The following is a 52370-nucleotide window of genomic DNA, read 5'->3' as shown; positions in this document are numbered from 1 at the left end:
ACCTGGCGCGGGCCGCCGCCGCGCTCCCCGGCCGGCTGCTCGCCGACACCCTCGCCGAGATCGCCCCGCGGGCGGCCGAGCACGCGGGCACCCCGGGCTACCACCCGTACGGGCTGCCCGAGCTGCGGGCGGTCCTCGCCGACCGGTTCACGGCGCGCGGCCTCGCCACGACACCCGACCAGATCCTGGTCACCTCGGGCGCCCAGCACGCGCTCTCGCTCGTCCTGGCGCTGCTGGCCAGGACGGGCGACCGGGTCATGGTCGAGAACCCGTCCTACCCGAACGCGCTGGAGGCGCTGCGCCGGCACGGGCTGCGCACGGTGTCGGTCCCGGTGACGGACGCCCCGTCCGACGACGGCGGCGGCTGGGACGTCGAGATCGTCGAGTCGACGCTGCGCCACTCCGTGCCGCACCTCGGCTATCTGGTCCCGGACTTCCACAACCCCACGGGCCGGGTGATGCCGTCCGCCCAGCGGGCCCGGGTGCTGGCGGCGGCGCACCGCTCCGGGACCTGGCTGATCGTCGACGAGACGCTGACGGACCTGGCGCTCGACGTGCCGGCCCCGGCGCCGTTCGCGGCGCACGGCTCGGCCGAGGCGACGGGCAAGGTCGTCACGACCGGCTCCCTGAGCAAGACGCACTGGGCGGGCCTGCGCATCGGCTGGCTGCGCGCCCCGGCCCGGCTGGTGACGGAGCTGGCGGCGCAGCGGGTGGCGACCGACATGGGCGGCTCCGTCGTGGACCAGCTGCTGGCGCTCGCCCTGCTGACCCGGCCGGACGATCTGCTGGCCGGCCATCTCGACCGGCTGCGCGAGCGGCGCGCCGCCCTCGTCGCGGCGCTGCGCCGGCACACCCCGGAGTGGTCCTGGCGGACCCCGCCGGGCGGCCTGTCCCTCTGGGTGGACCTGGGCGCGCCGGTCTCCTCGGCGCTGGCCGAGCGGGCGCTGGCGCACGGGGTGCGGATCGAGGGCGGCGGCTGTTTCGGTACGGATCCGGGCCTGTTCGAGAACCGGCTGCGCATCCCGTTCACCCTGCCGCCGGACACGCTCTCCGAGGCGGTGCAGCGGCTGGCCCGCGCGCTGGCCGAGGAGCCGGGGACGGGCGGGCCGGCGCACCGGCCGCGCTGGATCGCGTAGGGCACGGGAGCCGGTGGATCCGGGCCGACCCGGATCCGGCGTCCCGTACGGGGCGGCTCAGGTGGTGGGCCACGCCTTGGCGAGGGCGGTGCGGGTGTCGGCGAGCATCTGCGGCAGCACCTTGGTGTGGCCGACGACCGGCATGAAGTTCGTGTCGCCGCCCCAGCGCGGGACGATGTGCTGGTGCAGATGGGCGGCGATGCCGGCGCCGGCGACCGCGCCCTGGTTCATGCCGATGTTGAACCCGTGGGCGCCGGACGCGGCCCGCAGCGCGCTCATCGCGTGCTTGGTGAGGACGGCCAGCTCGGCGGTCTCCGCGGCGTCGAGGTCGGTGTAGTCGGCGACGTGCCGGTAGGGCAGCACCATCATGTGGCCGCCGTTGTACGGGTACAGGTTGAGGATCGCGAAGACGTGCTCGCCGCGCGCCACGATCAGCGCGTCCTCGTCGGTCTTGCCGGGAGCGGCGCAGAAGGGACAGCCGTCGTCGGCACCGGGGCCCGTCGGTTTGCCCTCGCCCTGGATGTAGGCGATGCGGTGCGGGGTCCACAGACGCCCGAATCCGTCCGGCTCACCCACTGGACCGACCTGCTGCTCCGGCTCACTCGTCATGAAGTGCAGCATATGGCGTGACCTCGGGACAGCGTGTCGCCGGGTGGGATACGGGGCGGGTGCGCGCGATGCTGTGCGGATGACGGACAGCCCCCTCGCCCGCTGGGAGCGGTACAACGGCGGCGTGCTCGCCGCGGCCTCCCTGCTGTACCTCACGAGCTACGCGATCCTGGTCCTGGGCCACGGCCTGCCCGCGGCGGTGCGCGATCTGTGCCTGGCGGTGACCTTCGCGTCCTGGGCCGTCTTCGCCCTCGACTACGCGGTGCGCCACCGGCTCAGCGGAGAGCGCTGGCGGCGCTTCGTGCGCACGCACTGGCTGGACACGGTGGTGCTGGTGCTGCCCCTGCTGCGGCCGGTGCGGATCGTACAGGCGTACGAGAGAGTGCAGGCGCACCACGACGGGCCGCGGCTCGCACTGCACGCGCGGGTGATCACGTACGCGGGTGTCTCGGTGACCCTGCTCGGCTTCGCGGGCTCGCTCGCCCTGTACCAGCAGGAGCACGCCGCCGCGGGCGCCGACATCGTCAGCTACGGCGACGCGGTGTGGTTCACGTGCACCACGCTGTCGACCGTGGGCTACGGCGACCTGGCCCCGGTGACCGCGCTCGGCCGGCTCATCGCGGTGGGCGTGATGGCCTGCGGCCTGGCGTTGCTGGGCGCGGTCACCGGCACGTTCTCGTCGTGGCTGCTCCAGGTCTTCGCCCGGGAGGGCGAGAGGCCCCCGGGGAACTCCCCGGGGGCCTCCGGCCCCGCCGACTGAGCGTCAGACCTGCGCCCGCTCCTCGACGACCTTCACGATCTTCGCGATGGCCTCGTCGACCGGGATGCCGTTCTCCTGCGAGCCGTCGCGGTAGCGGAAGGACACCGAGCCGGCGCTCATGTCCTCGTCGCCCGCGATGACCATGAAGGGCACCTTGGCCTTCTGCTGGTTGCGGATCTTCTTCTGCATCCGGTCCGACGAGGCGTCGACCTCGACGCGCAGCCCCTGGGCACGGGCCTTCTCGGCGAACGCGTGGAGGTACTCCACGTGCCCGTCGCCGATCGGGATGCCGACGGCCTGGACCGGGGCGAGCCACGCCGGGAACGCGCCCGCGTAGTGCTCCAGGAGCACGCCGAAGAACCGCTCGATCGAACCGAACAGGGCGCGGTGCAGCATGACGGGCTGCTGGCGCGAGCCGTCCGCCGCGGTGTACTCCAGGCCGAACCGCTTGGGCTGGTTGAAGTCCACCTGGAGGGTCGACATCTGCCAGGAGCGGCCGATGGCGTCCTTGACCTGCACCGAGATCTTCGGGCCGTAGTACGCGGCGCCGCCCGGGTCGGCGACCAGCGGGAGGCCCTGCTTCTCGGCGGCCTCGCGCAGCGCCTCGGTGGCCTCCGCCCAGTCCTCGTCCGAGCCGATGAACTTGTCGGAGTCGTCGCGGGTGGACAGCTCCAGCTCGAACTCGGTCAGGCCGTAGTCGCGCAGCAGGTCCAGCACGAAGGTGAGCAGCTTGTCGAGCTCCTCGCCCATCTGCTCCTTGGTGCAGTAGATGTGCGAGTCGTCCTGGGTGAAGCCGCGCGAGCGGGTCAGGCCGTGCACGACGCCCGACTTCTCGTAGCGGTACACGGTGCCGAACTCGAAGAGCCGCAGCGGCAGTTCACGGTAGGAACGGCCCCGGGACTTGAAGATCAGGTTGTGCATCGGGCAGTTCATCGCCTTGAGGCGGTAGTTCTGCTCGTCGAACTCGATCGCCGGGAACATGCCCTCCGCGTAGTGCGGCAGGTGGCCCGAGGTGTGGAAGAGGCCTTCCTTGGAGATGTGCGGCGTGTTCACGAACTCGTAGCCGGAGACCTCGTGGCGGCGCCGCGAGTAGTCCTCCATGACCTTGCGGATCACCCCGCCCTTGGGGTGGAAGACCGCGAGACCCGGGCCCAGCTCCTCCGGGAAGGAGAACAGGTCCAGCTCGGCGCCGAGCTTGCGGTGGTCGCGCTTCTCGGCCTCGGCGAGGAAGTCGAGGTAGCCCTTCAGCTCGTCCTTGGTCGGCCAGGCGGTGCCGTAGATGCGCTGGAGCTGCGGGTTCTTCTCGCTGCCGCGCCAGTAGGCGGCGGCCGAGCGCATCAGCTTGAACGCCGGGATGGCCCGGGTCGACGGCAGGTGCGGGCCGCGGCAGAGGTCCTTCCAGCACAGCTCGCCGGTCTTGGCGTCGAGGTTGTCGTAGATGGTCAGCTCGCCGCCGCCCACCTCGGCGTCGGCGCCGTCGGCGGCCTGCGCCGCGTTGCCCTTGAGGCCGATGAGTTCCAGCTTGTAGGGCTCGTCGGCCAGCTCGACGCGCGCGTCGTCGTCGGTGGTGAGGCGCCGGGAGAACTTCTGGCCCCGCTTCTGGATCTCCTGCATCTTCTTCTCGATGCGCTTGAGGTCCTCGGGGGTGAACGGCTCCTTGACGTCGAAGTCGTAGTAGAAGCCGTCCTTGATGGGCGGGCCGATGCCCAGCTTGGCGTCCGGGAACAGCTCCTGGACGGCCTGCGCCATGACGTGCGCGGTCGAGTGGCGCAGGATGGCGAGCCCGTCCTCGGACGCGATCTCGACCGGCTCGACGGTCTCGCCGTCGGCCAGCACGTACGCGAGGTCCTTCAGCTCTCCGGCCACCCGGGCGGCGACGATCCCCCGCTCACCGGCGAAGAGCTCGGCGGCCGTCGTGCCCGTGGTCACCACGCGCTCGTCCCGCTCGGAATCGCGTTGGATGATCACACGGACTTCTGACACCGGTCTCTCCTGACTGAAAGGGAACGCCACGCCAAAACCTGTGACGCGGGCAAGGGCGATCGTACCGAGTCACCCGGACCACTCGCGAAACGGTTTGAGCGGCGGCCCCCGCGGGGCCGCCCTAGTCGTCCCCCGCGCAGGCCTCCTCGAAGAAGTCCAGATTCTCCTGGAGCGACTTCATCAGGCGGTCCCGCTCGGCCTCCTCGACCTGCACGGGGACGACGTCGCTCGCGCCGGTCAGCCGGCGGAAGCCGCCGCGGCTCTCCAGACGGCCGTGCACCCGGATCGGCAGGCCCACCAGATGGGCGTGGCCCGCTATCCGGTACGCCTCCTCGTCCAGGGTCAGCCGTACGTGCGGCACCTCGGCGCCCGCGAGGACGCGCAGCCGCACCGTGCCCTCGCCGCGCGGCCCGCGCCGGGCCAGGCGGACCACGGTGCCGGTGACGCGGACGGGGACGGAGGGCTCGGCGTGCAGGTAGCGGGCGCCCGCCGCCCGCAGCACGTCCAGGTCGCCGGGCGAGAACTCGACGGGGGCGTCGCCGTCCGTGCACTCCGCGGGCACCCCGGCGGCGGGCGCCCACGCGACGCCGATCCGGGCGCCCTGCGTGCCCCGCACCAGCGCGACCAGCGCCTCGGTCAGCTCGTGGCTCACCCCGGCCCCGACGGCGGCGTCGAAGGCGTCCATGCCGCCCGTCGCCCGGCGGTAGTCGATCGCCTCGCGGACCGCGTACAGCGCCTGGTGCAGCCGCACGGCGAGAGCGCGCCCGCCGGCCACGGGGAGGAACGCGGTGAGGCGGCGGCCGCCGGGCGCCGGCTGGACGAGCACCTGTTCCAGGGCCGCGGCGGCGGCCCCGCGGTGCCGCGCCCCGTGGTACCCGGCCCGGCCGCGCGCGGCGAGCGCCCCGGCCAGCAGCATCCGCCGGGCGGCGCAGCGCAGCTCCTCCTCGACGCCCCAGGCGGAGGCGCCCGCGGGCCCGGCGGGCGCATCGCGCCACCAGCGGATCTCGTCGCTCGGCACGGCGAGCGAGATCAGTACCTCGCGGGCGGCCGGCGTGCCGCTGCGCTCCAGGGCGACCAGCGCCTCGCCGAGCAGGTCGTCGGCGTCGGGGAAGGCGCGGCTCTCCGGCACGAGCAGACTGCTGCGCCCGCCGGGGCCGGGCAGCGTCCAGCGGGTGTAGCGCCCGGCGCCGCCGCCGCGCCGCTGCCAGCCGTGCCGGGCGAGCAGCGCGCCGAGCACGGCGGGGTCGACCCGCGCGGGCTCGGGCCCGACCGGCTCCACGGGGTGGGCGCGGGCCGCGGCGAACGGGCGTGCGGGGTCGTCGATCGGGCGGTGCTGCATCTCGAACTCCCTTCGTACCGGGCGCGGTCGCCCGGTCAGGGCCGCCCGCCCGTCCCGATCCGGGTCATGATCCCGCACAGTGCGCGGTCGTCGAAGATCCGCGCGGTCGGGATGCGGACGGTGGTCCTGCGCCTGCCGGTGACCGGATGTCCGGCGAGGTCGGTCCAGTAACAGCAGTGCCGCAGATCGAGCCGGTCGTGACCGGCGCGCAGCCAGTCGTCCCGGGAGCGCGGCACCAGCATCACGACGAGGATCTTGTGCACCGAGACCGGTGTCCGGGCGAGCTTCTCCAGATGGGGGTTGTCGAGCGTGAAGGAGAAGAACGGGCCCGGTGGGTCAGGGGCGACCTGGTACGTCGCTTTGAGCTGCACCTTGATGGTGACTTCGTCGTCGACCGTGTGCCCGGGGGCGCTGTGGCTGACGTGCCAGTCGATGCCGTTGTCGGGAAAGGGCTGCGAGAGCGAGCATCCGGCGGCCGCCGCCACGGCGTGCAGGTAGCCCACCTGGAGCGTCTCCATGCAGGCGGTGGTGGCGAGTGTGCCGCGCGACGGTGCGAACCGCTCGGGCAGCAGCCCGCCCTGTTCGGGCTGCGCGAGCGCCATGGTCCAACTGGCCTTTCGGGAGGGTGGATCCCCGCGGGAATCCGGATTCTGATCAAGCCCGGGTCAAGGGGACCCCGCTGAACTGCCATGACTCGTATCTGTGTTGTCACCGCTCGGCGTACGACGCAAACGGCCCGGGTATCACCGGATCGGGCAGGGGACCATACGTCGGCTCGACGTCATCTGCCGTGGGTGAAGAAGGAGTTGATGGCACATGACGTGCTGGTACGAAGGTCCCTTGGCGGCCTTCGACACGGAGACCACGGGTGTGGACGTGGAGAGCGACCGCATCGTGTCGGCGGCGCTCGTGGTGCAGGACGTCGCGGGTTCGCGTCCGCGGGTGTCGCGGTGGCTGGTCAATCCGGGGGTGCCGGTGCCGTCCGGCGCGACGGAGATACACGGCCTGACCGACGAGCACCTGCAACGCAACGGGCGCTGGCCGGCGCCGGTGATGGAGGAGATGGGCCGCGCCCTCGCCGAGCAGGCGGCGGCCGGACGGCCGCTCGTCGTGATGAACGCGCCGTTCGATCTGACGCTGCTGGACCGGGAGTTGAAGCGCCACCGCGCCTCGTCCCTCGCCCGGTACCTGGAGAACCGTCCGCTCTGCGTGCTCGACCCGCGGGTCCTGGACAAGCACCTGGACCGCTACCGCAAGGGCCGCCGCACGCTGACGGATCTGTGCGCGCACTACGAGATAGAGCTGGCGGAGGCGCACGACGCCGCCGCCGACGCACAGGCGGCGCTCGACGTCGTCCGCGTGCTGGGCCGCCGGTTCGCGACCCGCCTCGAACGCCTCTCGCCCGCCGAACTCCACACCCTCCAGGCGGTGTGGCACGCGGCCCAGGCCCGGGGCCTCCAGGCCTGGTTCGCCCGCTCCGGCACCCCGGAGGCGGTGGACCCCGCGTGGCCGCTGCGGCCGGAGCTGCCGGCCGCGGCCTGACCTCTCGTCCCGTTCCGCCGACCGGGTCCCTGGCACAGCCATGCCCGCGGACAGCAAAAAACCGGTCCGCCGAATCGGCGGACCGGTCATTCTCCGGGTGGGCGATACTGGGTTCGAACCAGTGACCTCTTCGGTGTGAACGAAGCGCTCTCCCACTGAGCTAATCGCCCGGGACGCGTTGAACAATACAGGTCGTGGCGCCCTGTGTTCAAACCGGTCGCAGGAGGGCGGTCAGGCCGCGCCGGCCGCCGCGCATCATCCACGCGTGGTTGGCGAGGAAGACGGGCCGCCCCGGTACGGCGAAGCGCCGCATCAGGGGCCGCCGTACCTCCACCTCCTGCTCGTAGACCGCGCGCGTACCGCCGAAGGGGCGGGCCCGCAGCGTCCACCGCGCCCACCCGTCGAGGTCTCCGCTCAGCGCGATCTCCAGGACCCCGCCGGCCGGGTCGTGGCGGCGCTCGCGGGCCACGACCGTCAGCTCGTACGGCAGGAAGGACCGGAAGACGGCGACGCCACCGGTGTCGTCGAGCGGCGTCACGGACCGCACCTGCGGCCACCACCGCGGATACTCGTCCGCCTTCTCCAGGACCGCGAACACGGCGGCGGGCGGCGCGGGCAGCAGCCACACACTGCGGAAGCGGTAACGGTTCCAGTCCATGAGGCGAGTCTGCCGGGATCGGGCCGTTCTGTCCCCGAGGAGGACGGGGTTCCTGGCGACGGCCCGGCTCGTACCCGCGCAGGACACCGCCGTAGTACCGGAAGGCCCGGGCGCGTCGTCCCGTCGGCGTACGCCCGTCCGGTCCCGGTCCCGGTCGTGACCGGACTCCTGATCCCGCGTCAGCCGGCCGTTCCGGAAGTTCTTCCCGATCAGATTCCGGTGTGCGCACGGGACTTGAGGCGGACCGGCGGGGAAGGCGGTCGAATTCCGGAATACCCGCTTCGGATCGCCACCATAGGCCCGCGCCGGAACGTTCATCCGGAAAGCCTCGTATTCGGTGAATTCGGGCTTGCTCCGGCCTTCGGGCGTAATAACGCCGAGGGCCCCGGAGACGTGATGTCTCCGGGGCCCTCGGTTCCGGGTGGGCGATACTGGGTTCGAACCAGTGACCTCTTCGGTGTGAACGAAGCGCTCTCCCACTGAGCTAATCGCCCGGGCGCAGGAAGAACATTACCCCATGTCAGGGGGGTCCGAGACCACCCCGCGGCGCCCCCCGGTCAGGGCCGGATCACTCCTTGATGTTCCACGGCATCTCCAGCCCGAACTTCCACACGTAGACCCCCACGAGCACGGCGACGATCACCAGGCCGATCGTGGTCAGGATGATGTTCCGCCGGCGCACCCGCGGATCGAGCGCCTTCTGCGTGGCCTCCGTGACCTTGCGCTTCGTCCAGCGCAGCACGAGCTGCGCCCAGACGAACTCGGTCGCCCAGATCGCCATGCCCCCGAAGATCACCAGCCAGCCGGGTCCCGGCAGCGGCAGCATGACGATGCCCGCGCCGACCACCGCGAGCCCCACCACGAAGACGCCGACCTGCCAGCTCAGATGCAGCGCCCGGCGCGCCTGGACGAACTCCGGCGCCCGCGAGCCCAGCGGCTTCTCCGCCGGCTCGGACCCGTCCCCGTCGACCGCCGCGGTCGCGCCGCCCGCCTCGTCACTCCCCGTATTCATACCGCCAAACCTACCGGATTGATTCCCGTCACCGGAATGGCCGTTCCCGGACAAGAAAGACTCCGCCGTACGAGCGACCTAAAGACGTTCAAAACCCTCAGAGGGGTTTACAACGGCACCGTAGGTGGCATGTCGATTTCGCCGACGTGCGAATCCCCGAGCGCACACTGAGCGAAAGGCCCTGGCGCTTATGAACACCACGGTCAGCTGCGAGCTGCACCTGCGCCTCGTTGTGTCGAGCGAGTCCTCACTGCCTGTACCCGCAGGACTGCGGTATGACACGGCCGATCCGTATGCCGTGCACGCCACCTTCCATACCGGAGCCGAGGAGACGGTCGAGTGGGTTTTCGCCCGCGATCTCCTCGCCGAAGGCCTTCACCGGCCGACCGGCACCGGAGACGTCCGAGTCTGGCCGTCCCGCAGCCACGGTCAGGGCGTTGTCTGCATCGCCCTGAGCTCCCCCGAGGGCGAGGCCCTGCTCGAAGCCCCCGCGCGGGCCCTCGAGTCCTTCCTGAAGCGGACGGACGCCGCCGTGCCACCCGGCACGGAGCACCGCCACTTCGATCTCGACCAGGAGCTGTCGCACATCCTCGCGGAGAGCTAGCCGCGAGGAGGCCCCCCGCGTCGGCATCCAGTCGGCGTCAGGCAGTGCGAGGGCGCCCCGTGCCGTCCACTCGGGGAGACGGCACGGGATCAAGCACAGCAGGACAGCACCACCCCGCACGACTGCACGACCGCACGACAACCGCATAGGGCAGACGGCCGTGCCGCCGGTGTGGGAGCTCCCACACCGGCGGCACAGTCGCGCTCCGGGGCCCTGGCGACAGGCTCAGGCGCTAGGCTCGGCCAGCATCGGCGGGCGCAGGCCCGACCCCCAGGCCAGGGAGCGAATCGTGCTGATCACCCACGACACCCGGTGCGCGCTCGACACCGTGGTGGGTCTGGTGAACACCGCGCCGGACGAGGCCGCCGGCACGGCCGATCTCCTCACCGATGTGCCCGACCTCGACGCCTTCGTGCGAAAGAACGAGATCAGCGACGTGGGGACGGTCGCGGAGCGTGACCTGCACGCGGTGCGCGCCGTGCGCGACCGGTTCTCCGAGGTCTTCGCCGCGCCCGACTCGCGCGCCGCGGCCGAGGTGATCAATGAACTGATCGCGGCCGCCGGCACCACGCCGCGCCTGACCGACCACGACGGCTACGACTGGCACGTGCACTACTTCGCGCCCGGTGCATCCGTCGCGGACCACCTGGCGGCCGACTGCGGTATGGCTCTGGCCTTCTTCGTGGTCGCCGGGGAACAGGAGCGGTTGCGGCGCTGTGACGCGCCGGACTGCCGGCACGCGTTCGTCGACCTCTCGCGCAACCGCTCGCGCCGCTACTGCGACAGCCGCACCTGCGGGAACCGGCTGCACGTGGCCGCGTACCGGGCGCGCCGCAAGGAGGCCGCGGGCTGAGCCCGCGCGCGGCGGCCCTCACAGCAGCAGCAGGTCGTGCAGCGCGGCGAGCAGGAGCAGGCAGCCGATCACCGAGAGGAAGATCATCAGCGGTGGCTGGGAGAGCGCGAAGAGACAGCCGCGCCGGCTGTCGGGGTTCGGGGGCACGGGGACGGGCGGCGGGGCCTGCCGGTCCTTCTCTGCGGTCAGCTGTTCGGCCAGCTGCGGTGTGTCCAGCATCTCGTCGCGATGATGACCCAGGCGCACGGCGCCCGGGGGCCAGGATGCGCGCACCCGCGGGCAGTTCGCCGGATCTTGTGACCACGCATACGATCAGCTGAACGAATCCACGGCCCTTGTCGTACGCGCGTTCACCCGGAGCGGCCGCGGCGCGGACGCCTCAGATGCCGTGCTTCTTCAGGATCGCCTCGATGTCGCTGAAGTCGTCACCCGAGCCCGAGCGCGCCTTCGGCCGGGGCTGCGCGGCGGGCGCCGGACCGGCGCCCGCGCCGAGCGAGGGGGCCGACGCCTCCGGGGCGACCGCCCGGCGCTCCGCCTTCGCCGCCGCCCTGCGCTCCTTGCGGGTGCCACCGGAGCGGCGCTCGACCGCCCGGGTCACCAGGAACAGGAGCCAGGCCGCGCCCAGGACGCCGAACCCGGCCCACGCGGTCGGGCTGAACGCGGTGTCGACCACCCACTGGACCGCGCCGGTCATCACCAGGCCCAGCGGCACCAGGGAGTAGGCGGCGAGCCGGGCGGCGGAGAGGAAGCGCTTGCGGTACGCGGTGACCGCGGCGATGCCCAGGCCCGCCACGGCCACGGCGGAGCAGACGGTCTCGGCAATCATCCGGTCCTCCTGGGCTCGAACGTTCGGTCGACGCGGGGGCGGTTCGCCCCTTCCATCCTGCACCGACCCGGGCGTCCGGGGCCACGGCCCGGACGGACCTCAGGGAGATCTCCGGGTCCCTTCTCCTCCCCAGGTCCAGGTTGGGCCCCGCCGGCCGGGCCTGGGAGACTGGTGCCATGAACGCCCCGAACCCGGCCCCCGTCCTCGACGTGTGGTGCGAGCTCCAGTGCCCGGACTGCCGCACGGCCCTGGACGACGTCCGCGCCCTGCGGGAGCGCTACGGCGACCGCCTCGAGATCCGCCTGCGGCACTTCCCGCTCGACAAGCACCCGCACTCCTTCGCCGGGGCGCAGGCCGCCGAGGAGGCGTTCGCGCAGGGCGCGGGGTGGCCCTACGTGGAGGCGGTGCTCGGCCGGGTCGAGGAGTTCGCCCGGCGCGGAGAGCCGTTCCTCGTCGAGGTCGCCGGTGAACTCGGCCTGGACGCCGAGGAGTTCGACACCGCGCTGATCGACGGCCGGCACATCCTGATCGTCGACGCCGACCAGGCCGAGGGCAAGGTCATCGGGGTGAAGGGCACGCCGACGTACGAGATCGGGGGCGAGCTGCTGGACGGCAGCAAGGACCAGGCGGGGCTGCGGGCCCGGATCGCGGAGATCGCGGACCGGCTGCTCTGACGGGCGGCGGGGCCGAGGCGCTCAGAGCAGCTGCTTGTACAGGTGGTACCGCGTCGGCTCGTAGCCGAGCGACGCGTAGAGCCGCAGGGCCGCGGTGTTGTCCGCGAAGACGTTCAGGCCGATCCGGGCGGCGCCCGCGGCGATCGCGTCGGCCTCGGCCCACAGCATTAGGGAGCGGCCGTGGCCGCGGCCGCGGTGCTCGGCGGCCACCTCGACGTCGTAGACGAACGCGCCGTCCGCGCGCTGGGCCACCCAGAGCGTGCCGACCGGCTGTCCCTCGTGCTCCAGCACACCGAGCAGGACGTCCGGCGTGCCGGTGCCGTCGGGGAGCAGCGCGGCGTGGTCGCGCTCGGAGCGTGCGCGGGCGTCCTGCGCCGTGGCGCCGCGTGCGGCGATGCCCCGTTCGTAGCGGGTCTTCTCCTTGGCCAGCCAGGGCCCGTACTCGGCCTCCGTCATCCCGCGTCCCGCGCTGCCCGCGGGGAGGGCCGGGGGCCGGTCCGGCAGGGGCTTCGCCAGGTTCCGGTTGCGCTCCGCGTAGCCGAGCGCGCCGGCCAGCCGCAGCAGGGCCGTCTCCCCGGCCGGGACGGCCAGCTCCAGGCGGCGGCAGTTCCAGGCGCGGGCCACTTCCTCGGCCGCCAGCGCGGCGACGGTGCCGCGGCCACGGCCCCGGTCCGGTTCCTCGATACGCAGATCGAGGATCTGGGCGACGGAGGGGCCGAAGACCGGGTGCGTGGCGAGGTGGAGGGTGCCCACGGGGCGGCTGTTCACGCACACGGCGAAGCGGCGCGCGCGGTGGCCCTCGGCAGTGTGCTGAAGCGGCTCGGTCGGCCGCAGGGTCGTGGTCATCACGGGTGTTCTACCCCTGCGCGCCGACCGGGCGACAGCGGATTCACCGGACGGTCACGGATCGATGTCGTCCGCGGCCCGCTCGTCCCACACGCGCATCGCCTTCGCGGTGACCGGGCCCGGTGTGCCGGACAGCTCCCGGTCGTCGATCCGGTGCACGGCCTGGATGTCGCGCAGCGTCGAGGTCAGGAACACCTCGTCGGCCTCGGCGAGCACCGAAAGCGGCAGGTCGGTCTCCCGGGCGCCCGTCCACTCCACGGCGAGGGCGCGCGTGATGCCGGCGAGGCAGCCGGAGGCGACCGGCGGGGTGTGGATCTCGCCGTCGAGCACGACGAACACGTTGGACCCCGTGCCCTCGCACAGCCGGCCGACGGTGTTCGCGAACAGCGCCTCGGACGCGCCGAGTTCGCGGGCGCGGGCGAGTGCCACGACGTTCTCCGCGTACGAGGTGGTCTTCAGGCCCGCGAGGGCGCCCCGCTCGTTCCTGGTCCACGGGACGGTGACGACGGCGGTGCTGTCGGGGCGCCGCCGGGCCTCGCCGAGCGCCACGACGAGCGTCGTGCCCGCCTCCCCGCGGTCCGAGCCGAGCGGCGAGAAGCCGCCGGTGTAGGTGATCCGCAGCCGGCCCAGCGGCAGGGGGTTGGCCGCGAGGACCGCGTCGCAGGCGCGGCGCACCTCGTCGAGGTCCGGGTCGGGCAGGCCGAGGCCGCGCGCGGAGCGGGTGAGCCGGTCGAGGTGGCGGGTGAGCGCGAAGGGCGTGCCGTCGGCCGACTTCACCGTCTCGAAGATGCCGTCGCCCACGGTGAGCCCGTGGTCGAAGACGGAGACGCGGGCCTCCTCGGTGTCGTGCAGACGGCCGTCGAGCCAGATCTTCACAGGGTCCCGCCTCTCTTCTCGTCGTCGTGCGGAGTGGCCCCCGGGGGGTCCGTGCCCGCGCCCGGGAGCCCGGCGCCGGCGTACGTTCCCGACGCTACCGCGAGCAGGCGCGCCGCCTTCAGCTCGGTCTCCCGCCACTCCCCCTCGGGGTCGGAGCCCCAGGTGATGCCGGCGCCGGTGCCGAAGCGCAGCAGGCCGGCGGCGCGGTCGATCCAGAACGTGCGGATGCCGACGGCCAGTTCCCCGGTCCCCCGGTCCGCGTCGACCCAGCCGATGCCGCCGCAGTAGGGGCCGCGCGGGGCCGTCTCCAGCGCCTCGATGATCCGCAGGGCGCTGGACTTGGGGGCGCCGGTCACGGAGCCGGGCGGGAAGGTGCCCGCGAGCAGGTCGGGCCAGCCGGCGCCGGCGGGCAGTTCGCCGCGGACCGTGGAGACGAGGTGGACGAGGCCCGGGTGCTTCTCGACCGCGCACAGGTCGGGCACCCGGACGGAGCCCGTGGCGCAGACGATGCCCAGGTCGTTGCGGACCAGGTCCACGATCATCACGTTCTCCGCGTAGTCCTTCTCCAGGAGGTCGGCCTCGGTGCGGCCGGTGCCCTTGATGGGGCCGGACTCGACGGTCGCGCCCCGGCGGCGCAGGAACAGTTCGGGTGAGGCGGTGGCGATCTCCACCCCGTGGTCGGGGAGCCGGACCGTGCCCGCGTAGGGCGCGGGGTTCCCGCGCGCGAGGAGAGCGGTGAGGGCGTCGACGTCGGCGTCGGGGGCGACGGGCGCGGACAGCACGCGGCACAGGTTGGCCTGATAGACCTCGCCGGCCGCGATGTGGGCGCGTATGCGGCGTACGCCCTCCGTGTACGCGGCGTGACCGAGGGAGGACACCCAGTCCGTCATGGCGGGTCCGCGCCAGGCGCCGGCCCGGGGCGCGGGCACCGGCTCCTCGCGCACCCGGCCGAAGCGGGCGCAGACCAGCCGCCCCTCGAAGTCCGCGACGACCGCCCAGAACCCCGTGGAGTCCAGGGCCGCGGGATCGTCGGTGACGTCCCGGAGGTCGGTCGCGAGGAGTTCGCCGAAGCGGGCGAGGGGAGGCGGGGCGGAGGAACCGTGCACGGTTTCGAGTCTAGGGCGGGTGACCGGACGGTGACCTGGGGTGGAGGTCCCGCGGTCGGTCAGGTGGTCGTACCGGCGATCACCCCGGGGTCGCACCGCAGCACGCTGCGCAAACGCGTTTTGGACCTCCCCCGGGAATCCGCTAGAGTTCAACACGTCGCCGGGACGCGCAAGCGGACCGGAAAGACACGCGAACGTAGCTCAGTTGGTAGAGCGCAACCTTGCCAAGGTTGAGGTCGCCGGTTCGAACCCGGTCGTTCGCTCAGGATGTGGGGGATCTTCCCGAACCCCTACGCTCCTGGTGGAGTGGCCGAGAGGCGAGGCAACGGCCTGCAAAGCCGTCTACACGGGTTCAAATCCCGTCTCCACCTCCATGCGCGATTAGCTCAGCGGGAGAGCGCTTCCCTGACACGGAAGAGGTCACTGGTTCAATCCCAGTATCGCGCACTGGATCTTCGGACTCCGGTCCGTCTCCGATCCGTCCCGCGCGATTAGCTCAGCGGGAGAGCGCTTCCCTGACACGGAAGAGGTCACTGGTTCAATCCCAGTATCGCGCACGCAGCACGTCGCAGTACCCCTCACGGAGCCTGATAGAGTCTGGCCCGTCCCGCGCGATTAGCTCAGCGGGAGAGCGCTTCCCTGACACGGAAGAGGTCACTGGTTCAATCCCAGTATCGCGCACACCGACAAGAAGCCCCCGGTCCTCGTGACCGGGGGCTTCTTCGTGTGCCGTGAGCCGGGCTCAGGAGGAGAAGAGCATCCGGCCGAAGCCCCGCTGGTGGTGCCCGTGGTGTCCGTGGTGGCCGCCGTGCTGCGGGGCGCCCCAGGCCGGCGCCGGAGCCGCGGGGTACGCCTGTGGAGCGGGCGGGGCCGGCGGCATCTGCTGCTGCCACTGGGACTCCAGGCGGGTCAGCGACTCCAGCTCGCCGTAGTCCAGGAATATCCCGCGGCAACCGCTGCACTGCTCGATCTGGACGCCATTGCGGTTGTAGGTGTGCATCGGTGCGTGGCACTTGGGACACTGCATGGTCGGCTCAACTCCTCGCCGGTCGGTGCTGCTTCGCCGGAACACTTCCCCGGCTTCCGTCCCCCGCACCCTACTTGGCCTGATCGTCCCCCCACCGGGTCGGCACCGAAGCCATGCGGGCACACGCGTCGACGACCGCCTCCTCCACCTCGTCGAGCGCCCGGCCCGCGTCGGCGGCCTTCGCCACGGCGAGCGCCGCGGTCTGCGCGGTCAGGGCGCGGGCGGGTACGTCCAGGGCCGGCCAGGGGTCGGCGCGGGTCAGTTCCCGGGCGCCGCCCGCCCGTTGATAGGCGGTCAGGAAGCGCGTCCAGTCTTCGGCGGGCAGCAGGCCGCAGGCGAACCAGGCGGCCGGGCGGGCCAAGTCCCACGCGGGGTCGCCGAGTCCGAGGTCGTCGATGTCGATGAGGAGCCAGGCCGCCGGGTCGTCCGGGCGGCGGACCAGCTGGCCCAGGTGCAGGTCGCCGTGGCAGAGCGCGCGGGCGTGGGCGTACGGGGCCTCGGCGCGGGCCCAGGGCGGCAGGGTGCGCCAGGCGGCCAGGATCGGCGGCACGGCCGGGTGGCCGGGATCGGACGCGCGCATCCGGGCCAGCGCGGCGGCGGCCTTGAGGGGGCCGCGCATCGCGGGCAGGCCGGGCGGCAGCCGGTGGGCGGGGACGCTGTGGAGGCGGGCCAGCAGGCTGCCCGCGGCCTCCCACGGCGCCCGCTCGGGACGGTCGGGGTCGACCGGGGTGCCGTACGGCCAGAACGTCACCAGGCGACCGTCCAGGGGCTCGGCGGTGGGGCGCAGCGGCGGCAGCAGGACGCCGGTCAGGGCGGGGTGCGCGGCCACGGCGAGGCGGCGGTCGAGGGCGGCGGGGTCGGTGCCGGGGCCGTGCGCCTTCGCGACGGTGGCGCCGTGCCGGACGACGACGCCGTCGGGGCGGTCCGCGAGGGTGGCCGCGCCGCAGCCGCACGGGGTCGCGGCGGGGTGGGCGGCGGCCTCGGCCCGCCCGCGCAGCGCGGACAGGACGGACGTGGAGGTGGTCACGGGGCCCCCGGATGTGGTGCGTGGTCGCGCCGAGCCTACGCGCCCCCGCACAGCAATACTGCGCGCAGCTCCCCAGCTGCGCGCAGTATCTGTGCCGTCCGCCGCACCCCCGTCCCCACGGGGTTTCATGGCCGGATGTCCCCGCCCGGACCGCTCTTCCGGGTCTGGGGGCGCCGCTCAGCGCCCCAGCATCACGCCCACGGACGACGCCTGTGTGACCATCGCGTCCCAGCCGCCGAAGACGACGACGAGCAGGGCCGCGAGAGGAAGGACCATGGCCGTGGCCACCAGGGGGTGGCGCCGGCCGGTGGCGGGGCCGCCGAACAGGCCGGCCCGGCCGATCCGCGTACGGAACGCGGTCGTCCGCGGTGCCGTGTGCGCCATGGTCCCTCCCGGTCGAAATCTGTGGATCACTTCATGGATCGGGTGCCGCGCTCGTGCGTCGCACCGGTCTTCGGTTCTGGCAGCGGCGGGCACCTGACCTCGGGGGACGAGTGCTGCACCCGCCGCTTGACACAAATCTAGGGCCGCCGGGGATCCCGGTCGTCATGCCCTCGTACCGATTGCCGGGCCTCCCGGAGGATGAGCGCTCCCACCCCGTGTACTCCCCTGGGTGGAGACGGGGGGCCCGGGAAGCTACGCGGTCTCGGGGTCTTCCCCCAGGGAACGCCTCGTCCGTGCCTCCCGCTCGGCCGCCTCCTCGCGCGGCACCGGCTGCTCGACCAGGGCCAGGACCCGGGTCGCCATGAAGCGCGCGGTGCGCACCACGGAGCCGGACCGGGTGACTTCGCTCACTTCCACGACTCCTCTGCGCACCGCGGTCTCCACCCTTCGACCGGCTCGGCTCGCCACCACCTCGTACATGCGCGTCGTGTCCCCGGCGTCCACGACTATCTCGACGCGATCACCCTTCATGGGCCCAATCCCCCTTCTGTGACGGGTCGTTGGGGTTTCGGGCAGTATGGATCCGCCCTGCTCCCACGCTCCCTGACCACTTTTCAATTCTCCCACCCGGCACTGACAATCGAATGTGCCGTGAGGGCGCGGCCTCTGCGCGCAGCCGGGCGCGGAAACGTAAGCTGTGGCTCGTCAGACGGACCGGGCAGCAGCGGGGATGAACATGGCGATGATGCGCCTGAGGCGCGAGGACCCGCGCGTCGTCGGCTCGTTCAGGCTTCACAGACGGCTCGGCGCCGGCGGGATGGGTGTGGTCTATCTCGGGTCCGACCGCCGGGGGCAGCGGGTCGCGCTCAAGGTGATCCGGCCCGACCTGGCGGAGGATCAGGAGTTCCGGTCGCGGTTCGCGCGCGAGGTGTCCGCCGCACGGCGGATCCGCGGCGGGTGCACGGCGCGCCTGGTGGCCGCGGACCTGGAGGCCGAGCGCCCGTGGTTCGCCACCCAGTACGTGCCCGGCCCCTCGCTGCACGACAAGGTGGCGGAGGAGGGCCCGCTGGCCGCGGCCGACGTCGCCGCCGTGGGCGCGGCGCTGTCCGAGGGGCTCGTCGCCGTGCACGAGGCGGGCGTCGTCCACCGGGACCTCAAGCCGTCCAACATCCTGCTGTCCCCGAAGGGGCCGCGGATCATCGACTTCGGCATCGCGTGGGCGACCGGGGCCTCGACGCTCACGCACGTCGGGACCGCCGTGGGTTCGCCGGGTTTCCTGGCGCCCGAACAGGTGCGCGGGGCCGCCGTCACTCCGGCCACCGACGTGTTCGCCCTCGGGGCCACGCTCGCGTACTCCGCGATGGGCGACTCGCCCTTCGGGCACGGCAGTTCCGAGGTCATGCTCTACCGGGTGGTGCACGAGGAGGCGCAGCTGCACGGGGTGCCGGACGCGCTGGCGCCGCTGCTGCGCGCGTGCCTGGCCAAGGACCCCGAGGAGCGGCCCAGCACGCTGCAACTGTCGCTGCGGCTCAAGGAGATCGCGGCCCGTGAGGCCCAGGGTCTCGGTGAGGCGCGGCCGCCGGCCCAGCGGATCGCCGAGCAGGACCGGCCGACGGGGCGGATGGCGAACCCGTACGACCCGCAGGAGCAGCACGAGCAGCAGCGCACCCAGCGGCGCACCCAGCCGGGCGCGTCGGCCTCCCGGCCCAGCAACGGCCGGACCACCGGGTCCCGCGGCAGCGCGTCCCGGCCGGGCGGCAGGCCCGCGCCGCGCAGTGGCGCGGGGCGCCCGGCGCCGCGGACGAACGGCACGGGGGCGGGCAAGCGGCTGCGGCCCGCGAATCCGCGGCTGCTGGGCCAGCGGCTCTTCGTGTTCGTGGTCGTGACGCTGCTGGTGGCGCTGGCCATCGCGGCCATGCAGGGCTGCCAGGGGCCGTCGCGCGGGCTCGGCGACCTCGGCGTGCCGCACACGGGTGCGACGCGGGCGGAGCAGGGGACGCCGGCCGCGGACGGCCGGGAGGGCTGAGCGCCCGGCTCAGCGGGTCACAGGTCGGGGCGGCCGGTCGCCACCGCGTAGAAGGCGACCGCGGCCGCCGCGCCGACGTTCAGCGAGTCCACGCCGTGGGCCATCGGGATGCGGACCCATTCGTCGGCGGCCATGAGCGCCTTGGTGGTCAGGCCGTCGCCCTCGGCGCCGAGCATCAGGGCCACCCGGTCCATGCGGTGCGGGGCCACCTCGTCCAGGGACTTCGCCCGCTCGGCCGGGGTGAGCGCCAGCAGGCTGAAGCCCGCCTCGCGGACCGACATCAGCGACTTCGGCCAGGTCTCCAGGCGTGCGTACGGCACCGAGAAGACGGCGCCCATGGAGACCTTCACCGAGCGGCGGTAGAGCGGGTCCGCGCAGTCCGGGGAGAGCAGGACCGCGTCCATGCCGAGCGCCGCCGCCGAGCGGAAGATGGCGCCGATGTTGGTGTGGTCGTTCACCGATTCCATGATCACGACGCGGCGCGCCGTGGTGAGCAGGTCGTCGGCCGTCGGCAGCGGTTTGCGCTGCATGGAGGCGAGGGCGCCGCGGTGCACGTGGTAGCCGGTGACCTGTTCGGCCAGGTCGGGCGCGACCGCGTAGACCGGGGCCGGGACCTCGTCGATGACGTCGCGCATGACGTCGACCCACTTGGCGGAGAGCAGCATGGAGCGCATCTCGTAGCCGGCGAGCTTGGCTCTGCGGATGACCTTCTCGCCCTCGGCGATGAACAGGCCCTCGGCGGGCTCGCGCTTGCGGCGCAGTTCCACGTCGGTCAGGCCCGTGTAGTCGCGCAGGCGCGGGTCGTCGGGGTCCTCGATGGTGATGAGACCTTTGGGTTCAGCCACGGATCGATACTGCCTTGTTCTGGAGGTGGTGCCAACGGTTGAGTGCTGCTCTTGTCACCGTTGGTCACGGGTGGGGTTCTCGTGGACGACCGCGCCGACGACGATGACCGCCGGGGGCTTCACGCCCTGGGCGATCACCTGGTCGCCGACCGTGGCGAGGGTGGCGTCGACGCGGCGCTGGGCGGCGGTCGTGCCCTCCTGGACGAGGGCGACGGGGGTGTCGGCGGGCTTGCCGTGCGCGATCAGGGCCGCGGCGATCTTCCCTATCTTGTCGACGCCCATGAGGATCACGAGGGTGCCGGTCAGCCGGGCCATCGCCGACCAGTCGACCAGGGACCGTTCGTCGTCGGGCGCCACGTGCCCGCTGACCACGGTGAACTCGTGGGCGACACCGCGGTGGGTGACCGGGATGCCGGCCGCGCCGGGCACCGAGATCGAGCTGGAGATGCCGGGGACGACCGTGACCGGGATGCCCTCGGCGGCGAGCGCCTGGGCCTCCTCCATGCCGCGCCCGAAGACGTAGGGGTCGCCGCCCTTGAGGCGGACGACGGCCCTGCCCTGCCTGGCGTGGTCGATCAGGGCCTGGTTGATGGCCTCCTGGACCATCTGCCGGCCGTACGGGATCTTCGCCGCGTCGATCACCTCGACGTGCGGCGGGAGTTCGTCGAGCAGGTCGCGCGGGCCGAGCCGGTCGGCGATGACGACGTCGGCCTCGGCGAGCAGGCGGCGGCCGCGCACGGTGATCAGATCGGGGTCGCCGGGGCCGCCGCCGACGAGCGCGACGCCGGGGGTGCGCTCCCGCCGGGCGGTGACGGTGCCGTCGCGCAGGGCCTCGACCAGCGCGTCGCGTATCGCCGCGGTGCGGCGCGGGTCGCGGTCGGCGGCCTCGGCGGACAGCACGGCGACGGTCACGCCCTCGGTGCGGCCGGTGGCCGGGGTCCAGGCGGTCGCCGCCTCCGCGTCGTCGGAGCGGACGCACCAGACGCGGTGGCGCTCGGCCTCGGCGGACGCCCGTTCGTTCGCGGCGCGGTCGGCCGTGGCGACGAGGACGTACCAGGCGCCCGCCAGGTCGCCCTCCTCGTAGCGGCGCCGGGTCCAGGCGATCTCGCCCGCGTCCGCCATGGCCTCCACGGAGGGGGTGGCCGACGGGGAGATGAGGGTGATGTCCGCGCCCGCCGCTATCAGCGCGGGCAGCCTGCGCTGGGCCACCTGGCCGCCGCCGATGACGATCGTCCTGCGGTCGGTCAGGCGGAGGCCGACGGGGTAGGCGGGGTGCTGGGGGGACGGCATGGCGTACGGCTCCTGGTCGGCGGCTCGGTGGGCTGCGACGTTGGAGCCCTCTGACGTGCGGGTTCTGCTGGGGCCAGCTTATGTCGCGGCCCGCGTGGCAGGGAGCCCCGGCACCGGGGGCCGTGCGGAGCGCCTGCCCGCGGCCCCCGAGGGGGTGGGCAGGCGCTCCGGTGGCGCCGGGTTACTTCTCGGTGACGCCCGCCGAGTCGAAGGTCGCCACCTCGTGCATCGCGCGGGCCGCGCTCTGCACGATCGGCAGCGCGAGGAGGGCGCCGGTGCCCTCGCCGAGGCGGAGGTCCAGGTCGACCAGGGGGCGCAGGCCCAGCTTGTTCAGGGCCGCGACGTGGCCGGGCTCGGCGCTGCGGTGGCCCGCGATGCAGGCGGCCAGCACCTCGGGGGCGATGGCGCGGGCGACCAGGGCGGCCGCCCCGGCGCTGACGCCGTCCAGGACGACCGGCGTGCGCAGCGACGCGCCGCCCAGGAGCAGGCCGACCAGGGCCGCGTGCTCCAGGCCGCCGACCGCCGCGAGGACGCCGATCGGGTCCGCCGGGTCGGGCCGGTGGACGTCGAGCGCCCGGCGCACGACCTCGACCTTGCGCGCGTGGGTCTCGTCGTTGATGCCGGTGCCGCGGCCGGTGACCTCGGACGGGTCGACCTCGGTGTAGACCGAGATCAGCGCGGCCGACGCCGTGGTGTTGGCGATGCCCATCTCACCGGTGAGCAGTGCCTTGTTGCCGGCCGCGACCAGGTCGCGGGCCGTCTCGATGCCGACCTCGATGGCGGCCTTGACCTCGTCGCGGGTCAGCGCGGGGCCGGTCGTCATGTCGGCGGTGCCGGCCCGCACCTTGCGGGGCAACAGGCCGGGCGTGGCGGGGAGTTCGGAGGCGACGCCGACGTCGATGACGCAGACCTCGGCGCCGACCTGGTTCGCGAACGCGTTGCAGACCGCGCCGCCGCCCAGGAAGTTCGCGACCATCTGGCCGGTCACCTCCTGGGGCCAGGGGGTGACGCCCTGGGCGTGCACGCCGTGGTCGCCGGCGAAGATCGCGACGGCCGCGGGCTCCGGGATCGGCGGCGGGCACATCCGGGACAGGCCGGACAGCTGCGCGGAGATGATCTCCAGCATGCCGAGCGCCCCGGCGGGCTTCGTCATGCGCTTCTGCCGCTCCCAGGCCTCGCCGAGCGCCTTGGCGTCCAACGGGCGGATGTTCGAGATCGTCTCGGCGAGCAGGTCGTGCGGGTCCTCGCCGGGCAGGGCGCGACGCCCGTACGTCTCCTCGTGGACGACCCAGGACAGCGGGCGGCGCTTGGACCAGCCCGCCTGCATCAGCTCGGGCTCCTCCGGGAACTCGTCGACGTAGCCGACGCAGAGGTAGGCGACGACCTCCAGGTGGTCGGGCAGGCCGAGCGTGCGGACCATCTCGCGCTCGTCGAAGAACGAGACCCAGCCGACGCCCAGGCCCTCGGCGCGGGCGGCGAGCCACAGGTTCTCGACCGCGAGGGCGGAGGAGTAGGGGGCCATCTGCGGCTGGGTGTGCCGGCCGAGGGTGTGCCGACCGCCGCGGGTCGGGTCGGCGGTGACCACGATGTTCACCGGGGTGTCGAGGATGGCCTCGATCTTCAGTTCCTTGAACTGCTTCGCGCGGCCCTTGGGCAGGGACTTGGCGTACGCGTCCTTCTGCCGCATGGCCAGCTCGTGCATCGTGCGCCGGGTCTCGGCGGAGCGGATGACGACGAAGTCCCAGGGCTGGGAGTGGCCGACGGAGGGCGCCGTGTGGGCCGCCTCCAGGACGCGGAGCAGCACCTCGTGCGGGATGGGGTCGCCGCGGAAGCCGTTGCGGATGTCGCGGCGCTCGCGCATCACGCGCAGGACGGCCTCGCGTTCGGCGTCGTCGTAGCCGGGGGCCGCGGCGCCGGCCTGCTCCGGCTCCACCGCCTCCTGGACGGGCGGCGCCTCGGCGACGGGCTCGGCGGGCGGCGCCTCGGGGAGCGGCTCGGGGGCGACCTCGATCAGCTCCGGCTCCTCGTCGGCGACGGGCTCCCGGGCGGGCACGGGGGCCGGGACCGGCTCGGGCGCCAGGACCGGCTCGGGCGTCGCGACCGGCTCGGGCGCCACCGGCTGCTCGGGGGCGGGGATCTGCTCGGGGAGCTGCTCCGGGACCTGCTCGGCCGCGGGGGCCGACGCGGGGCCGCCGTCGCGCGGGGCGGGCACCGCGGCCGCGACCTCGATCAGCTCCTGCTCGGGCTCCTCGGCGAACTCGGCCGGTGCGGGCGGCTCCTCGGCGAGCGGCGGGGCGGCGGGGGCCTCGGCGACGGGCGCGGGCTCCTGCGCCACGGGCTGCTGGACCGGCTGCGGCTGCTCGTGGAACGCCTCGGCCGGTACGGGGCCCGGCGCGAGCGGCGCCTCGGGCTCCGGCAGCGGCTCGGCCTCCGCGACGGCCACGGGCTCGGGCTGTCCGGCGACGGGCTCCACCGGCTCGGCGGGCTGCGCCACCGGCTCGGCCTCGACGGCCGGTTCGGGCGGCGCGACCGGCTCGGGCCCGGCGGCGGCCGGCTCCGGGGCGGGCTCGGCGACGGGCTCCGGCATCGGCGGGACCGTCATGGCGTGCGGCGGCGTCGGGGCCAGGTGCGGCGTCGTGGGCACGGAGCCCTCGACGGGGACGAACTGGCCGAGCGGCTGTCCGCTCTCCTGCGGCATGCCGTACGGGTCGGGACGGCCGGCGTGGGCACCGACCGCGGCGGGCTCGGCGACCGGCGCGGACTGGGCCGCGGCGACCGGCTCCCGCGGGAGCGCGTACGGGTCCGGAACGACCGTTTCTGCGGGGATCCGCGGCAGATCGAACCCGGGCTGCGACGGCGGCTGCGCGGGCTCCCACGGCGCGGCGCCCTGCGGCGGGATGTCGAGGTATTCGGGGCCCGTGGTGGGCGGGCCCGCCTGGCGCGCGGGCACCGGGTTCGCCGGGGCCTGCGCGGGGCCGCGGTCGGCGAGCGAGCGCACGGCGGCGCCGGCCTCGGGCATGGGCGGGCCCATGTGCAGCGGGCGGCGGGCGGGGCCCTGGTTCACGGCGGGGTTCACGGCGGCGGCCTGCTGGTTCTGCTGGTGCATGGCGCCCATGTCGTGGTGGCCGCTGTCGCGGCCCGCCATCTCGTGCGGCCCCGGCTCGTGGGCCGGGGGGGCGGCGGGCGGCGGCGCGTACTGCTGCTGCGGCGCGGGCGCGGGGGCCTGGGCGCCGTGCGGCTGGCCCCAGGCGCCCTGGGAACCCGGCATGAGGAGGAGCTCGTCGTCCTCGGCGGTGGGGTCGGCGGGATCGAGGTAGGTGTATGCACCCGGGGCGGGAACGCCCGGCTGCTCCACCGCACCTGCGTTCTCCGGCAGCCCCTCGCCCGGAACCTGACCGGTGTCGGTCATGCCTACCCCTCGCCCATCGATGAGAACTTGCCGGCCGCCCCGGGCCTCGTGACCCGGTGAGCAACCCCCTTGACCGGAGCGGCGCGTCAACCGCCCGTCATGGTGAACGAGCGTGCGCGCCGCGCGGCACGAACCGCCCCGGACAACAGGCATTGTCCCGGTCGGGCCGCGGCCACGGTACGTAGATCACCCATGGCCTTCTGTGGACTGCGCCACGTTGCGCGTCCTCCGGTCGGTGCCGTACCACAGCACGCCTCAAAGCTGGCGCGTTTTCCGGACATTGACCGACGAAATGTCGGGTGCTCCGGTGCGGTACAACGATCGGCCAGCCTACCGCGCGCCCTGGGCCATCAGGGTCACGGGTGGCGGTCGGGAAGGCGTCCGGACAGGAGGAATCCCACAGTCCGCTCCTTCTCCGTCCAGGCCCGGGTGTCCAGTTCGACGGATTGGAGCAGGGCGCACTCGACGTCGTATCCGTGCTCCGTCAGGTCCCTGCCGATGAGTTCGGCCGCGTCGCGGGTCGCGGCGTGGGCGACGATCCGGGCGGGGCGGCGGTCGGCGACCGCGGCGACGACCTCGGCTCCCCCGCCGCCGACCCGCACGACGTCGGGCTCGGGCAGGTCCTCCAGGACGTGCGGGGCGGTGCCGTGCACGATCTGCGCCTGGACGCCGAACCGGCGGGCGACCGCGAGGGTGCGGGCGCAGGCGTCCGCGTCGCGGTCCACGGCGATGACGGCGGCGCCGAACCGGGCGGCCTCGGCGGTGAACGCGCCGCTGCCGCAGCCGATGTCCCAGACCAGGTCGCCGGGGCGCGGCCCCAGCCGGGCGAGCTGGGCCGCGCGCAGCGGCTCGGTCTCCCCCTCGCCGAGCGGGCCGGCGTACTCGGCGGCGGGCAGCGCCCAGCCGCGCGGGGCGGCGGCCGCGTCCCGGGACTCGGCGCCGGCGAGCCAGCCGCCGTTCTCGGGGGCGGCGCCGGTGACCGTTCCGCCGACGACGATGACGACGTTGGGGTCGCGCCAGGTGTGGTCGGCGGCCTTGTCGGAGGTGACGACGGTGACCTGTTCGCGGTCGGTGCCCAGTTCCTCGCAGATGACGAAGGTGCGGTGGACGCCTTCGAGGAGGAGGCCGAGTTCGGCGGGTCCGGCGCCGGGCGAGGTGAGCACCGCGACCTTGGTGTGGGCCCGGCACACGTTCACGGCGCGGCGCAGGGTGCGGCGGTGGGCGACGACCACCTGGGCGTCGTCCCAGGGCATGCCGGCCCGGGCGAAGGCCTGGGCGACGGAGGAGACGGCGGGGACGACCTCGACCTCCAGGCCGTACTCGGGGGCGCGCAGGGTGCGCACGACGCCGAAGAAGCCGGGGTCGCCGTCGGCGATGACGACGGCGGTGCCGCGGTGCCCGGTGATCCGGCGGGCGGCGAGGGAGACGCTGCCGAGGCGGATGCGCTCGGCGCGCCCGGGCACTTCGGGCAGCGCCAGGTGGTGCGCGGCGCCGGCCACGAGGGTGGCCGCGTCGAGTGCGGAACGGGCTGCCGCGGTCAGGGGCGAGCCGTCCCAGCCGATCACCGTGACCCGGTCGGCCATCGTTGTCAGTCTCCAGGGAAGGGTGCGGATGCGTGCGCGAGTGGGAGCCCCCGAAAGGCTGGGCCGGGCGGGGCACCGTGAGCGTACCCGCTGGACGGGACCGCTGCCCGGGGGCGGTTCCGGTCCGGGCCGCTCCCCCGGGGCCGGCTCCCCGCGGGACCGCTTCCCCGCGGGGTCAGTTCCAGTCGGAGAACGCGGTGAAGCCGCCGGCCTCGGCGAGCTGCTCGGTGACGCCCTCGATGTCCTCGGGGAGCAGGCTCCACACGATGAAGTCGGTACGGATGTCGGCCCAGCTGCCGTCCTCGGTGCGGGTACGCGCTATGCAGGCGCCCCGCAGCACGCCCTCGCTGATGCAGCCGATCTTCTGGGCGACCTGCTGGGAGGCGGTGTTGTCGGCGGCGGTGCGCAGTTCGATGCGCTCCAGGCCCTGGTCGCGGAAGAGCCACTGGGCGGTGGCGAGCGAGGCCTCGGAGGCATAGCCCTCGCCGCGGGCCCAGGGGGCGACGATGTACGACAGTTCGGTGGAGCGGACGTGCCAGTTGGCCTTGGTCAGCTGGATGACGCCGACGAGGCGCTGGGTGAGGAACTCGGTGACGGCGAGGTCGAGTCCGGTGCCGGCCGCGCGCTCGCGCGGCGCGTGTTCCCCGATCCAGCGGCGCGCGCCGTCCTCGGTGAACGGCTGCGGCACCGACGTCCAGGCGGCGACCAGTTCGTCGTTCATCATCTCGGCCAGGGCGGGGACGTCGTCCTCGTCGAGGGGGCGCAGCACCAAGCGCTCCGTGCTGATGGAGATCTCGGGGAAGGTGTTCGTCATGCGCCGCTCCGTAACCTTCGTGGCCGCCTGTCGTCCCTCGTGTCGGCCGGGTGAAGTGCCCAGCATGCAGCATGCAGGCACGTAACTGCACATGGGGGCCGCCCCCGTTGCCGGGTGCGGCCCCCGTCTCCCGGAGACCTCGGAGGGGCCAGAAGGACCAGAAGGACCAGAAGGATCAGAGGGATCAGAAGGAGGGGAGGACGGAGCCCTTGTACTTGTCCTCGATGAACTTCTTGACCTCGGGCGAGGTGAGGAGCTTGGCGAGCTTCTTCACGCGGGGGTCGTTCTCGTTGCCCTCCTTGACCGCGAGGACGTTGTTGTACTTGTTGTTCTTCGCCGACTCCAGGACGAGGGCGTCCTTGGCCGGGCTGAGGTCGGCGCCGATGGCGTAGTTGCCGTTGATCACCGCGGCGTCGACGTCCTGGAGGGAGCGCGGGGTCTGGGCCGCCTCGACCTCCTTGAACGTCAGGTCCTTGGGGTTCTTCGCGATGTCCTGGGGGGTCGCGGTGGCCTCGGAGCCGCTCTTGAGGGTGATGACGCCGTTGGCAGCGAGGAAGCGCAGGGCGCGGCTCTCGTTGTCGGCGTCGTTCGGGACGGCGATGGTGCCGCCCTTCTTGATGTCGGCGACCTTGTCGGCCTTCTTCGAGTAGAGGCCGAGCGGTTCCAGGTGGACGGTGGCGACCGCCTTGAGGTGCGTGCCGTTCTTCTTGTTGAAGTCCTCGAGGTAGGGCACGGTCTGGAAGTAGTTGGCGTCGACCGAGCCGTCCTCGGTCGCGTTGTTCGGCTGGACGTAGTCCGTGAACTCCTTGACCTCCAGGTTGAGGCCCTCCTTCTTCGCCAGGTTCTTCTTGATGTAGTCGAGAACCTCGGCGTGCGGGACGGGAGTCGCGGCGACGACCAGCGGGTCGGACGCCTTCGCCTTCGTGCCGGATCCCTCGGAGTCGTCGGAGCCGCAGGCGGTCAGGCCCAGGGTGAGGGCTCCGGTGACGAGGACGGCGGCGGTGATCTTGGTGGTGTTACGCACGAAAAGTGCCTTTCTCCATGGTGGTGCAACCCGCCGGGTGAGGCGGGGAGTCAGAGGGGGTGCGGGGCGCGCCGGTCAGGCGCTGGTGGTCGGCGCGCCGAAGAAGCCGCGGAAGCGGAGCGGTTCGCCGCCCTTGCCCGCACGCCGGTGCAGGACCCGGGCGCCGCTGTCGCCGGCGAACTGGACGACGGCGATGGCGACGGCGAGGACGGCGACGATGATCCACATCATGGACGTCTCGAAGCGCTGGTAGCCGTAGCGGATGGCGAGGTCGCCGAGGCCGCCCGCGCCGACCGTGCCGGCCATCGCGGAGTAGCCGATGATCGCGATGATCGTCGTGGTGGTCGCGGAGATCAGCGACGGCAGCGACTCGGGGACGAGGACCTTGCGGACGACGGTCCAGGTGTTGCCGCCCATCGACTGCACGGCCTCGACGAGCCCGCCGTCGACCTCGCGCACGGACGTCTCGACGAGCCGCGCGAAGAACGGGATGGCGCCGATGGCGAGCGGCACGATGGCGGCCTCGCGGCCGATGGTGGTGCCGACGATCCAGCGGGTGAAGCTCATCAGGGCGACCATCAGGATCAGGAAGGGCATCGAGCGGACGATGTTCACGATCTGCCCGATGACCTTGTTGGCGAGGGTGTTCTGGATCATCCCGCCCCGGTCGGTGAGGACGAGCAGGACGCCCAGCGGCAGCCCGGCGACGACGGCGATCAGCGTGGACCAGCCGACCATGTAGAGGGTGTCCCAACAGGCCTGGGACAGCAGCGGCTGCATCTCCGACCAGGTCACTTCGACGCACCTTCCTTCTGCGGGGCGGACGCGGCGGCGTCGTGGGCGGGGTCGTCGACGACGTCGACCTGGAGGCCCTGCTCGCGCAGGAAGCCGATGGGGACGACGTTGTCCTCGTAGCGGCCGGGCAGTTCGATGCGCATGCGGCCGACCTGCCTGCCCGCGACGGTGTCCATCGCGGCGCCCAGGATCGAGATGTCGATGTTGTACGTGCGGGCGAGCTGCGAGACGACCGGCTGGGTCGTCGACTCCCCGTGGAAGGTGACGTCGATGACGGTGCGGTCGGCGCCGGAGGCCTCGCCGCCGACGGGGAAGAGCGCGGCGGCGAGTTCGGAGCCCGGGGTGGCGAGGAGTTCGCCGACGGTGCCGGACTCGACGATCCGCCCGCCGCGCATGAGGGCGGCGGAGTCGCAGACGGTCTTGACGACGTCCATCTCGTGCGTGATGAGCAGGACGGTCAGGCCGAGCTGCCGGTTCAGGTCGCGCAGGAGCTGGAGGATCGAGCGGGTGGTCTCGGGGTCGAGGGCGCTGGTGGCCTCGTCGGAGAGGAGCACCTTCGGGTCGCCGGCCAGGGCGCGGGCGATGCCGACGCGCTGCTTCTGGCCGCCGGAGAGCTGGGCGGGGTAGGACTTCGCCTTGTCGGCCAGGCCGACCAGGTCGAGCAGCTCCAGCGCCTTGGCGGAACGTTCCTTCCCGGACCTGCCGAGGATTTCGAGCGGCAGCTCGATGTTGTCCTGGACGGTGCGCGAGGACAGCAGGTTGAAGTGCTGGAAGACCATGCCGATGCGGCTGCGCGCCTGGCGCAGCTCCCGGCCGGCGCGCGGTCCGCGGCCGGCGAGGGCGGTGAGGTCCTGGCCGGCCACCGACACGGTGCCGGACGTGGGGCGCTCCAGCAGGTTCACGCAGCGGATCAGCGAGGACTTGCCGGCGCCGGACTGGCCGATGACGCCGAACACCTCGCCTTCGCGCACGTGCAGGTCGACGCCGTCGAGGGCGGTGACCTCTCGGCCGCGCGAGCGGTAGACCTTGGTGAGGCCCTGGGTGGTGATCACGTGGATGTCCGTCACTGTCGAGTGCGCGGCGCGGGTGGCGCCGGGCACGGGCATTCATTCGGAACCGGGGAGTTTCCGGGCGCGCGACAGGTTCTCGCGCCGACGGCGGGGCCGGCGCTGGGGTCCGTACGGAGAAGCTGTGCGCGGGGCAGACCCGGTCACGTAGGCGAACTGTTTCTCCCTGCGGAGTCACTCCCTACGGAACAGGGCGCGCGGGTCTCGCTTCGGGGCGCGAGAACAGGCGTGGTGCGGGGGCCCTCAGAAGGCGCACATTCGACACAGACAACGAGCACCGGGCGTCGTGGTCGCCTCGGTCGCAAGGATGCGGCTGCTCGTCGTGGTCATGCGGCAAGTAAAGCAGACGTGAGGGCGCATCCCGAGCCCGCTGTCCGCATAGCGGACAGGCGTGGATGGTGTCGCGGGGCCGGTCAGGGCCCGACGGTGAGCTCCACACCCGCCCCGGTGACCAGTGCTGACACGGCCGACAGGTCCGTGACCACGACATCGGCGGAGAGGTCGGCCGCCGGGTGCGTTGTGGCCAAGGCCACGGTCCTCATGCCGGCGGCGCGGCCCGCGGCCAGCCCGGCCGGGGCGTCCTCGACGACGACGCAGCGCGCCGGGTCCGCGCCCAGCCGCGCGGCGGCCAGCAGGAACGGCTGCGGGTCGGGCTTGCCGCGCGTGATGTCGTCGGCGGCGACGAGCAGCGGCGGGGTGATGCCGACGGCGGCGAGCCGGGCCGTGGCGAGCCTTCGGGAGGCGGAGGTGACGACGGCCCAGCGGTCCGCGGGGAGCACGGCGAGGAGTGCGGCGACGCCGGGCAGCAGCCGGGTGCCGCCCTGCGCCACGTCCTCGACCTCCAGCTCCTCGACGCGGGCCACGGCCTCGGCGACCCGGCCGGCGGGCACCAGGTCCGCGACGATCTCGGCGGTGGGCCGGCCGTGCAGCGCGATGGCCGCGAACTGCTCGGCGGTGACCCCGTACTCCCGCGCCCACCGGGTCCAGCAGCGGTGGGCGGACTCCTGGGAGGAGACGAGGGTTCCGTCGTTGTCGAAGAGGAGGGCGTCCGCGGCGAGCTTCATGGGCCGAGCCTAGGACGGTGGGGCGGGGGCGCGGGAGGCGGGGCGATTCGGCCGTAATAGGCTCTCCGCCATGCTTGATGTCCTGACCCTGGTGACGGGTCTCGCCGCGCTCGCGCTCGCGGCCTGGTGCGGCTTCGCCGCCTCGCGGGACCAGCCGACGAAGGACTGGCACTTCATCGGCATGGCCGTGGTGTCGGTGCTGGCGCTGGTGCAGCTGGTGGTCGGGATCGTGCAGCTGGCACGCGGCGAGAAGCCGGAGCAGGGCACGACCATCTTCGTCGCCTATCTGATCGGGGCGTTCGCGTGCGTCCCGGCCGTGGGGTTCATGTCGCTGGCGGAGCGGACCCGGTGGGGTTCGGCGACCGTCGCGGCGGGCGGTGTGGTGCTGGCCGTTCTCGAAGTGCGTCTCTACGACATCTGGGGAGGGTGAGGCAGCGGTGACCGCATCGGAGGAGGCGCCCGCGAAGCAGCCGCGGCGGCGGTTGATCAGCGGGCCCGGCATGCTGCTCGTGTGGCTCTACGGCGTCATGGTCGTCGGGGCCGTGTCCCGCTCGGCGGTGCAGATCTCCACCGACTTCGGCAGGGCGCCCCTCGCGTACACGCTGTCGGCGGTGGCGGGGGTCGTCTACGGGTTCATCACGTACACGCTGGTGCGCGGCGGCGACCGGGCCCGGCGGGCCGCGTTCGCCTGTTGCGCGCTGGAGCTGGCGGGCGTGCTGATCGTCGGCGTGTGGACGCTGGTGGAGCCGTCGGCGTTCCCCGACGCGACCGTGTGGTCGGACTTCGGGATGGGCTACCTGTTCATCCCGGTGATCCTGCCGGTGACCGCGATGTACTGGCTGCGCAAGGGCGTGCTGCGGCACGGGTCCGGGGCCGCGGCCGCCTGACGCCCACCGGGTGCGGCCGGGGCGGTGCCCCGGCCGTCCGGCCGTGCGCGGTTCAGACGGCGGTGAGGCTCGGTGCGCCGGTGTCCTTCGCCAGCGTCACCAGCGTCAGGCGCTCGTCGACCTTGCGCGTGGTGACCGGGGCGTAGCCGTGCCTGCGGTACAGGCGCAGGTTGTGGTCGCTGCGGTGCCCGGTGAAGAGCTCGAAGCGCCGGGCCGCGCCCTCCCCGGCCAGCCGGGACTCGATGGCGGCCAGGAGCCGGCCGCCCAGGCCGTGGCGCCGCAGGCGCGGGTGGACGATCAGCTTGCCGATGTGCGCCGTGCCGTCCGGGTCGGTCGTGCCGCGCACGGAGGCGACGACCTCGTCGCCGAGGCGGGCCACCAGGACGGTGCCGCCCGACAGTTCGGCCCGGAGGGACTCCAGGGACTGTGTGAGCGGCTCGATCGAGTAGTCCCCGTAGAGCTGTGCCTCGCTCTGGTAGCAGAGGTACTGGAGTTTGAGGATCTGTTCGGCATCCGCTTCGGTCGCCGCAGAGATGGTCACGCTCATGCCCATGTGTGCATGCCTCCCGCTCACCTGTACGCCGTGTGTCCCTCACCCTTTTCCCCTGTGGGCCCTCGGCGCAACCTCGGCGGCCATGATTCTGCGCAGGCAACCCAGACATCTGGAACGTTCCGGCCCAAGGCTGCCCTGTGACATACCCAACTCGCCCGCGATCTCCCGGTAGGTGGGGTCGTGCGGGGACAGCAGGGCGGCGACCAGGCGGGGGCAGCGTCCGGGCAGGCGGCGCACGGCCGCGCGCAGGGTCCGCGCCCGCTCCCGGTCGAGCGTGTGCCGCTCGGGGTCGGAGGTGTGCGGGGCGGCGGCGGGCTCGGCGGCGCTGGGCCGTTCGCGCAGACCGGCGCGGCGCAGACGGCGGGCCTCGGCGTGGACCGTCCGGGTGAGCCAGGCGGCCGGGTCGGGCGGCGGGTCCTGCGCGGCGAGCCGTTCGAGCAGGCGCAGCCAGACGTCCTGCTCCAGGTCGGCCAGGTCGTCGGGGCCGGCCGCGGCGGGGAGTTCGGCCCGCGCCTCGGCGGTGAGCAGCGGTCGCAGGGCGTCGAGCGCCCGCATGTCGTACGTCATGTACGACGGGACGGGGCGGACCCGGCGGCCGGTTGCCGGGCCCGCCCCGTCTCACTCCAACCGGCACCCGCCGGTCAGCCGTTGACGAAGTCCTCGCGGGCGAGGAGCGCGGTGTCGCAGTTGTCGGAGAAGATCCCGTCGATCCCGGTGGCGTAGTACGCCTTGAAGGCGCCGAAGGCGTCGCCGTACGCGTTCGGGTCCGTGCCCCTCTTGAAGTCGGCCGGGAGGAAGGTGTTCTCGTTGCGCATCGTGTAGGGGTGCAGGACGAGGCCGGCCGCGTGGGCGTCCCGCACCAGGGTGGTCGGCTCCAGGAGCTTGCCGGCGGCGTCCTTCGGGATGATCAGGTCGAGGGTGGGGCCGATGCCGTCGGCGTACCGGGCGATCTCGGCGAGGCCCTTGGGCGTGATGAGGTCGGCGACCGTGCGCGGGTCGCCGGTGTCGACGAAGTCGGCGGGGCGGGAGTTCGCGGTGGAGAGCAGGACGGCCAGCGGGTTGTCGACGAGCCTGTGCAGCCGCTGGATGCTGGTGGGCTCGAAGGACTGGAGGATGACCGGCGCGTCGCGCCGGTGCAGCCCGTGGGCGCGCAGGATCCTGGCGAGCCGCTCCTCCAGGCCGAGGCCGAGCTTGCGGAAGTAGGTGGGGTGCTTGGTCTCGGGGTAGATCCACACCTCGCGGCCGCGCCGGCGGCTCTGCTCGGCGCGCCAGGTGAGCACCTCCTCGAAGGTGGGGATCTCCCAGCGGCCGTCGTAGAGGGTGTTGTGCTGGCGGGTGCCGGGGATGCGCTCCTTGGCGCGCAGCGTCTTCAGCTCGGCGAGCGTGAAGTCCTCGGTGAACCAGCCGGTGGTGGAGACCCCGTCGATGACCTTGGTGGTCCTGCGGGAGGCGAACTCGGGGTGCGCCGAGACGTCCGTGGTCCCGCCGATCTCCGGCTCGTGACGGCATACGAGGTGGCCGTCCCTGGTCGGGACGAGGTCGCCGGCCTCGATGACGTGGGCGCCCAGGTCGAGCGCCAGCTGGTACGAGCCCAGGGTGTGCTCGGGGCGGTAGCCGCTGGCTCCGCGGTGGCCGATGACGGTCGGCACGGGCAGGCCCCTGAGGCCCCGGCCGGAGTGATTCCCGCCACTCGTGCGCTCGGCCGCGGCCGCCGCGGCGGGCGTCGCGAGGGCGGCGGCGCCGGCGCCGAGCACCGCCGCGCCGAGGAGCGAGCGGCGGCCCACCCCCGTGGTGTCCCGGGTCTCCCGCGCCGCCTGTGACTTCTCGTTCCCCATGAAGCACTCCTCCCGACCAGTCATGCCTTGCACCTGTCAAAGCGGTCCCGATCGTAGGTGGGCGGGAGTGACGAACGGGAGACCCCGGGCGGAACGGCAGGGTGGGGTGAGGTGACCGCTGGGGGGCATGGGGGCATGGGGGCCGCATGTGGATACGAGGGGTGCGCGCGGCAGGTCAACTCTGCGTATCCAGTGCGTGAACCCGATGTGCGGCCGGACGGCAACCGCGAGTATCGTCCTCACCTGCACAGACCCGCACGGCCGGATCCCCGGGCCGTGCCCGCACCGAAAACTCGACACTCTCGACAATGGAGGGCCCGTTGTCCCGCTTCGCGCTCATCAAGGCAGTGCTCGGACCGATCATGCGCCTGATGTTCCGCACCCGTGTGGAAGGCGCCGAGAACATTCCGGGCACCGGACCCGTCATTCTGGCGGGCAACCACCTGACGTTCATCGACTCGATGATCCTGCCGGTCGTCTGCGACCGGCAGGTGTGCTTCATCGGCAAGGACGAGTACGTCACCGGGAAGTCGCTCAAGGGCCGTCTCATGGCCTGGTTCTTCACCGGCGTGGGCATGATCCCGGTCGACCGGGACGGTGCCAACGGCGGGGTGGCCGCGCTGATGACCGGCCGCCGCATCCTCGAAGAGGGCCGGATGTTCGGCATCTACCCGGAGGGCACCCGCTCCCCCGACGGGCGGCTGTACCGCGGCCGCACCGGTATCGCGCGGCTGACCCTGATGACCGGGGCCCCGGTGGTGCCGTTCGCGATGATCGGCACGGACAAGCTCCAGCCGGGCGGGGCCGGGATGCCGCGTCCGGGGCGGGTGACCGTGCGCTTCGGTGAGCCGATGGAGTTCTCCCGGTACGACGGCATGGGCCGCGACCGGTACGTGCTGCGGGCCGTGACCGACTCGGTGATGGCCGAGGTCATGCGGCTGTCGGGGCAGGAGTACGTGGACATGTACGCCACGAAGGCGAAGGCCGCGTAGGCGTGGCGGAACACGGCCGTGGGCCCGTCGGAGATCTCTCCGGCGGGCCCACGGCCGTTCTCGCGGGTCAGTTCTCCAGGCGCTGGCCGCGGAGCATGAACCAGGCCGCCACCGAGGTGGCCAGCAGGACCGCCGCGCCGACCCCGGCCGCCACCTGGAGGCCGTCCACGAACGCGGTCTGCGCCGAGGACAGCAGTGTGTGGGCCTGCGCCGGCGGCAGCGCCGATGACGACTCGAACGCGCCGCCCAGCGATTCGTGGGCGGCGGACGCCACGTCGGCCGGGGTGCCCGCGGGGGCCGTGAAGCCCGCGTAGACGCCGGTGACGATCGAGCCGAGCAGGGCGATGCCGAGGGCCGCGCCGAGTTCGTACGCCGTCTCGGAGACCGCGGACGCGGCGCCCGCCTGCTCCTTGGGGACGCTGGAGAGGATCACGTCGGCGGTCACCGTGAAGGAGAAGCCGGCGCCGACGCCGACGACCAGCAGGACGGTGCCGAGCAGCGGGTAGCCCGTGGACTGGCTCAGGGTGGTGAGCGCGGCGAGCGCCAGGCCCACCGCCGCCAGTCCGCCCGCCACCACGGCCCGGACCGAGAAGCGGCGCGCCACGAATCCGGCGACGAGTCCGGCGCCCACCGCGCCCACCGCGGCCGGGAGCTCGGCCAGCCCCGCCTCGAACGGCTCGCGGCCCTGCACCAGTTGCAGGAACTGGGACAGGAAGAAGATCAGGCCCGCGAGGCCCAGGATGGTGAGCAGGTCGGCGAGGACGGCGCCGGAGAAGCCGCGGTTGCGGAACAGGCGCATGTCGAGCAGCGGCGAGGCGAGGGTGAGCTGGCGGCGGACGAAGGAGACGAGGGCCGCCACGCCGATGACCGCCGCGCCCACGACCTCCCAGCCGACGCCGTGCGCCGCCGCTTCCTTGACCGCGTAGACCACCCCGATCATGCCGATCAGGGAGAGGCCGACGCTGGGCAGGTCCCAGGGGCCCGGGACCGGGTTCTTCGACTCGGGGATGAGCTTCACGCCGACGACGACGAGGACGGCCATCACCGGGAGGTTGATCAGGAAGACCGAGCCCCACCAGAAGTGCTCCAGCAGGAAGCCGCCGACGACCGGGCCGACCGCCGCGCCCGCCGAGGCCATGGCGCCCCAGATGCCGACGGCCAGCGAGCGCTCGCGCGGGTCGTGGAAGATGTTGCGGATCAGGGCGAGGGTGGACGGCATCAGGGTCGCGCCCGCGACGCCGAGCAGGGCCCGCGCCAGGATCATCAGTTCCGGCGTGGTGGCGTACGCGTTGAGCACCGACACCGCGCCGAAGGCGACGGCGCCGGTCAGCAGCAGCTTCTTGCGGCCGATGCGGTCGCCGAGGCTGCCCATGGAGACCAGGAGTCCGGCGATGACGAACGAGTAGACGTCGCCGATCCACAGCAGCTGGGTGCCGGACGGCTTGAGGTCCTCGCTGATGTACGGGGTCGCGAGGCCGAGGACCGTCGCGTCCACGGCGACGAGCAGCACGGCGAGCACGAGGACGCACAGGGCGAGCCACCGGCCGGGGCGCGACACCACCTCCGCCGCGGGGGTGCGCTGGTGGGTGCTGGTCATGGTTCCACGCTCCGTCGTGCGCCGCCGAGCAGCAGCTCGGTGATCATGTATGAGAAGTCGTTGGCCGCGACGCGGCCGTCCTGCACGGCCCAGGCGGCGCTGCCGATGAGGCCGTAGAGCGCCTCGCAGAGCCAGGCCGGGGTCAGGTCGATGCGGAACTCGCCGGTCTCCTGGCCGCGCCGGAACAGCGCCACCATGCGGCCGTCGAGCCGCTCCCAGCCCGCGTTCTGCTCCTCGCCCTCGAAGAGCTGGTTCTCCGTGGTGAGGAAGGCGAGCAGCGGGGCCGCCGGCTCCATCTCGCGGACCAGGCGGCGCAGGGCGTCCGCGGCCGGGCCCGCGTCGAGCCGGGCCGCGTCGAGCGCCGCCTCGCACTCCTGGATGCAGAGGATCTCCAGGGCGCGGACGAGGGCGTCGCGGCCCGCCACGTGGCGGTGCAGGGTCGCGCGGCTGATGCCGGCGGCCCGGGCGACCTCGTCCATCGTGGCGGTGGATCTACGGGTGAGCAGGGCGGCGGCACTGCGCAGCACCTGTTCGCGATCGACGGACATGAGACAAGGGTAAGCCATGTGAGACATTCATGTCTCATCGTGGGGGCGCGGCAGTCCGGGGAGTCACTCCGGTGGCTCGCCCGCACACCCGGTGTTACCACTGGTGGGACGCCGCGGACAGGCTCTCGGCGGGACTCCCGGGAGGTACGCGCATGGGGTGCTGCATCTTCGTGGCGATGGCGGCGATCGGGCCGCGGGTCGCCCTGGTGATCACGTGGCTCTTCACCCCCCTCGTGGACCGGGCGTTCACCGGCGTGCTGATGCCGCTGCTCGGCCTCGTCCTGCTGCCCTGGACGACGCTCGGCTACGTGTTCGCGTACGCGCCCGTGGCCGGGGTGCGCGGCATCGGCTGGCTCGTCGTGCTCATCGGACTGCTGATGGACCTGTCGAGCTACGGCGGCGGGGCGCGGGCCCGTCACTGATCCCCGGGCACCACGACGACAAGGGCCCGGTTCGTCCTCGTACGGACGAACCGGGCCCTCGCCCGTGGGGACGGGTCCGCGGGCCGCCTCGCGGCGGGCCACTTCCGGGCGGGCTACTTCTTGGCGTCGGCCCAGGCGCGCTGGACGCCGAGGTCCTGCCTGAGTTCGGCGAGCTGGACGGCGACGGCGCTGGGGGCGGTGCCGCCGCGGCCGTCGCGGGAGGCGAGGGCGCCCGGCACGTTCAGGACCGTGCGGACCTCCGGCGTGAGGTGCTCGGAGATCTTCGCGAACTGCTCGTCGGTGAGCCCGTCGAGCTCCTTGCCCTCCGACTCGGCGACCTTGACGCACTCGCCCGCGACCTCGTGCGCGACGCGGAACGGCACGCCCTGCTTGACCAGCCACTCCGCGATGTCGGTGGCGAGCGAGAAGCCGGCCGGGGCCAGCTCCTCCAGGCGCTCGCGGTGGACCGTGAGGGTGGCCATCATGCCGGTGAAGGCGGGCAGCAGCAGCCGGAGCTGGTCGCAGGAGTCGAAGACCGGCTCCTTGTCCTCCTGGAGGTCGCGGTTGTAGGCGAGGGGCAGCGCCTTGAGCGTGGCCATCAGGCCGGTCAGGTTGCCGATGAGGCGGCCGGACTTGCCGCGCGCCAGCTCGGCGATGTCCGGGTTCTTCTTCTGCGGCATGATCGACGAGCCGGTGGAGAAGGCGTCGTGGAGGGTGACGAAGGAGAACTCCTTCGTGTTCCACAGGATGACCTCCTCGGCGATCCGGGAGATGTTCACGCCGATCATCGCGGTGATGAAGGAGAACTCCGCGACGAAGTCGCGCGAGGCCGTGCCGTCGATGGAGTTCCCGGCCGAGCCGTGCTCGAAGCCGAGGTCGCGGGCGACCGCCTCCGGGTCGAGGCCGAGCGAGGAGCCGGCGAGAGCGCCCGAGCCGTACGGCGACACCGCCGTGCGGGTGTCCCACTGCCGCAGCCGCTCGGCGTCCCGGGACAGCGCCTGGACGTGCGCGAGGACGTGGTGGGCGAAGAGCACCGGCTGGGCGTGCTGGAGGTGGGTGCGGCCGGGCATCGCGGTGTCCGGGTGCGCCTCGGCGAGGCCGACGAGGGCCTCCTGGAGGTCGGCGATCAGGCCGCCGAGGACCCGGGCCTCGTCGCGCAGGTACATCCGGAAGAGGGTCGCCACCTGGTCGTTGCGGGAGCGGCCGGCGCGCAGCTTGCCGCCGAGGTCCGCGCCGAGGCGCTCCAGGAGGCCGCGCTCCAGGGCCGTGTGCACGTCCTCGTCGGCGATGGTGCCGACGAAGGAGCCGTCCGCGACGTCGCCCTCGAGCCGGTCGAGACCGGCGATCATGCGGGTCAGCTCGTCGTCGGTGAGCAGGCCCGCCCTGTTGAGCACGCGCGCGTGGGCGCGGGAGCCCGCGATGTCGTACGGCGCCAGGCGCCAGTCGAAGTGGACGGAGGCGGAGAGTTTCGCCAGGGCCTCGGCGGGGCCGTCGGCGAACCGGCCGCCCCAGAGGCGGACATCGCCGGTGTTGCTGCTCACGTGCGCTGCTCCTCAAACCAGGGGGTGTCCTGCATGATTATGCAAGACTCTGCATGAATCGTCAATCGCGGCCGTCGGGGCCACCGATTCCATCATGCGAGACGGATCTGTCCAGCATGTGATCAACTTCGCCATACTGGCCGCATGGGAAAAAGCTACGAGAGCATCGACGGCCGGCTGCGCGCCTTCATCGAGTCCCAGCCGCTCTTCTTCACCGCCACGGCCCCTCTGGCCGGCGACGGCACGGTGAACCTCTCCCCCAAGGGCCTCAAGGGCTCGTTCGCCGTGCTCGACGCCCACACCGTGGCCTACCTCGACTTCGCGGGCTCCAACGCCGAGACCATCGCGCACCTGCGCGAGAACGGCCGGATCACCCTCATGTGGTGCGCCTTCCAGGGCCCGCCGACCATCGTGCGGGTGCACGGCCGCGGCGAGCCCGTCTTCCGTGACGACCCGCGCTTCGACGACCTCCTCGGGCACTTCGACGCCATCGACCCGACGCGCAACGGCCTGCGCGCCATCATCCTCGTGACTGCCGAACTCGTCCGGGACACCTGTGGTTACGCCGTCCCCTTCATGTCGTACGACGAGGAGCGCACCCTGCACGGCGACTTCTTCGCGCGCAAGGACGACGCCGGGCTCGACGCGTACTTCCGGAAGAAGGAGTACATCGGCAGTAGCCTGGACGGCCTTCCGGGGCTGCCGTTGCCGCTGCCGCCCGCTACTTTCTGAGCCATGCGCCCCTTGCGAGCAGGTGTCACCGCGACCGTCGCCCTCTGCGCCGCCCTCGGCGGCACGCCGGCCGTGGGCGCCGAGGCGCCGCTGCCCGCCCGGATGGCGGACACGGGCGGCGGCGGCCAGCTGATCACCGCGGAGGCGCCCCGCGCGTCCGCGACGTCCGGCACCGTCACCTGGTGGGACCGGCGCGCCGACGGCCGCTGGACGAAGGCCGGTTCGGCGCCCGCGCGGTTCGGGGCGAGGGGCCTCGTGGACGGGGAGCGGCGCGAGCAGGGGACGAACACGACCCCGGCCGGGCTCTACGCCCTCCCCTTCGCCTTCGGCACCAGGGCCGCGCCGGGCGGCACCTCGGTCGCCTACCGGCGGGTGCGCGACACCTCCTGGTGGTGCCAGGACAACCGGTCGCGCTCCTACAACCGCTGGACCCAGCCGCGCCCGGCGGACTGCCGCGCGGCGGAGTCCGAGCACCTCGCCGACTACGCCACGCAGTACGCGCACGCCCTGGTGATCGCCTTCAACTACGACCGGCCGGTGCGCGGGCGCGGCGCGGGGATCTTCCTGCACGTCAACGGGCGGGCGGCGACCGCCGGTTGCGTCTCCGTGCCGAAGGACGCCATGCGGCGGATCGTGGCGTGGGCGCGGCCCGGACGGTCCCCGCACATCGCGATCGGCACGACGGGCGGGGCCACCGCGCTCACGAAGTACTGACCGGCCGGGGCTGCCCGCAGGCGCCCCGCGACCGGCCCGACAATAAGATGTAGTGACCATATATCGAGACGCGGTTGCACGGCCCGCCGGTCGCGGCGTTGCATCGCCCGGTGCGAAGCGAAACCGAACCCCGGACCGACCAGCCCCGCCGTACCCCGGCCGACCGCGCCGCCCGCCTCGCGGTGACCGTCTTCCCCGTACTCGTCCTCGTCGCGGGCGCGCTGGGCCTGCTGCTGCCGGACGCCTTCGCGCACTACACGGCCGATGTGCCGTACCTGCTGGGCGTGGTCATGTTCTGCATGGGGCTGACGATGAGCCTCGGGGACTTCAAGGGGGTCGCCCAGCGGCCCTGGGCCGTCGGGATCGGGCTCGTCGCGCACTACGTGATCATGCCGGGCCTCGGCTGGCTGATCGCGCACGCGCTGGACCTGTCGCCCCAGTTGGCGGCCGGTGTGATCCTGGTGGGCTGCGCGCCCAGCGGTACCGCGTCGAACGTCGTGACGTACCTCGCGCGCGGCGACGTCGCCCTGTCCGTGTCCGTCGCGACCGTCTCCACCGTGCTGGCGCCGCTCGTCACCCCGCCGCTGACGCTGCTGCTCGCCGGGGAGTACCTGCCGGTCGACGCGGGCTCGATGGTGACGGACATCCTCAAGACCGTGCTGCTGCCCGTGCTCGCGGGCCTGGCCGTGCGGCTGCTGTGCGGGCGGTACGTGGACCGGGTGCTGAGCGCGCTGCCGTGGCTGTCCGCGGTGACCGTCTCCGTCATCGTCGCCGTGGTCGTCGCGGGCAGCGCCACCGCGATCAGGTCGGCGGCGGCGGTGGTGCTGCTCGCCGTGGTGCTCCACAACGGGCTCGGCCTCGCGCTCGGCTATGGCGCCGGGAAGGTGGCCCGCCTCGGCCGGCCCGCGTCCCGCGCGATGGCCTTCGAGGTCGGCATGCAGAACTCGGGGCTCGCCGCCTCCCTGGCGGGCGCCCACTTCAGCCCGCTGGCCGCGCTGCCCGCCGCCGTGTTCTCGGTCTGGCACAACGTGTCCGGCGCGCTGGTGGCCGCCTGGATGTCCCACCGCGGCGGGAGCGAGCCCACCGGCTGACGCCGGCCGGCCGCACGCCGTTCCTCGACGCGCGGGCGTGCGGCCCGCCCGGCCGTCAGTGGTCGTTCTGCGCCAGCCGCAGCAGGTGTTCGGCCAGCGCCTGGCCGCCCGCCGGGTCGCGGCTGATCAGCATGAGCGTGTCGTCGCCCGCGATCGTGCCGAGGATGACGTGCAGCTCCGCCTGGTCGATGGCCGAGGCCAGGAACTGGGCGGCGCCGGGCGGGGTGCGCAGCACCACCAGGTTCGCCGACGCCTCGGCGGAGATGAGCAGTTCGCCGGCGAGGCGGCGCATCCGCTCCTCCTTCGCCGACTCGCCCAGCGGGGCCTGCGGGGTGCGGAATCCGCCCTCGCTGGGCACGGCGTAGATCAGTTCGCCGTTGGTGTTGCGGATCTTGACCGCGCCCAGTTCGTCGAGGTCGCGCGAGAGCGTGGCCTGGGTGACGCTGAGCCCGTCGTCGGACAGCAGCTTCGCCAGCTGGCTCTGCGAGCGCACCGGCTGCCGGTTGAGGATGTCCACGATCCGCCGGTGGCGCGCGGTCCGCGTCTGCGGCACGGCGGGCCCCGGCGCGCCGTTGGCGCCGCGCTCGGTGTTCGCCGTGCTCGCCGCGTGCGCCGTGTTCGCCGCGTGCGCCGTGTTCTCGACCGGCTCCGCTTGGCTGCTCATCGTCGTCGTCCCATCCTCAGGATCGTCCTTCCCCGTCCGCCGCCGCGGCGTCCAGGACCGAGGGCAGCGCCGCGAGGAACGCGTCCGCCTCGGCGTCGGTCAGGTTCAGCGGGGGCATCAGCCGGACGACGTCGGGGGCGGGCGCGTTCACCAGGAAGCCCGCGTCCTGGGCCGCCTGCTGCACCTGGGGTGCGCGCGGCCCGGTGAGCACGATACCCAGCAGGAGGCCGGCTCCCCTGACATGACCGACCAGGGGGTGTCCCAGCGCTTCGATTCCCGCCGTCAGGCGCTCGCCGACCCGCTTGGTGTTGTCCAGCAGCCCCTCGGCGGCCAGGGTGTCGAGCACCGCGAGTCCGGCGGCGCACACCGCCGGGTTGCCGCCGAACGTCGTGCCGTGCTTGCCGGGCGTGAGCAGCTTCGCCGTCTCGCCGAACGCCACGGTCACGCCGAGCGGCAGCCCGCCGCCGATGCCCTTGGCGAGCGTGACGACGTCGGGGTCGACGCCCTCCTGCGCCTGGTACGCGAACCAGTGGCCGGTGCGGCCGATGCCGGTCTGCACCTCGTCGAGGACGAGCAGGGTGCCGGTGGCGCGGGTGATCTCGCGGGCCGCCTTCAGATAGCCGGCGGGCGGCACGACCACGCCGTTCTCGCCCTGGATGGGCTCGATGACGACGAAGGCGGTCTCCTCGGTGACGGCGGCGCGCAGCGCGTCCGCGTCCCCGTACGGGACGTGTGTGACGTCGCCCGGCAGCGGGGTGAAGCCGTCCTGCTTGCCGGGCTGGCCGGTCAGCGCGAGGGCGCCCATCGTGCGGCCGTGGAAGCCGCCCTCGGTGGCGACCATGTGGGTGCGCCCGGTGAGCCGGCCGATCTTGAAGGCCGCCTCGTTGGCCTCGGCGCCCGAGTTGCAGAAGTAGACGGCGCCGGAGCGGCCGAACAGCTGGAGCAGCCGCTCGGCGAGGGCGACGGGCGGCTCGGCGATGAACAGGTTCGAGACGTGGCCGAGGGAGCCGAGCTGCCGGGTGACGGCCTCGACGACCGCGGGGTGGGCGTGGCCGAGGGCGTTGACCGCGATGCCGCCGACGAAGTCGGTGTACTCCTTGCCGTCGGCGTCCCACAGCGTGGCGCCGCTGCCCTTGACCAGGGGCAGGCGCGGGGTGCCGTAGTTGTCCATGAGCGCGCCCCGCCAGCGGGAGGTCAGCTCTTCGTTCGTCGCGTGGTCGTTCATGCGGTCCTCTCCCCCTCCGCATCGGGCACGACCATCGTGCCGATGCCTTCGTCCGTGAAGATCTCCAGCAGGATCGAGTGCTGGACGCGGCCGTCGATGACGCGGGCGGTGTGCACGCCGTTGCGCACGGCGTGCAGGCAGCCCTCCATCTTCGGGACCATGCCGCTCGCCAGGTCGGGGAGCAGCTTCTCGAGTTCGGCGGCGGTGAGCCGGCTGATGACCTCGTCGGAGTGCGGCCAGTCCTCGTAGAGGCCCTCGACGTCGGTCAGCACCATCAGCGTCTCGGCGTCCAGCGCAGCAGCGAGTGCCGCAGCCGCCGTATCAGCATTGACGTTGTAGACATGGTGGTCGTCCTGGGAACGGGCGATCGAGGAGACGACCGGGATCCGGCCGTCGGCGAGCAGGGCGGTGATGGCGCCGGTGTCGATCTCGGTGATCTCGCCGACCCGGCCGATGTCGACCAGTTCGCCCTCGATGCGGGGCTGGTGCTTGGTGGCGGTGATGGTGTGGGCGTCCTCGCCGGTGATGCCGACGGCGAGCGGGCCGTGCTGGTTGAGCAGCCCGACGAGTTCGCGCTGGACCTGTCCGGCGAGCACCATCCGTACGACGTCCATGGCGTCCTCGGTGGTGACGCGCAGGCCCGCCTTGAACTCGCTGACGATGCCGTGCCGGTCGAGCGCCCTGCTGATCTGCGGGCCGCCGCCGTGCACGACGACGGGCTTGAGGCCCGCGTGGTGCAGGAAGACGACGTCCTGGGCGAAGGCGGCCTTCAGCTCCTCGTCGACCATGGCGTTGCCGCCGAACTTGATGACGACGGTCTTGCCGTGGTGGCGGGTCAGCCAGGGCAGCGCCTCGATGAGGGTCTGCGCCTTGGGGAGCGCGGTGTGCCTGCGCGCGGTGGGCTGGGTGTCCTTGGTCTCGCTCATGAGGAGTACGCGCTGTTCTCGTGGACGTAGTCGGCGGTGAGGTCGTTGGTCCAGATGGTGGCCGTCTCGGTGCCCGCGGCGAGGTCGGCGGTGACGACGACCTCCCGGTAGCGCATGTCGACCTTGTCGCGGTCGTCGCCGACGCCGCCGTCCCGGCAGACCCAGACGCCGTTGATGGCGACGTTCAGCCGGTCGGGCTCGAAGGCGGCCGCGGTGGTGCCGATGGCGGACAGGACGCGGCCCCAGTTGGGGTCCTCGCCGTGGAGGGCGCACTTGAGGAGGTTGTTGCGGGCGATGGAGCGGCCCACCTCGACGGCGTCGTCCTCGGTCGCGGCGTTGATCACCTCGACCTTGATGTCCTTGCTGGCGCCCTCGGCGTCGCCGATGAGCTGGCGGCCGAGGTCGTCGCAGACGGTGCGGACCGCGTGGGCGAACCCGGCCTGCTCCGGGGTGGCTCCGGAGGCGCCGGAGGCGAGCAGCAGCACGGTGTCGTTGGTCGACATGCAGCCGTCGGAGTCGACCCGGTCGAAGGTGACGCGGGTGGCGTCGCGCAGGGCCGCGTCGAGGGCGTCGCTGTCGAGGTCGGCGTCGGTGGTGAGGACGACGAGCATGGTGGCGAGGCCGGGGGCGAGCATGCCCGCGCCCTTGGCCATGCCGCCGACGGTCCAGCCGTCGCCCTCGTACACCGCGGTCTTGTGCACGGTGTCGGTGGTCTTGATGGCGATGGCGGCCTTCTCGCCGCCGTGCTCGGAGAGCTGTTCCGCGGCGCTCTCCACGCCGGGCAGCAGCTTGTCCATCGGCAGCAGGACGCCGATGAGGCCGGTGGAGGCCACGGCGACCTCGCCCGCGTTCAGCCCGAGGACCTCGGCGGCCTTCTCGGCGGTGGCGTGGGTGTCCTGGAAGCCCTTGGGTCCCGTACAGGCGTTGGCGCCGCCGGAGTTGAGGACGACGGCGGAGACGGTGCCGCCCTTGACGACCTGCTCGGACCACAGGACCGGGGCGGCCTTGACGCGGTTGGAGGTGAACACGCCCGCGGCCGCCAGGCGGGGGCCGCGGTTGACCACGAGGGCCAGGTCCGGGGTCCCGCTCTGCTTGATTCCGGCGGTGATGCCCGCGGCCTGGAATCCCTTGGCTGCCGTCACGCTCACGGTGTCGTCTCCTTGGTCGCTCCGCTGCGGGAGCCTGGGGTGTCGCTGTCGCTGTCGCCCGTGCCGCACGGCGGTGCGGGCGTGGTGGTGGCCGGCCGCGGCGGGGCGGCCGCGGTGGCGTCGCTCACGGGGCGACGCCGATCGCCGGGAGCCCGGTCGTCTCGTCGAGACCGAGCGCGAGGTTCATGGACTGGACGGCGCCGCCCGCGGTGCCCTTGGTCAGGTTGTCGATCGCGCCGATGACGAGGACGCGGCCGGCGGCGGGGTCGTGGGCCACCTGGATCTGCGCGGCGTTCGACCCGTACACGGCGGCCGTCTGCGGCCACCGGCCCTCGGGCAGCAGGTGCACGAACGGTTCGTCGGCGTACGCCTTCTCGTAGGCGGCGCGGACGGTCTCGGCGGTCACGCCCGGGACGGCCTTGGCGCTACAGGTGGCGAGGATGCCGCGGGGCATGGGCGCGAGGGTCGGGGTGAACGACACGGAGACCCGGGCGCCGGCGGCGGCGCTGAGGTTCTGGATCATCTCGGGGGTGTGCCGGTGGCCGCCGCCGACGCCGTACGGCGACATGCTCCCCATGACCTCGCTGCCGAGGAGGTGGGGCTTGGCGGCCTTGCCCGCGCCGGAGGTGCCGGACGCGGCGACGATCACGGCCTCGTGCTCGACGAGCCCCGCCGCGTACGCGGGGACGAGTGCGAGGGAGACGGCCGTCGGGTAGCAACCGGGCACCGCGATGCGCCTGGTCCCCTCCAGCGCGGCGCGGCCACCCGGCAGTTCGGGGAGGCCGTAGGGCCAGGTGCCCGCGTGCGGGCTGCCGTAGAACGCCTCCCAGTCGGCGGCGTCCCGGAGCCGGAAGTCGGCGCCCATGTCGACCACGAGCACGTCCGGGCCGAGCTGCTCGGCGACGGCGGCGGACTGGCCGTGCGGCAGCGCCAGGAAGACGACGTCGTGCCCGGAGAGCGCCTCGGCGGTGGTCTCCTCGAGTACGCGGTCGGCGAGCGGGAAGAGGTGCGGCTGGAGGGCGCCGAGGCGCTGTCCCGCGTTCGAGTTGCCCGTCAGGGCGCCGATCTCGACCTCGGGGTGGGCGAGGAGCAGGCGCAGCACTTCGCCGCCCGCGTATCCGCTCGCCCCTGCCACTGCTGCGCGTACCGCCATGGAACCCTCCTCCTAGATGGCATGACTATACGTCGCGATGCACGTTTATGCAATCGACCTTCGGAGGGGCCGGGAGCGTCTTGGGCGGCCCGTAATGAGAGCGGGAACCGGTGCGACCGGCGCCGACTAGGCTCGCCTCCATGTCCGAGCCGGCCCGTGACCCTCGTATGCAGTTCTTGATCGACCAGCTCCTGCCGGGGGCTGTCAGAAGGGTGAAGGTCACCGGGTTCGACGGAGCGGACGTCCTGGTGCGGCTTCTCGATGCCGAGGGCAGGGCGATCGAGGAGATCGGTCGGATTCCTCGACAGGAAGCGTCGACGCGTCGGATCGGGCATCCGTCCGAATTGTTCGAGGTCGGCCAGGAGCTCGCTGCCGAAGAGATCGGGCGCTGGCGCGAGGGGCAGCTTCACCTCTCGGCCAGGGCGTGCGAGATTCCGGCCCTGCGGTCCTTCCTCCTCGCGCTCGAACGCGGGCAGGTCGTCACCGGGACGGTCTCCGGGGTTCACCACTTCGGGGTCTTCGTCCACGTCGATGGCGAACCCGAGGGGCTGTGCACCGGTTTCGTCCGGGTGCCGGACCTGACGTGGAACTGGCTCGACCACCCCTCCGAGGTGGTCGAAGCCGGCCAGCGGATCACCGCCGAGGTGATCATCGCCGAGACGCGCTCCGGTCAGGTCATGCTCTCCTTGAAGGCCCTGGAGGAAGATCCACTCATTCGGTTCGCGGAGCAGACCGAATCCTCACCGGGCCGACCATCAAGATCATTCCCTTTGGCGTGTTCGTGCGGCTCGCTCCCGGCGTGGTGGGGTTCCTCCCTCTCTCCGAGCTGACGGACGACCCGGCCAAGACTCCGGATCAGCTGGTCGATGAGGGCCGGCTGGTCTCGGTGAAGGTCGCCGAGGTCGACCTCCGGCGTCACCGGGTGCGGCTGGGCGCCGCCGGCGGAGCGGACAGAACCTAGCGAAGGGACGTGCTGCCGCTGCGGCCGGGGCCGGGCGAGTCCGGGCCCGCGTACGCCCCGGGGGCCGACCTGGACTTCTGCGCGCGGTCCGTACGCGGCCCCACGGCGTCCTCCACCGCGCCACCCGCAACCCGTCCGCGCGTTTCCGGCGGGCATCGACGAGGCCTGGACCCGTCCCGGCCGGCCGCTGTGGAAGGGTGCATCCGACACGAGCGGTGGCCGTGTCCGTACGCGTGGGCCGGGCGTGGGTGCAGCGGGAGACGCCAGCGTCGGCGCGGCTACCAGCTCGCGCGACGGCGCCGCCCCGGCCTCCTACGACGGGCAGCTGTACGCGGTCCACCCGTCCGCCGAGACCGACGAGCCGCGGTGCACCCGGCGCCTCGGCACGGAGTGGGCCGACGCGGAACCGGCCGTCCGGCAGGGCACCGCCACCCCGGCGCTGCTCGTGCTGCGCACGGCCCCGGACCGGCCCGAGGAGGGCATCCTCATGGTCCACTCCGGTACCGGGTCCTGAGCACGCGCCCTCACCCGGTCACGGGCCCGGCGCCGGGGTGGCGGTCGCCGCGCCGGGCAGCGGTGAAGCGGGCCTTCTTCTGGCGGTTGCCGCAGGTGTTCATGTCGCACCACCTGCGGGTGCGGCTCCGGCTGGTGTCGAAGAAGGCGGCCCGGCAGGTCGGCGCGGCGCACAGGGCCAGGCGCCCGTCCCGCTCGCCCGCGAGGACGCCGATCGCGTCCTCGGCGATCACTCCGAGCGCGTCCTCCACCGGCGACGTCGCGCCGAGCCGCCAGCGGCGCCCGCCGCCGGGCGTCAGGACCGCCACCGCCCCGCCCCGCGCGCTGCGGTCGTTGATGGCCCGGACGGCCGGGGCGGGCAGCGGGTCGCCGAGCGCGGCGGCCGTCGCCGCGTCGTGGATCGCCTCCCGCAGCGCGCGGGCGAGGTCGAGCTGGGCCGGGGTGCAGGAGTCGACGGCGAGGCCGCTCACCGTCAGCCAGTCGGCGAGTCGGTGCGGCACCGGGATGCGCTCCACGGGATCGCCGAAGCGCTCCGAGAGGGTCCCCGTGAAGCTCGTCGCGAGCACGGTGCCGAGGCGGAAGTCGGGAAAGCCGGAGCGCATGGAACCAGCTTAGCCGGTTGCCCTGTGGCGCGGACTGCTGCTAGAACCGGCTATGACGGTTCCACGTCCCGGAGCCGGTTCCCGACGGCCAGGAGGTCCCATGTCCCGCCCCGACGGCGCCACCCGCCCGGAGGTCCACCCGTTCACGGCCCGCGCGAGCGACGCCGACCTCGACGACCTGCGCGCACGGCTGGCCGCGGCCCGGCTGCCGGAGGCCGAGACGGTCCGGGGCGCCGCGCCGGGACCGCGCCGCTGGGACCAGGGCGTGCCGCTCGCCGACCTCGTCGAGCTCGTGGAGTACTGGCGCACCGGGTACGACTGGCGGGCGTTCGAGGCCCGGCTCGACCGGATCGGCCAGTTCCGTACGGTCGTCGACGGTCTCGGGATCCACTTCCTGCACCGCCGGTCCGCCCGCGCGGACGCCGTGCCGCTGCTGCTCACGCACGGCTGGCCGGGCAGCGTCGCCGAGTTCGTCGACGTGGTGGAGGAGCTGGCCGACCCGCGCGACGCGGACGCGCCGGCCTTCCACGTCGTGGTCCCGTCGCTGCCGGGCTTCGGCCACAGCGACAAGCCGGCCGGCACCGGCTGGGGCACCGAGCGGATCGCCGCCGCCTGGGTGGAGCTGATGGACCGCCTCGGCCACCGCAGGTTCCTGGCCCACGGCGGCGACTGGGGCGGCAACGTCACGACCGTGCTCGGCGGCCGGTTCCCCGACCGCCTCCTCGGCATCCACACCCTGTTCGCGCAGGCGCCGCCCGGGCTGTCGACGGACGGGCTGACCGCGCAGGAGCGCCGGTGGACCGAGGAGACCCATGACTTCTGGACGCGTCGGGCCGCGTACGCGAAGCAGCAGGCGACCCGGCCGCAGACCATCGGGTACGCGCTCGTGGACTCGCCGGTCGGGCTGCTCGCCTGGCTCCTGGACAAGTTCGCCGAGTGGTCCGACACCGAGGACAGCCCCTTCGAGACGATCTCCCGGGACCGCGTCCTCGACGACGTCACCCTGTACTGGCTGACGCGGAGCGGCGCCTCGGCGGCCCGCATCTACTACGAGAGCCACGCCTCGCTCGACCCCGCCCTGCGCGTCGACGTGCCGTCGGCGGTCACCATGTATCCCCGCGACATCGAGAAGTGCCCGCGCCCGTGGGCCGAGCAGCGCTACCGGAACATCGTGCGGTGGCGGGCGCCCGCGTCGGGGGGCCACTTCCCGTCGCTGGAGATGCCCGGGTTCTTCGTCGCGGATCTGCGCGAGGGCCTGGCGGCGGTGCTGGCGGCCGGCCGGTGAACACGGCCGCCCGTGCCTAGGGTGGGATCCCGCCGCCGGTGACGGCCGGGCCGCACGCACCCGGCACCACCCGGCAGCACCCGCCACCACCCGCCCGAGCCCGAGGAGGGGCCCCATGAAGATCCACCTGACCAGCGTCTTCGTCGACGACCAGGCCAAGGCCGAGCACTTCTACACGCAGATCCTCGGCTTCCGGACGAAGCACGACGTCCCGCTGGGCGAGGAAACCCGCTGGCTGACCGTCGTCTCCGCCGAGGAGCCCGACGGCACCGAACTCCTCCTGGAACCCGCCGGGCACCCGGCCGTCGAGCCGTACCGCGACGCCCTCGTCCGCGACGGCATCCCACTGGCCCAGTTCGCCGTCGACGACGTGCGGGCGGAGTACGAGCGGCTGACGGCCCTCGGCGTCCGCTTCACCCAGGAGCCCGTCCGGATGGGCCCGGTGACGACCGCCGTCCTCGACGACACCTGCGGGAACCTGATCCAGCTCGCCTCGGGGCCGAAGGACGCCGACGCGCGGTAGGCGGCCCGGCCGGCGCGGGGCGGCGCGGGTCGCCCTGGAGCGCACTCCACGGCCTACGGTCGGAGCCGAGACCGCATCCGTCCCCGCACCCCGGAGGCAGCACGTGACCGACCTTCCCGCACGACGCCTCGGCAGCCTCACCGTCTCCGCGCAGGGCCTGGGCTGCATGGGCATGAGCCACGCCTACGGCGCGTCGGACGACGGGCAGTCCGTCGAGACGATCCACCGTGCCCTCGATCTCGGCGTCACCCTGCTCGACACCTCCGACTTCTACGGCGAGGGCCACAACGAGCAGCTCATCGGCCGCGCCCTCGCCGCGCCCGGCCGCCGCGAACAGGCCGTGCTGGCCACGAAGTTCGGGTTCGTGAACCGGCTCGGCGAGCCCGTCCGGCTGCGCGGCGACGCCGCCTACGTGCGCACGGCCTGCGAGGCGTCGCTGCGGCGCCTCGGGGTCGACCACATCGACCTGTACTACCTGCACCGCGTCGACCGCGACGTCCCGATCGAGGAGACCGTGGGCGCGATGGCCGAGCTGGTGGCCGAGGGCAAGGTCCGGCACCTGGGCCTGTCCGAGGCGGGCCCCGACACCCTGCGCCGGGCCCACGCCACCCACCCGATCGCCGCGCTCCAGAGCGAGTACTCGCTGTGGACGCGGGACCTGGAGGCCGAGATCCTGCCGCTGTGCCGGGAGCTGGGCATCGGCCTCGTGCCGTTCTCGCCGCTCGGCCGGGGCTTCCTCACCGGCCGGTACACGTCCGTGGCGGACCTCGACGCCACCGACATGCGCCGCGGGCAGCCCCGGTTCGCCGACGGCAACCTGGAGCGCAACCTGGCGATCGTGTCCCGGCTGGAGGAGCTGGCGGCCCGCAAGGGCGTCACCGCCGGCCAGTTGGCACTGGCCTGGGTGCAGCACCAGGGCGACGACGTGGTGCCGATCCCCGGCACCCGCCGCCGGAAGTACCTGGAGGAGAACACGGCGGCGGCCGTGCTCGCCCTGTCCGCCGACGACCTCGCGGAGATCGGGGCGGCGGCCCCGGCGGGCCGGGTCGCGGGCGCGCGGTACGACGACGGCAGCGCCGCCTTCGTGAACGGCTGACCGGATGGCGGACGTGCTGTGGCTGGGCGGGCCGCCCGGCGCCGGGAAGTCGACCGTCGCCGAGCGGCTGGCCCGCCGGTACGGGCTGCGCCGCCACCACACGGACACCCGCACCTGGGCGCACCGCGACCGGGCGCTGGCCGGGGGCGTCGCGGCCGCCGCCCGCTTCGAACGCCTCTCCCC

General features: G+C 73.2%; 58 protein-coding genes and 7 tRNA genes (2 of these 65 running past the window's edge). 26 read left to right on the top strand and 39 right to left on the bottom strand.

The window, feature by feature from the left end; genetic code table 11:
- Positions 1-1136: the 3' portion of a PLP-dependent aminotransferase family protein gene (locus ACIP5K_RS21280; protein WP_401411624.1), read on the top strand. The gene continues 373 nt to the left of window position 1, outside the view; the window shows 1136 of its 1509 coding nt (coding positions 374-1509); the start codon falls outside the window, past its left edge; the stop codon is at positions 1134-1136.
- Between the two features lie 57 nt (positions 1137-1193).
- Here ACIP5K_RS21280 and ACIP5K_RS21275 read toward each other — a convergent pair whose 3' ends face one another.
- Positions 1194-1757, bottom strand: coding sequence for an HIT family protein (locus ACIP5K_RS21275; RefSeq protein WP_401411622.1), 564 nt, complete (start codon positions 1755-1757; stop codon positions 1194-1196).
- Positions 1758-1824: 67 nt separating this feature from the next.
- Here ACIP5K_RS21275 and ACIP5K_RS21270 point away from each other — a divergent pair, with 67 nt between their 5' ends.
- Positions 1825-2505, top strand: a complete 681-nt coding sequence (locus ACIP5K_RS21270; protein WP_401411621.1) for a potassium channel family protein — start codon at positions 1825-1827, stop codon at positions 2503-2505.
- Positions 2506-2508: 3 nt separating this feature from the next.
- On the opposite strand, the gene thrS is transcribed toward ACIP5K_RS21270, so the two are convergent.
- The 3 genes from thrS to ACIP5K_RS21255 all read right to left on the bottom strand — a co-directional run bounded on the left by thrS (position 2509) and on the right by ACIP5K_RS21255 (position 6429).
- On the bottom strand, positions 2509-4488 hold the full coding sequence (gene thrS, locus ACIP5K_RS21265) for a threonine--tRNA ligase (protein WP_401411619.1): 1980 nt from the start codon (positions 4486-4488) through the stop codon (positions 2509-2511).
- 121 nt (positions 4489-4609) lie between these two features.
- Positions 4610-5827: a hypothetical protein gene (locus tag ACIP5K_RS21260; protein ID WP_401411616.1), complete on the bottom strand. Its 1218-nt coding sequence runs from the start codon at positions 5825-5827 to the stop codon at positions 4610-4612.
- Between the two features lie 35 nt (positions 5828-5862).
- Entirely contained in the window at positions 5863-6429 is a 567-nt protein-coding gene (locus tag ACIP5K_RS21255; RefSeq protein WP_401411614.1) for a DUF4365 domain-containing protein, read from the bottom strand.
- A gap of 214 nt (positions 6430-6643) precedes the next feature.
- On the opposite strand from ACIP5K_RS21255, the gene ACIP5K_RS21250 reads away from it, so the two are divergent.
- A complete protein-coding gene (locus ACIP5K_RS21250; RefSeq protein WP_401411612.1) occupies positions 6644-7369 on the top strand; it encodes a 3'-5' exonuclease in 726 nt (241 codons plus the stop codon).
- Positions 7370-7467: 98 nt separating this feature from the next.
- On the opposite strand, the gene ACIP5K_RS21245 is transcribed toward ACIP5K_RS21250, so the two are convergent.
- From ACIP5K_RS21245 to ACIP5K_RS21230, 4 genes are all read right to left on the bottom strand, one after another.
- Positions 7468-7539: transfer RNA gene (locus ACIP5K_RS21245), tRNA-Val, on the bottom strand.
- Positions 7540-7577: 38 nt separating this feature from the next.
- Positions 7578-8027, bottom strand: a complete 450-nt coding sequence (locus tag ACIP5K_RS21240) for an SRPBCC family protein (RefSeq protein ID WP_401411610.1) — start codon at positions 8025-8027, stop codon at positions 7578-7580.
- Positions 8028-8449: 422 nt separating this feature from the next.
- Positions 8450-8521: transfer RNA gene (locus ACIP5K_RS21235), tRNA-Val, on the bottom strand.
- A gap of 74 nt (positions 8522-8595) precedes the next feature.
- A complete protein-coding gene (locus ACIP5K_RS21230; protein WP_401411608.1) occupies positions 8596-9039 on the bottom strand; it encodes a TIGR02611 family protein in 444 nt (147 codons plus the stop codon).
- Positions 9040-9229: 190 nt separating this feature from the next.
- On the opposite strand from ACIP5K_RS21230, the gene ACIP5K_RS21225 reads away from it, so the two are divergent.
- Together ACIP5K_RS21225 and ACIP5K_RS21220 are read left to right on the top strand one after the other, a co-directional pair.
- Positions 9230-9643, top strand: coding sequence for an SsgA family sporulation/cell division regulator (locus ACIP5K_RS21225; protein ID WP_004002642.1), 414 nt, complete (start codon positions 9230-9232; stop codon positions 9641-9643).
- A gap of 289 nt (positions 9644-9932) precedes the next feature.
- Complete coding sequence (locus ACIP5K_RS21220) at positions 9933-10496, top strand: CGNR zinc finger domain-containing protein (RefSeq protein WP_401411607.1); 564 nt, start codon at positions 9933-9935, stop codon at positions 10494-10496.
- 18 nt (positions 10497-10514) lie between these two features.
- On the opposite strand, the gene ACIP5K_RS21215 is transcribed toward ACIP5K_RS21220, so the two are convergent.
- Both ACIP5K_RS21215 and ACIP5K_RS21210 read right to left on the bottom strand, forming a co-directional pair.
- Complete coding sequence (locus ACIP5K_RS21215; RefSeq protein WP_401411605.1) at positions 10515-10715, bottom strand: hypothetical protein; 201 nt, start codon at positions 10713-10715, stop codon at positions 10515-10517.
- Between the two features lie 160 nt (positions 10716-10875).
- Positions 10876-11322, bottom strand: a complete 447-nt coding sequence (locus ACIP5K_RS21210; protein WP_401411604.1) for a hypothetical protein — start codon at positions 11320-11322, stop codon at positions 10876-10878.
- 176 nt (positions 11323-11498) lie between these two features.
- Between ACIP5K_RS21210 and ACIP5K_RS21205 the strand changes: the two genes are divergently transcribed.
- Positions 11499-11996: a DsbA family protein gene (locus tag ACIP5K_RS21205; protein WP_401411603.1), complete on the top strand. Its 498-nt coding sequence runs from the start codon at positions 11499-11501 to the stop codon at positions 11994-11996.
- Positions 11997-12017: 21 nt separating this feature from the next.
- Here ACIP5K_RS21205 and ACIP5K_RS21200 read toward each other — a convergent pair whose 3' ends face one another.
- Genes ACIP5K_RS21200 through ACIP5K_RS21190 form a run of 3 tightly spaced genes read right to left on the bottom strand, consistent with a single transcriptional unit; the run spans position 12018 to position 14824 of the window.
- Positions 12018-12842 (bottom strand): GNAT family N-acetyltransferase, encoded by an 825-nt coding sequence (locus ACIP5K_RS21200; RefSeq protein WP_401411601.1) that lies wholly within the window; start codon positions 12840-12842, stop codon positions 12018-12020.
- Positions 12843-12896: 54 nt separating this feature from the next.
- On the bottom strand, positions 12897-13718 hold the full coding sequence (locus ACIP5K_RS21195; RefSeq protein WP_401411600.1) for an aminotransferase class IV: 822 nt from the start codon (positions 13716-13718) through the stop codon (positions 12897-12899).
- Positions 13715-14824: a chorismate-binding protein gene (locus ACIP5K_RS21190; RefSeq protein ID WP_401411599.1), complete on the bottom strand. Its 1110-nt coding sequence runs from the start codon at positions 14822-14824 to the stop codon at positions 13715-13717. The genes ACIP5K_RS21195 and ACIP5K_RS21190 overlap by 4 nt, the downstream gene beginning before the upstream one ends.
- Positions 14825-15014: 190 nt before the next feature.
- Between ACIP5K_RS21190 and ACIP5K_RS21185 the strand changes: the two genes are divergently transcribed.
- The 5 genes from ACIP5K_RS21185 to ACIP5K_RS21165 all read left to right on the top strand — a co-directional run bounded on the left by ACIP5K_RS21185 (position 15015) and on the right by ACIP5K_RS21165 (position 15505).
- A tRNA-Gly gene (locus ACIP5K_RS21185) sits at positions 15015-15087 on the top strand.
- Between the two features lie 37 nt (positions 15088-15124).
- Positions 15125-15198 (top strand) — tRNA-Cys (locus ACIP5K_RS21180).
- Between the two features lies 1 nt (position 15199).
- Positions 15200-15271 (top strand) — tRNA-Val (locus tag ACIP5K_RS21175).
- Between the two features lie 38 nt (positions 15272-15309).
- A tRNA-Val gene (locus tag ACIP5K_RS21170) sits at positions 15310-15381 on the top strand.
- A gap of 52 nt (positions 15382-15433) precedes the next feature.
- Positions 15434-15505 (top strand) — tRNA-Val (locus ACIP5K_RS21165).
- Between the two features lie 61 nt (positions 15506-15566).
- Here ACIP5K_RS21165 and ACIP5K_RS21160 read toward each other — a convergent pair.
- The 4 genes from ACIP5K_RS21160 to ACIP5K_RS21145 form a co-directional block, all read right to left on the bottom strand.
- Positions 15567-15851, bottom strand: coding sequence for a zf-TFIIB domain-containing protein (locus tag ACIP5K_RS21160; RefSeq protein WP_401411597.1), 285 nt, complete (start codon positions 15849-15851; stop codon positions 15567-15569).
- A gap of 70 nt (positions 15852-15921) precedes the next feature.
- On the bottom strand, positions 15922-16878 hold the full coding sequence (locus ACIP5K_RS21155) for a phosphotransferase family protein (protein ID WP_401411596.1): 957 nt from the start codon (positions 16876-16878) through the stop codon (positions 15922-15924).
- A gap of 177 nt (positions 16879-17055) precedes the next feature.
- Positions 17056-17262 carry a hypothetical protein gene (locus tag ACIP5K_RS21150; protein WP_401411595.1) on the bottom strand — a complete coding sequence of 69 codons (207 nt, stop codon included), beginning with the start codon at positions 17260-17262 and terminating at the stop codon, positions 17056-17058.
- A 252-nt stretch (positions 17263-17514) separates the two neighbouring features.
- Positions 17515-17793: a hypothetical protein gene (locus ACIP5K_RS21145; protein ID WP_401411594.1), complete on the bottom strand. Its 279-nt coding sequence runs from the start codon at positions 17791-17793 to the stop codon at positions 17515-17517.
- 199 nt (positions 17794-17992) lie between these two features.
- Between ACIP5K_RS21145 and ACIP5K_RS21140 the strand changes: the two genes are divergently transcribed.
- The gene (locus tag ACIP5K_RS21140) at positions 17993-19288 is read left to right on the top strand and encodes a serine/threonine-protein kinase (protein ID WP_401411859.1); all 1296 of its coding nucleotides are present in this window, start codon (positions 17993-17995) and stop codon (positions 19286-19288) included.
- Between the two features lie 17 nt (positions 19289-19305).
- Here the strand turns inward: ACIP5K_RS21140 and ACIP5K_RS21135 are convergent, their stop codons facing one another.
- The 9 genes from ACIP5K_RS21135 to ACIP5K_RS21095 form a co-directional block, all read right to left on the bottom strand.
- Positions 19306-20133: a TrmH family RNA methyltransferase gene (locus ACIP5K_RS21135; protein WP_401411593.1), complete on the bottom strand. Its 828-nt coding sequence runs from the start codon at positions 20131-20133 to the stop codon at positions 19306-19308.
- 54 nt (positions 20134-20187) lie between these two features.
- Positions 20188-21423, bottom strand: coding sequence for a uroporphyrinogen-III C-methyltransferase (cobA, locus tag ACIP5K_RS21130; RefSeq protein WP_401411592.1), 1236 nt, complete (start codon positions 21421-21423; stop codon positions 20188-20190).
- Positions 21424-21604: 181 nt separating this feature from the next.
- Positions 21605-24832 carry a nicotinate-nucleotide--dimethylbenzimidazole phosphoribosyltransferase gene (gene cobT / locus ACIP5K_RS21125; RefSeq protein ID WP_401411591.1) on the bottom strand — a complete coding sequence of 1076 codons (3228 nt, stop codon included), beginning with the start codon at positions 24830-24832 and terminating at the stop codon, positions 21605-21607.
- Between the two features lie 356 nt (positions 24833-25188).
- Positions 25189-26415: a precorrin-6y C5,15-methyltransferase (decarboxylating) subunit CbiE gene (cbiE, locus tag ACIP5K_RS21120; protein WP_401411589.1), complete on the bottom strand. Its 1227-nt coding sequence runs from the start codon at positions 26413-26415 to the stop codon at positions 25189-25191.
- A 175-nt stretch (positions 26416-26590) separates the two neighbouring features.
- Positions 26591-27229 carry a GNAT family N-acetyltransferase gene (locus tag ACIP5K_RS21115; protein ID WP_401411587.1) on the bottom strand — a complete coding sequence of 213 codons (639 nt, stop codon included), beginning with the start codon at positions 27227-27229 and terminating at the stop codon, positions 26591-26593.
- 184 nt (positions 27230-27413) lie between these two features.
- Positions 27414-28253 carry a MetQ/NlpA family ABC transporter substrate-binding protein gene (locus tag ACIP5K_RS21110; protein WP_401411586.1) on the bottom strand — a complete coding sequence of 280 codons (840 nt, stop codon included), beginning with the start codon at positions 28251-28253 and terminating at the stop codon, positions 27414-27416.
- Between the two features lie 75 nt (positions 28254-28328).
- Entirely contained in the window at positions 28329-29048 is a 720-nt protein-coding gene (locus ACIP5K_RS21105) for a methionine ABC transporter permease (protein WP_401411585.1), read from the bottom strand.
- Positions 29045-30100, bottom strand: coding sequence for a methionine ABC transporter ATP-binding protein (locus tag ACIP5K_RS21100; protein ID WP_401411857.1), 1056 nt, complete (start codon positions 30098-30100; stop codon positions 29045-29047). The genes ACIP5K_RS21105 and ACIP5K_RS21100 overlap by 4 nt, the downstream gene beginning before the upstream one ends.
- 428 nt (positions 30101-30528) lie before the next feature.
- The gene (locus tag ACIP5K_RS21095; protein WP_401411583.1) at positions 30529-31179 is read right to left on the bottom strand and encodes an HAD-IA family hydrolase; all 651 of its coding nucleotides are present in this window, start codon (positions 31177-31179) and stop codon (positions 30529-30531) included.
- A 70-nt stretch (positions 31180-31249) separates the two neighbouring features.
- Here ACIP5K_RS21095 and ACIP5K_RS21090 point away from each other — a divergent pair, with 70 nt between their 5' ends.
- Positions 31250-31609 (top strand): hypothetical protein, encoded by a 360-nt coding sequence (locus ACIP5K_RS21090; protein ID WP_401411581.1) that lies wholly within the window; start codon positions 31250-31252, stop codon positions 31607-31609.
- A gap of 7 nt (positions 31610-31616) precedes the next feature.
- On the top strand, positions 31617-32066 hold the full coding sequence (locus ACIP5K_RS21085; RefSeq protein ID WP_401411580.1) for a hypothetical protein: 450 nt from the start codon (positions 31617-31619) through the stop codon (positions 32064-32066).
- Between the two features lie 52 nt (positions 32067-32118).
- Here ACIP5K_RS21085 and ACIP5K_RS21080 read toward each other — a convergent pair whose 3' ends face one another.
- The 3 genes from ACIP5K_RS21080 to ACIP5K_RS21070 all read right to left on the bottom strand — a co-directional run bounded on the left by ACIP5K_RS21080 (position 32119) and on the right by ACIP5K_RS21070 (position 34454).
- A complete protein-coding gene (locus ACIP5K_RS21080; RefSeq protein WP_401411578.1) occupies positions 32119-32619 on the bottom strand; it encodes a GNAT family N-acetyltransferase in 501 nt (166 codons plus the stop codon).
- A gap of 39 nt (positions 32620-32658) precedes the next feature.
- A complete protein-coding gene (locus ACIP5K_RS21075; RefSeq protein ID WP_401411576.1) occupies positions 32659-33186 on the bottom strand; it encodes a sigma-70 family RNA polymerase sigma factor in 528 nt (175 codons plus the stop codon).
- A gap of 74 nt (positions 33187-33260) precedes the next feature.
- Positions 33261-34454 (bottom strand): glycerophosphodiester phosphodiesterase, encoded by a 1194-nt coding sequence (locus tag ACIP5K_RS21070; RefSeq protein ID WP_401411574.1) that lies wholly within the window; start codon positions 34452-34454, stop codon positions 33261-33263.
- A gap of 308 nt (positions 34455-34762) precedes the next feature.
- On the opposite strand from ACIP5K_RS21070, the gene ACIP5K_RS21065 reads away from it, so the two are divergent.
- Positions 34763-35446 carry a lysophospholipid acyltransferase family protein gene (locus ACIP5K_RS21065; protein WP_401411573.1) on the top strand — a complete coding sequence of 228 codons (684 nt, stop codon included), beginning with the start codon at positions 34763-34765 and terminating at the stop codon, positions 35444-35446.
- Positions 35447-35513: 67 nt separating this feature from the next.
- Here ACIP5K_RS21065 and ACIP5K_RS21060 read toward each other — a convergent pair whose 3' ends face one another.
- Positions 35514-37043 carry an MFS transporter gene (locus ACIP5K_RS21060; protein ID WP_401411571.1) on the bottom strand — a complete coding sequence of 510 codons (1530 nt, stop codon included), beginning with the start codon at positions 37041-37043 and terminating at the stop codon, positions 35514-35516.
- Entirely contained in the window at positions 37040-37591 is a 552-nt protein-coding gene (locus tag ACIP5K_RS21055) for a TetR/AcrR family transcriptional regulator (protein ID WP_401411569.1), read from the bottom strand. Before ACIP5K_RS21055 ends, ACIP5K_RS21060 begins: the two co-directional genes overlap by 4 nt.
- Positions 37592-37743: 152 nt before the next feature.
- Between ACIP5K_RS21055 and ACIP5K_RS21050 the strand changes: the two genes are divergently transcribed.
- Complete coding sequence (locus tag ACIP5K_RS21050) at positions 37744-38013, top strand: hypothetical protein (protein ID WP_401411568.1); 270 nt, start codon at positions 37744-37746, stop codon at positions 38011-38013.
- A 113-nt stretch (positions 38014-38126) separates the two neighbouring features.
- On the opposite strand, the gene argH is transcribed toward ACIP5K_RS21050, so the two are convergent.
- Entirely contained in the window at positions 38127-39554 is a 1428-nt protein-coding gene (gene argH / locus ACIP5K_RS21045) for an argininosuccinate lyase (RefSeq protein WP_401411566.1), read from the bottom strand.
- Positions 39555-39698: 144 nt separating this feature from the next.
- Between argH and ACIP5K_RS21040 the strand changes: the two genes are divergently transcribed.
- From ACIP5K_RS21040 to ACIP5K_RS21030, 3 genes are all read left to right on the top strand, one after another.
- Positions 39699-40286 carry a pyridoxamine 5'-phosphate oxidase family protein gene (locus tag ACIP5K_RS21040; RefSeq protein ID WP_401411564.1) on the top strand — a complete coding sequence of 196 codons (588 nt, stop codon included), beginning with the start codon at positions 39699-39701 and terminating at the stop codon, positions 40284-40286.
- A 3-nt stretch (positions 40287-40289) separates the two neighbouring features.
- Positions 40290-41000 (top strand): L,D-transpeptidase, encoded by a 711-nt coding sequence (locus ACIP5K_RS21035; RefSeq protein WP_401411562.1) that lies wholly within the window; start codon positions 40290-40292, stop codon positions 40998-41000.
- A 110-nt stretch (positions 41001-41110) separates the two neighbouring features.
- Complete coding sequence (locus ACIP5K_RS21030) at positions 41111-42091, top strand: bile acid:sodium symporter family protein (protein WP_401411560.1); 981 nt, start codon at positions 41111-41113, stop codon at positions 42089-42091.
- A 55-nt stretch (positions 42092-42146) separates the two neighbouring features.
- Here ACIP5K_RS21030 and ACIP5K_RS21025 read toward each other — a convergent pair whose 3' ends face one another.
- The 6 genes from ACIP5K_RS21025 to argC are packed head-to-tail and all read right to left on the bottom strand — an operon-like array spanning position 42147 to position 47207.
- Positions 42147-42755: an arginine repressor gene (locus ACIP5K_RS21025; RefSeq protein WP_401411559.1), complete on the bottom strand. Its 609-nt coding sequence runs from the start codon at positions 42753-42755 to the stop codon at positions 42147-42149.
- Positions 42756-42771: 16 nt separating this feature from the next.
- A complete protein-coding gene (locus ACIP5K_RS21020) occupies positions 42772-43980 on the bottom strand; it encodes an acetylornithine transaminase (RefSeq protein WP_401411557.1) in 1209 nt (402 codons plus the stop codon).
- Positions 43977-44906 carry an acetylglutamate kinase gene (argB, locus tag ACIP5K_RS21015; RefSeq protein ID WP_401411555.1) on the bottom strand — a complete coding sequence of 310 codons (930 nt, stop codon included), beginning with the start codon at positions 44904-44906 and terminating at the stop codon, positions 43977-43979. Before argB ends, ACIP5K_RS21020 begins: the two co-directional genes overlap by 4 nt.
- Positions 44903-46054, bottom strand: coding sequence for a bifunctional glutamate N-acetyltransferase/amino-acid acetyltransferase ArgJ (gene argJ, locus ACIP5K_RS21010; RefSeq protein ID WP_401411553.1), 1152 nt, complete (start codon positions 46052-46054; stop codon positions 44903-44905). Before argJ ends, argB begins: the two co-directional genes overlap by 4 nt.
- Positions 46051-46182, bottom strand: coding sequence for a hypothetical protein (locus ACIP5K_RS21005; protein ID WP_401411552.1), 132 nt, complete (start codon positions 46180-46182; stop codon positions 46051-46053). The genes argJ and ACIP5K_RS21005 overlap by 4 nt, the downstream gene beginning before the upstream one ends.
- On the bottom strand, positions 46179-47207 hold the full coding sequence (gene argC / locus ACIP5K_RS21000; RefSeq protein WP_401411550.1) for an N-acetyl-gamma-glutamyl-phosphate reductase: 1029 nt from the start codon (positions 47205-47207) through the stop codon (positions 46179-46181). The genes ACIP5K_RS21005 and argC overlap by 4 nt, the downstream gene beginning before the upstream one ends.
- Before the next feature lie 140 nt (positions 47208-47347).
- Here argC and ACIP5K_RS20995 point away from each other — a divergent pair, with 140 nt between their 5' ends.
- The 3 genes from ACIP5K_RS20995 (at position 47348) to ACIP5K_RS20985 (ending at position 48682) form a co-directional block, all read left to right on the top strand.
- Positions 47348-48037, top strand: coding sequence for a S1 RNA-binding domain-containing protein (locus tag ACIP5K_RS20995; RefSeq protein WP_401411548.1), 690 nt, complete (start codon positions 47348-47350; stop codon positions 48035-48037).
- Complete coding sequence (locus ACIP5K_RS20990; protein ID WP_401411546.1) at positions 47983-48168, top strand: S1 RNA-binding domain-containing protein; 186 nt, start codon at positions 47983-47985, stop codon at positions 48166-48168. Before ACIP5K_RS20995 ends, ACIP5K_RS20990 begins: the two co-directional genes overlap by 55 nt.
- Positions 48169-48412: 244 nt before the next feature.
- Positions 48413-48682 (top strand): hypothetical protein, encoded by a 270-nt coding sequence (locus tag ACIP5K_RS20985; RefSeq protein ID WP_401411544.1) that lies wholly within the window; start codon positions 48413-48415, stop codon positions 48680-48682.
- Between the two features lie 10 nt (positions 48683-48692).
- Here ACIP5K_RS20985 and ACIP5K_RS20980 read toward each other — a convergent pair whose 3' ends face one another.
- Positions 48693-49283: a CGNR zinc finger domain-containing protein gene (locus ACIP5K_RS20980; protein WP_401411542.1), complete on the bottom strand. Its 591-nt coding sequence runs from the start codon at positions 49281-49283 to the stop codon at positions 48693-48695.
- Between the two features lie 100 nt (positions 49284-49383).
- Between ACIP5K_RS20980 and ACIP5K_RS20975 the strand changes: the two genes are divergently transcribed.
- The 4 genes from ACIP5K_RS20975 to ACIP5K_RS20960 all read left to right on the top strand — a co-directional run.
- The gene (locus ACIP5K_RS20975; RefSeq protein ID WP_401411540.1) at positions 49384-50568 is read left to right on the top strand and encodes an epoxide hydrolase family protein; all 1185 of its coding nucleotides are present in this window, start codon (positions 49384-49386) and stop codon (positions 50566-50568) included.
- A 115-nt stretch (positions 50569-50683) separates the two neighbouring features.
- Positions 50684-51091, top strand: coding sequence for a VOC family protein (locus ACIP5K_RS20970; protein ID WP_401411538.1), 408 nt, complete (start codon positions 50684-50686; stop codon positions 51089-51091).
- Positions 51092-51194: 103 nt separating this feature from the next.
- Entirely contained in the window at positions 51195-52187 is a 993-nt protein-coding gene (locus tag ACIP5K_RS20965) for an aldo/keto reductase (RefSeq protein WP_401411536.1), read from the top strand.
- Between the two features lie 4 nt (positions 52188-52191).
- Positions 52192-52370, top strand: the 5' end (the start) of a protein-coding gene (locus ACIP5K_RS20960) for a hypothetical protein (RefSeq protein WP_401411535.1). 652 nt of this gene lie beyond the right edge of the window; only the first 179 of its 831 coding nucleotides appear in the window; the start codon lies at positions 52192-52194; its stop codon lies off the right edge, out of view.

Source organism: Streptomyces sp. NPDC088785 (assembly GCF_044750685.1).
GTDB lineage: Bacteria > Actinomycetota > Actinomycetes > Streptomycetales > Streptomycetaceae > Streptomyces.
This window is presented reverse-complemented; position numbering and strand designations above follow the sequence as displayed.

What these genes read in the sequence shown, in the direction of transcription:
- ACIP5K_RS21230 (WP_401411608.1), bottom strand. Translation starts at nt 9,039, where the DNA reads ATGAATACGGGGAGTGACGAGGCGGGCGGCGCGACCGCGGCGGTCGAC.
- ACIP5K_RS21270 (WP_401411621.1), top strand. Translation starts at nt 1,825, where the DNA reads ATGACGGACAGCCCCCTCGCCCGCTGGGAGCGGTACAACGGCGGCGTG.
- ACIP5K_RS21140 (WP_401411859.1), top strand. Translation starts at nt 17,993, where the DNA reads ATGAACATGGCGATGATGCGCCTGAGGCGCGAGGACCCGCGCGTCGTC.
- ACIP5K_RS21065 (WP_401411573.1), top strand. Translation starts at nt 34,763, where the DNA reads ATGGAGGGCCCGTTGTCCCGCTTCGCGCTCATCAAGGCAGTGCTCGGA.
- ACIP5K_RS21035 (WP_401411562.1), top strand. Translation starts at nt 40,290, where the DNA reads ATGCGCCCCTTGCGAGCAGGTGTCACCGCGACCGTCGCCCTCTGCGCC.
- ACIP5K_RS21080 (WP_401411578.1), bottom strand. Translation starts at nt 32,619, where the DNA reads ATGGGCATGAGCGTGACCATCTCTGCGGCGACCGAAGCGGATGCCGAA.
- ACIP5K_RS20980 (WP_401411542.1), bottom strand. Translation starts at nt 49,283, where the DNA reads ATGCGCTCCGGCTTTCCCGACTTCCGCCTCGGCACCGTGCTCGCGACG.
- argC (WP_401411550.1), bottom strand. Translation starts at nt 47,207, where the DNA reads ATGGCGGTACGCGCAGCAGTGGCAGGGGCGAGCGGATACGCGGGCGGC.
- cobA (WP_401411592.1), bottom strand. Translation starts at nt 21,423, where the DNA reads ATGCCGTCCCCCCAGCACCCCGCCTACCCCGTCGGCCTCCGCCTGACC.
- ACIP5K_RS21145 (WP_401411594.1), bottom strand. Translation starts at nt 17,793, where the DNA reads ATGAAGGGTGATCGCGTCGAGATAGTCGTGGACGCCGGGGACACGACG.
- ACIP5K_RS21200 (WP_401411601.1), bottom strand. Translation starts at nt 12,842, where the DNA reads ATGACCACGACCCTGCGGCCGACCGAGCCGCTTCAGCACACTGCCGAG.
- ACIP5K_RS21250 (WP_401411612.1), top strand. Translation starts at nt 6,644, where the DNA reads ATGACGTGCTGGTACGAAGGTCCCTTGGCGGCCTTCGACACGGAGACC.
- ACIP5K_RS21255 (WP_401411614.1), bottom strand. Translation starts at nt 6,429, where the DNA reads ATGGCGCTCGCGCAGCCCGAACAGGGCGGGCTGCTGCCCGAGCGGTTC.
- ACIP5K_RS21025 (WP_401411559.1), bottom strand. Translation starts at nt 42,755, where the DNA reads ATGAGCAGCCAAGCGGAGCCGGTCGAGAACACGGCGCACGCGGCGAAC.
- ACIP5K_RS21090 (WP_401411581.1), top strand. Translation starts at nt 31,250, where the DNA reads ATGCTTGATGTCCTGACCCTGGTGACGGGTCTCGCCGCGCTCGCGCTC.
- cobT (WP_401411591.1), bottom strand. Translation starts at nt 24,832, where the DNA reads ATGACCGACACCGGTCAGGTTCCGGGCGAGGGGCTGCCGGAGAACGCA.
- ACIP5K_RS21095 (WP_401411583.1), bottom strand. Translation starts at nt 31,179, where the DNA reads ATGAAGCTCGCCGCGGACGCCCTCCTCTTCGACAACGACGGAACCCTC.
- ACIP5K_RS21050 (WP_401411568.1), top strand. Translation starts at nt 37,744, where the DNA reads ATGGGGTGCTGCATCTTCGTGGCGATGGCGGCGATCGGGCCGCGGGTC.
- ACIP5K_RS21055 (WP_401411569.1), bottom strand. Translation starts at nt 37,591, where the DNA reads ATGTCCGTCGATCGCGAACAGGTGCTGCGCAGTGCCGCCGCCCTGCTC.
- ACIP5K_RS21275 (WP_401411622.1), bottom strand. Translation starts at nt 1,757, where the DNA reads ATGCTGCACTTCATGACGAGTGAGCCGGAGCAGCAGGTCGGTCCAGTG.
- ACIP5K_RS21225 (WP_004002642.1), top strand. Translation starts at nt 9,230, where the DNA reads ATGAACACCACGGTCAGCTGCGAGCTGCACCTGCGCCTCGTTGTGTCG.
- ACIP5K_RS21075 (WP_401411576.1), bottom strand. Translation starts at nt 33,186, where the DNA reads ATGACGTACGACATGCGGGCGCTCGACGCCCTGCGACCGCTGCTCACC.
- ACIP5K_RS20995 (WP_401411548.1), top strand. Translation starts at nt 47,348, where the DNA reads ATGTCCGAGCCGGCCCGTGACCCTCGTATGCAGTTCTTGATCGACCAG.
- ACIP5K_RS21070 (WP_401411574.1), bottom strand. Translation starts at nt 34,454, where the DNA reads ATGGGGAACGAGAAGTCACAGGCGGCGCGGGAGACCCGGGACACCACG.
- ACIP5K_RS20970 (WP_401411538.1), top strand. Translation starts at nt 50,684, where the DNA reads ATGAAGATCCACCTGACCAGCGTCTTCGTCGACGACCAGGCCAAGGCC.
- ACIP5K_RS21040 (WP_401411564.1), top strand. Translation starts at nt 39,699, where the DNA reads ATGGGAAAAAGCTACGAGAGCATCGACGGCCGGCTGCGCGCCTTCATC.
- ACIP5K_RS21160 (WP_401411597.1), bottom strand. Translation starts at nt 15,851, where the DNA reads ATGCAGTGTCCCAAGTGCCACGCACCGATGCACACCTACAACCGCAAT.
- ACIP5K_RS21205 (WP_401411603.1), top strand. Translation starts at nt 11,499, where the DNA reads ATGAACGCCCCGAACCCGGCCCCCGTCCTCGACGTGTGGTGCGAGCTC.
- argB (WP_401411555.1), bottom strand. Translation starts at nt 44,906, where the DNA reads ATGAGCGAGACCAAGGACACCCAGCCCACCGCGCGCAGGCACACCGCG.
- ACIP5K_RS21150 (WP_401411595.1), bottom strand. Translation starts at nt 17,262, where the DNA reads ATGGCGCACACGGCACCGCGGACGACCGCGTTCCGTACGCGGATCGGC.
- ACIP5K_RS20975 (WP_401411540.1), top strand. Translation starts at nt 49,384, where the DNA reads ATGTCCCGCCCCGACGGCGCCACCCGCCCGGAGGTCCACCCGTTCACG.
- ACIP5K_RS21060 (WP_401411571.1), bottom strand. Translation starts at nt 37,043, where the DNA reads ATGACCAGCACCCACCAGCGCACCCCCGCGGCGGAGGTGGTGTCGCGC.
- ACIP5K_RS21215 (WP_401411605.1), bottom strand. Translation starts at nt 10,715, where the DNA reads ATGCTGGACACACCGCAGCTGGCCGAACAGCTGACCGCAGAGAAGGAC.
- ACIP5K_RS21240 (WP_401411610.1), bottom strand. Translation starts at nt 8,027, where the DNA reads ATGGACTGGAACCGTTACCGCTTCCGCAGTGTGTGGCTGCTGCCCGCG.
- ACIP5K_RS21115 (WP_401411587.1), bottom strand. Translation starts at nt 27,229, where the DNA reads ATGACGAACACCTTCCCCGAGATCTCCATCAGCACGGAGCGCTTGGTG.
- ACIP5K_RS21210 (WP_401411604.1), bottom strand. Translation starts at nt 11,322, where the DNA reads ATGATTGCCGAGACCGTCTGCTCCGCCGTGGCCGTGGCGGGCCTGGGC.
- ACIP5K_RS21260 (WP_401411616.1), bottom strand. Translation starts at nt 5,827, where the DNA reads ATGCAGCACCGCCCGATCGACGACCCCGCACGCCCGTTCGCCGCGGCC.
- ACIP5K_RS21020 (WP_401411557.1), bottom strand. Translation starts at nt 43,980, where the DNA reads ATGAACGACCACGCGACGAACGAAGAGCTGACCTCCCGCTGGCGGGGC.
- cbiE (WP_401411589.1), bottom strand. Translation starts at nt 26,415, where the DNA reads ATGGCCGACCGGGTCACGGTGATCGGCTGGGACGGCTCGCCCCTGACC.